Source organism: Micromonospora trifolii (genome assembly GCF_022229005.1).
GTDB lineage: Bacteria > Actinomycetota > Actinomycetes > Mycobacteriales > Micromonosporaceae > Micromonospora > Micromonospora trifolii.
Map to the genome: position 1 here is coordinate 1 of NZ_JAKKFD010000055.1, position 57,671 is coordinate 57,671.

Below are 57,671 nucleotides of genomic sequence, written 5' to 3' on the forward strand. Positions count from 1 at the left end.
CCGTCCCGCCGCCGGCCCTGAGCTGTATGCCGACCCGCACGCCCGGCCGTACACGGACCCGCACCCCGCGGACCCGTACGACGAGCGTGGCCGCCCGGTCCGCCCGGACGACCGCTTCGACGACCGCGACCGGCACGATCGTTTCGACGACCGGGACCGGCACGTCGACGACCGCAACCAGCCTGACCGGTACGACGACCGGGGTCGCGGTGACCGCTACCCGGACCGACCTCCTGCGGGCGGCGGGCGGCGCGGTGATGGGGTGACGGTGGGCACTGTGATGGGCGAGGAGCCCCGGCGTGGCGAACGACTAGTCGGCGGAGCGGAGGCGGTGGCGGGCGACTGGTGGCGGCCGCTCAGTGTGCGGATGCCGAGCGAATCCTCTACACGCGTCGCAGAAGGCTCGGGAAAGGTCCACGCGACCGCAACCACCCCCTGCGTCGATCAAAGCGCCAGCGAGCCGCTGAGTGGCGCGAAACGGCGTCTCGGTGGTCATCCGCAGCGCCCACCCTCGCGGCCGTTTCTGGCGGGGCAGCCTCACAGCGACCTTGGCGGGAGTCTGCCGGGTCGCCGCGCCGCTGGACCGTCGGACCGCAGGAACTGAGGTGAACGAGCGATAGGCCAGCGGGAACTCGCCCCGGAACTGCCGGCTCGCCTTCGCTGCCCGGCGCTGAACCGCCAGACCGACTTCGCCGCCCGCCCTCCCGTTTCACGTGAAACCGAGTTAGCGCCTCGGTGGCCCCGAACGGAACCACCGGAGTCGAAGGGGCGGTCAAAGCGAAATCGCTCCCCGTCCTCTGACGCTCGACGCCGGTGCTGCGAATCGACCTCCCCTGGCCCTGGGCGTCCAGAGCGTCCGGTCGTCCAGGCGTCCAGGCCGCAAGGGCCGAGGTCTGTGTTGACGCGGGTCCGCGAACGAGCCAGGGCAGTCACCGCTGACGCGTGCCAAATGGGCCGGCGAGCGGTCATTGGCGGCTGGGTACCGCCCCGGCGGCGGCATGCGGCGCCGATCGGAGCGCGCCCGTCCAGCTCCACGCCTGTTGATCATCGATTTCGCCGATTTCGCCGATTTGGCGGTTCGCGGACAACGACCGACCGGCCGAAAAGTTATCCACACCGGTTGTCCACAGGCACCCCCCGTTTCACGTGAAACAGCGCGTGGGAGCGGGTGCGAGCCTGTGGATGACGGCCTGTGTTCAGGATCTCGGCAGCCTGTGGATATCGCCTGTCGGTGCCCGCGCGACCACCCGGACCCGGGTCGACGGGGGGCACCGATCCGGTGGCCCGGGACCGCTCGAACAGGTAGGGACAGCGGTGCCAGACTCGGTTAGGGTCAGCGTCGTGCACGACAACCCTCCCTCAGTCCCGGACTTCACCCAGTGGCCGTCATTTCCCTTCGAGGGTGACCTCCACGTGAAGCAACTCGATGATCCGGTCCCGGTCGAACCGCCCCGGAAGGGCGAGGGTCTCCGGGAATGCACCGCCTGCAACGCGCCCGACGACGCCTACATCTGGGTGGGCGAGCGGTGGCGGGTCCGCGCCATGGACCGGCCCACCGGCCTACCCATGGTGCTCATCCTGGAATCGCGCACCCACCTCGACCTCGGCGACCTGCCGAACCTGCTGGCCGCCGAACTGGGGGTGATGACCGTACGTCTGGAGCGGGCCATCCGGTCGCTCGACGGCGTGGCGCGGGTGCACGTCAATCGCTGGGGCGACGGCTCGGCCCATCTGCACATGTGGTTCCTCGCCCGCCCATACGGCCTCCTTCAGCTGCGGGGCACGTTCCTGTCCCTGTGGGACTCGATCCTGCCGCCGATCTCCGAGGCGCAGTGGCGGGAAAATCTGGCGCTGGTCGCCGCCTGGCTCGCCGAGTTCGGTGGCCGCCCGCTCGCCGAGCCGCCCCGCATCCAGTGGCAGGCGCCGTCCAGTCTGCTGGCCCAGTCCGCTGCCGCGGATGCCGCTGCCGCAGCGGAGGCCGCCTCGGCGGCAGCAGCCGGGACGGAGTCGGTCTCGGTCATCGAGGCGGCGGAGGAGATCCCGGAACCAGCCCTCGACTCCACTCCTGATCCGACCGACGCCGACAGCGGGCCCTCGGCCGATCCGGTGGTGGACCCGGATGCCGATGCCGACTCGACGACGACCACCGTCACCGACCGGACGGCTGGACCCGCTCGGGCCGGCACAGCCACCGGTCCGACGGCTGAACCCGCTCGGACAGCGTCCGCCACCGATCGGCCCGGCACCCGGGACTCCACCACCGCAGGATCGGGCGGCGCTACCACGACGGCCACCGACGGACTCCACGTCAGCCCGGCCGGCGACAGCGCCGACGAGGCTCCCGCCAACCCGGCCGCGTCCGAGCCGGCAAACGGGGAAGCCGTCAGCAAGGCCACCCCCGAGAACGGCGTCGGGGGCACCGGCGGTCAGAGCCCAGCCGCGCCCGCCAACGGCAGCGACACACCCGACGTACGCGCGACCCACTGAACTGGCGACCATGAGGTTGAGCCCGACAGGCCAACCTCATGGTCGACCCACGGGCGGTGCGGCGGTCCGACGGGTTGGCGAGAAGATCAGTGCGTGGTGAGGCGGGCGGCTGCTCGGGCGACCAGGGTGCCGAGGAGTCGGCCGAAGTCCAGCCCGGCCGCCTGCACGGCGAGCGGAAGCAGTGACGTCTCCGTCATGCCGGGCGAGACGTTGACTTCCAGCACGTGCGGCTGACCGGCCGCGTCCACGATCACGTCGACGCGGGAGAGATCCCGTAGACCGAGCGCGGTGTGCGCGGCGAGGGCAACGTCGGCGACTGTGGCAGCCACCTCCGGGTCCAGCCGGGCCGGGGCGTGCCAGGTGGTCCGCCCAGCGGTGTAGCGGGCGGCGTAGTCGTACACGCCGTTGCGCGGCACGATCTCCACCGGCGGCAGTGCCTGCGGGCCGTCGCCGAGGTCGACGACGGAGACCGCCACATCCATCCCCGGCACGTACCGCTCCACCAGCGCCGTGGAGTAGTACGCGAAGCAGCCGACCATCGCGGCGGGCAGCGCGGCGGCGTCCCGGACCACGGCCCCGCCCAGCCCGGACCCGCCCTGCGCCGGCTTCACCATCAGGGGTACGCCCAGACGGTCGACGATCCGGTCCAGGACGGCGACCGCGCCAAGTTCGGAGAAACGATCGTGCGGGAGCGCCACCCAATCAGGGGTGGGGATGCCGGCCTCGCGGAGCACCGCCTTGGCCGAGGGCTTGTCCCAGGCGACCCGGGAGGCCCGAGCGTCGCAGCCGACGTACGGGATGTCGCACAGATCCAGCACCCCGCGCAGTGACCCGTCCTCGCCGGTCGCGCCGTGCAGTGCGATCACCACAGCGTCCGGCGGGTCGGCCGCCAGCGCCGGCAGCAGCGCCACGTCCGCGTCTCGCAGCTCGGCCTCCACCCCGACGGCGCGAAGCGCGTCGAGCACCCGACGACCGGAGCGCAGCGACACGTCCCGTTCGTAGGAGAGCCCGCCAGCGAGCACCACGACGCGCAGGTCGGCCGAGATGGCGGAATCGGTCACGAGGAGGCGCTCGGCGGTCGTACCCATGCCGGCATCATGCCAAGTCGGGCCCGGGCACGTCGGAGCCGGCCCGGCCGCGTCGGCCGGCGGCGCCACCCACGGCACCGAAGACCCGGCGCATCGCGATCTCCTGCTCCATCACACCGGCCAGCCGGCGGACGCCCTCGCGGATCCGCTCCGGCGGCGGGAAGCTGAAGTTGAGCCGCATGGCGTCGGTGCCGGTGCCGTCGGCGTAGAAGCCGGTGCCGGGAACGTAGGCGACCCGGGCGGCGACCGCTCGCGGCATCATGGCCTTCGAGTCGAGCCCGTCGGGCAGGCTGGCCCACACGAAGAGACCGCCGGCCGGTGTCGTCCAGCTGGTGCCCTCGGGCATCAGATCGGCCATCGCGTCGAGCAGAGCGTCCCGGCGTTCCCGGTAGACCTCGCGATAGACCTTGAGCTGCTGCCGCCAGGGCATCGTGCTCAGATAGGTGGCCACCGCGGCCTGGGCGAAACCGCTGGGGCAGAGGATCTGCGCCTCGCTGGCGATGACGAGTTTGTCGCGGACCGCGTGCGGCGCCAGGATCCAGCCGACCCGCAGCCCGGGAGCGAAGGTCTTGGAGAACGTGCTGAGGTAGAAGACGCCGTCGCGGCGGCGGGCCCGCAGGGGGGCCGGGGCCTCACCCTCGAACCCCAGTTGGCCGTACGGGTCGTCCTCGACGACGAGCAGGCCGGCGCGCTCACAGATGTCGAGCACCCGTTCCCGGCGCTCCTCGCTGAGCGTCACGCCGGTCGGGTTCTGGTAGGTGGGGATCGTGTAGAGGAACTTGACCCGCCGGCCCGCGCGGGCCAGGTCGGCGATGGCTGTCTCCAGTGCCTCCGGGATCAGCCCGTCAGCATCCATCGGTACGTGGACGACCTGCGCCTGGGCGGCCTGAAACACGCCGAGCGCACCGACGTACGTCGGCCCCTCGGCGAGCACCACGTCTCCCGGGTCGAGGAAGAGCCGGGCCACCAGGTCCAGTGCCTGCTGCCCGCCCACGGTGACCACGACGTCCTCGGGGGAGGCCCCGCACGCGGCGTCGATCCCGGAGAGCGACATGACCTCGCAGATCCGCTCGCGCAGCTCGAGGGTGCCCTGACCGATGCCGTACTGGAGGGTGGTCACGCCGTGCTCGGAGCCGAGTCGGCCGAGCATCTCGCCGACCGCGTCCAGCGGGAGGGCTGCGATGTACGGTGCGCCACCGGCGAGCGAGACGACCTCCGGACGACTGGCCACCGCGAACAAAGCTCGGATCTCGGAGGCGGTCATCCCGCGTACCCGCCGGGCGTACCGGTCGGTGTAGTCGTCGAGTGTCGTGCCGGTCATGACCTCACCTCGATCACTGCTCGAGTGGCTCCCGCCCCGGGTACCCCGCACACCGCTGACCATGGCGGCGGACACACCGATTGTCGATCCTAGTCCGCCGGAATCGTGCTGCCGCCGTGCCGAGGCAGATCGACCACATGGCGGACCGTCCTCGGCGTCCCCCGCTGAGGTGGGCATCTGCGCGTCCCCTCCCGTATCGCCGATCGGCGGCGTACGATCGCTCGTCGGGGCAGGAAGGCGGCGCTGTCGTTCCATGCCGCTCTCACCACCGAGCCTATTGTGGGGATGCGCCATATGTCGCGACGTCTGGTCAGCCTGACCCTCGACACGTTGGAAGACCTCCCGCGCCCGTGCCGGCAGTGCGTCTACTGGGAGCTCGATCCGGTCTCCGCGGACCGGGCCTGCGCCGCTGGCGATCCGGGCCTGGAGAAGGAGGCCTGGGTCTCCCAGACGCTGCTGGAGTGGGGCTCCTGCGGCAAACTCGCGTACGTCGACGGCATGCCGGCCGGTTTCGTGATGTACGCCCCGCCCGCCTACGTGCCCCGCTCGATGGCGTTCCCGACCTCACCGGTCTCGGCGGACGCGGCGCTGTTGATGACCGCCAACGTGGTCGCCGCGTTCTCCGGGGGCGGGTTGGGCCGGATGCTGGTGCAGGGTGTCGCCCGGGATCTGACCAAGCGGGGGATCAAGGCCATCGAGGCGTTCGGCGACGCCAAGTTCGGCGACGCGGACGACCCGGCCGGCGGTTGCGTGGCCCCGGTCGACTTCTTCCTCTCCGTAGGCTTCAAGACCGTACGTCCGCATCCGCGCTTCCCCCGGTTGCGCCTTGAGCTGCGTACGGCGCTGAGCTGGAAGTCCGACGTCGAGTACGCGCTGGAGAAGCTGCTCGGGTCGATGAGCCCGGAAACCCTGCTCCGGCCGGTCCGTCCGGCCCCGGCCACCCGCTCCACAAACGGCTGACGCCCGGCGGCGAATCAGTCCACGACGGTGCCGGCGGTCACCACGGCACGCAGTTCGCTGACGTCGAGCGATCCCGTCGGGACGTCTCGTTCGATCGGGTAGTACATCCGCTGCACCGCGGCCACGATCGCCTCCACCACCCGGTCCCGGAAACGGGGGTCGACAAGGTGGGCGCGGTCCGTCGGCGAGGTGAGATAGCCGACCTCGACCCGGACGGCGGGCATCCGTGTCAGTCTCAGCAACTCCCACGTCTTGGCGTGGGTACGACAGTCCCGCAACCCGGTGCGGGCGACGATCTCCCGCTGCACCAGCCCGGCCAGGCGTTCACCGGTCGCCGAGGTCACCCCGTTGTCGGTGCCGTAGTGGTAGGTCGCGACTCCCTCCGCATCGGGGTTGGCGTGGCCGTCCAGGTGCAGCGAGATGAACACGTCGGCGCCGAGCGAGTTGGCGAGCAGGGCCCGGTCGGCGTCCGGCAGGCAACTGTCGGGCGACGGGCCCCGGGTGAGCTGCACTCGCACTCCGGAGGCGGCGAGCCGCCCCTCCAGTCGGCTGGCCAGGTCGTGCACCAGATCCGCCTCGGTCCAGCGCAGCGAGCCGTCGGGCACCACCATCCCGGGATCGGTGCCGCCGTGGCCCGGATCGATGACGACCGTCTTGCCGACCAGTGCCGGCCCGGACTGCCGGATCGCGTCGGACTCGCGGAGCCACTGCGGGCGGCCGCCAACCACCTTGCGGCCGATCCGGCGGAGCGCGTTCATCGTGTGTGGGCCACAGGAACCGTCGGGGGTGAGCCCGACCTCACGCTGGAACTGGGCCACGGCCCGCGACGTCCGGACACCGTAGATGGCGTCCGCGCGGCCCACGTCGTACCCCATCTCCAGCAGTCGCTCCTGTAGCGACCGGACGTCCTCGCCGGTGAGAGGCTCGGGGACCGCGTGGTAGAGGGTGCGGGCGCCGAGCCGCCAACGGGCGGCGTCCAGGGCACGCCAGGTCTCCGCGCCGACCCGGCCGTCCACACTGAGCCCCCGCGACTGCTGGAACGCGCGGACCGCCCGCTCGGTGTCGAGGTCGAACTCGTCGGTTTGCGGGCCGGCGGCGGCCAGCAGTTCGAGGCCGGTCAGGATGGTACGGATCTCCGTGACCGCGGGTCCCCGGTCACCGGGTCGGATCGGACGCACGCACGACCCCCTCTGCACGACGCTGGCTGGCCGGGCGGCCCAGGCTTGAGGCTATGCGTTCCGGGGCGGCGAGGTGGCTGGGGCCGAGAAATACGTCGGCGGTACGGCCGGGAAGACACCGAACCCCGCACCCGGCGAGCGGGTACGGGGTTCGGTTGATGTTTCTGCTGGTCAGAGGGCCGATTCGATGAGCCGGACCAGCTCGCCCTTCGGCTTGGCACCGGCGATCGACTGCACCGGCTGGCCGTTCTTGAAGACGGTGAGCGTCGGCACCGACATCACCCGGTAGGCCCGGGCGGTCTCCGGGTTCTCGTCGATGTTGAGCTTGACGATGGTGACCTGGTCACCCATCTCCCGGGCGATTTCCTCGAGCAGCGGCGACACCTTGCGGCACGGCCCGCACCACTCCGCCCAGAAGTCCACCAGCACCGGCTTGTCGGCCTGCAGCACGTCAGCGACGAAGCTCTTGTCGGTGACCGCCTTGGTTGTTCCCACTATGCCCCTCCTCCGGGATGTGTTACTTGTTTCAGCTGAGCGTCGCGATGAACCGCTCGGCGTCGAGCGCTGCGGCACAACCGGTGCCGGCCGCGGTGATCGCCTGACGGTAGGTGTGGTCGACCAGGTCGCCGGCGGCGAAGACGCCCGGCACGTTGGTGCGGGTGCCGGGGGCCTGGACCTTCACGTAGCCCTCGTCGTCCATCTCGACCTGACCACGGAAGAGTTCGCTGCGGGGGTCGTGACCGATGGCCACGAAGACACCTGTCACGTCCAGCACCTTGGTCTCGCCGGTGTGCACGTTACGAACGCGTACGCCGGTGACCTTGCCGTCCTCGCCGAGGATCTCCTCGACGGTGCTGTTCCACTCGACCTTGATCTTCTCGTTGCTCAGCGCCCGGTCAGCCATGATCTTGCTGGCCCGGAACGAGTCACGCCGGTGGATGATGGTGACCGACTCGGCGAAGCGAGTGAGGAAGCTGGCCTCCTCCATCGCCGAGTCGCCGCCGCCGACGACCACGATGTGCTGCTTGCGGAAGAAGAAGCCGTCACAGGTGGCGCAGGAGGAGACGCCGTGGCCCAGGTATTCCTGCTCACCGGGCACGCCCAGCGGCCGCCACGCCGAACCGGTGGAGAGGATGATTGATCGCGCCCGGTAGGCGGTCTCGCCGACCCAGACGGTGCTCACCGCGCCCGAGCCGGCGTCGCCGGTGTCCACCAGCTCGACCCGGGTCACATCGTCGGTGAGGAACTCGGCGCCGAACCGCTCGGCCTGCTTGCGCATGTTGTCCATCAGCTCGGGGCCGAGGATGCCGTCCGCGAAGCCGGGGAAGTTTTCCACCTCGGTCGTGGTCATCAGCGCGCCACCGGACTGCACGCCCTCAATGATCAGCGGCTTCAGGTTGGCACGTGCGGCGTAGACCGCCGCTGTGTAGCCGGCCGGCCCGGAGCCGATGATGATCAGGTTGCGGACCTCGTCCACTGCCGTCTCCCGAGTTGTGTGTGTTCGGCGTCGGCGCGAGCACCGATGCTGATCCGAGTCGCCGACGCCTGGGTGGGGCCGGCAGCTGACTTCCAGAACGTCATCGTACGAACCGGGGATTCCCGAGCCGGGCATCCGGTGGGTCAGGTCACGTGGGGGGTCATCGTGCCATTGACCGTGGATTCACCCTACCCGCGCCGAATACCGGCTGTCCGAGCCGGACCCAGGCACTCCGCACTCCGGACCACTCACCCAGGCCCACCGCGCTCCGGTCGCGTCGGTGAAGTGGATGACCAGCGCCTGATCGCCCTGGAACCGCGCGTAGTCGATCACCTCGACCACCAGTGGGGCCGACCCGTGTTCCGCCGCGACGCTGGCCAGGCAGCTGGTCAGCGTTGCCTCGTCGGTCAGCCGGGCCAGCTGGTCCGACCCGTCGGGAGAGGGCCTGCGGTCGCCATCGGCATCCACCGGCTGCTTGCCGGGAGTGTCGCCGGTCGCCCGGCTGACAGCCGGAGCGTCCGGGCCGAAGGGGTTGCCGAGGGTTTGCGGGGTGTAGTTCGTACCACTGCGCAGCGCCGGGCCTGTGGTGCGGGCCGTTCCGGCCCCCGCGACGCCCTCGGGAGCGCTGGCCGGCCGATCCATGGCGTTGGTGCCACCGGAGTCGTCCGACGCGTGCATCGACAGCTGGTTGAGGCCCAGCGCGACGGCAATGACGGCGATCGCGGCGGCGGCCACGGGCGCGCCCCGGCGGGCCCAGCCGTGCCGTAGACGGCCCGGACCGGTGGACGCCCGGCGCTCCGGCCCGCCGGGCGTGGGGACGGCCGGCCGGCGACCGGCCCCGCCCTGCGCCGGTACGACCGGAGGCATCGCCGGGTCGCGATCGGCGGCGGGTGGCTCCTCGGTGGAGGTGTCGTTCGTCGGCTCCGCGGAGGCCAGCGCGGCCAGGAGGCGGTCGGTTATCGCCGACGGCATCTCCGGGATCGGCTCGGCCCAGCGGGTCAGGTCCGCCCGGACCTCGGTCACGGCGGGGGCCAGCAGCGCGTACGCCTCGGCCCAGGACGGGTCCGCGGAGACCAGTTGGGCGACCTCATCCTGCTGCGGGGTGCCGTCCAACGCCCCGCCGAGGTAGTCAGCGAGGAGGTCGGCATCGACCTCCCGGAACCCCTCGGTCGTCACGTGTCCTCCTGGTTGGCGTCCCGCCGGTATCGACCTGACCCCGATCCGACGCCCTCCACCGGGCCGGGGTTCCCCGGCGTGACGCCGGGCACGTCCGTGATCGGGGCGGCGGCGCCCGGCCGGGCCGAAGGCGTCGCGACGGCGGCGGGGCGGAGATGCCCGAGCAGCACGGCCAGCCGAGCGCGGCCCCGGGCACATCGGCTCTTCACAGTGCCCTCGGCGACGCCGAGGATGCGGGCGACCTCGGCGACCGGGTAGCCCTGTACGTCGACCAGCACCAGCGCGGCGCGTTGTTCAAGGGGCAGCGCGGCGAGCGCCTCGCGGACCACCAGCACTGTGTCGTGGTCCGTAGCCGGTGCCGCAGGCTCGAGCCCGCCGGTGCCGTCGTCGGCCCGGTTGCCGTCCGGCAGCGGCACTGTGGGATGCGCCTGCCGGCGTCGAATCCGGTCCAGGCAGGCGTTGACCACGATCCGGTGCAGCCAGGTGGTGACGGCGGAGTCGCCGCGGAAGCGGGCCGCCGCCCGATGCGCCGACAGGAGGGCGTCCTGAAGGGCGTCGGCTGCCTCCTCGCGGTCGCCGAGCGTCCGCAGGGCCACCGCCCACAACCGGTCGCGGTGCCGGTGGAACAGTTCGGCGAAGGCGTCGCGGTCTCCGGTGACGTGTGCGCGCAGCAGCTCCAGGTCCTTCGCGGCGGCGCGCCCGTCCATCACCGCGTCCAGTTTGTGCGGTGCCCGGATCGTGGTGCCCGGCTCACGACCCCTGGACCGTAATCTCCTGCACCCCCAGCTTGAATCCGTCCTCGGCCGGAGGCAACTCGGTGATCCAGAACAGCAGGTACTGGTATTTCTGGTCGGCGTCGAAGCCGTTGAACGTCATTGTGGTGCCGTCGTGGTCCTCGAACGGCTGACCGATGGCGGTCTTGTAGGCCGCGACCAACTGCTTGTCACCGTTGGAGCTGGACGGCGGGTTGGTCGTGCCGGCGAACAGCTGGGCGGACGCGCTGGTGGCCGACAGCACTGCCTGCACCGACTTGACGGTGTGCGGCTCGCCGAGGTCGATCCAGACGCCCATGCCCTTCTTCAGGTTGCCGAAGTTGGGCTTGTTCTTGTAGGTCTCGGTCTCCCAGCCGTTGTCCTCGTCGCCGTCGATGACCTTCTCGGCGCCACGGACCTCACTGCGGTTGCTGCTGTCCGGGTCGATGATCCGGACGTTCTTCACTGTCAGCTTGCGGGCCGTCACGGCGGCCGGGGTGGCGTCACCGGCCGGAGCACTGGCGGTCGGCGCGGCGGCCGGGGTGGGCTGCGGGTCCTTGTCGTCGCCGCCCAGCGCGATGATCCCGATCAGCAGACCGACCAGGGCGACGGCCAGCAGACCAGCGATGCCGACGGCGACCTTGCGACCCCCGGCGGCGGCCAGCGGCGACGGCTCTTCCCCGGTGTCGGCGGCGAACCGCAGCGGCCCGCTGTTGTCGAGGTAGTGGTCGTCCTCGGCCGGCACGTCCAGTCGCGCCAACTCGGCGGCGAGCACGTCGGAGGACGGCGGCGCGATCTCGGCGTCGAGCAGGTCCATGGTCAGGTCGTCCAGGTACGCCGGAACGCCCGCCCGAACCTGGCGGGGTGCCGCGATGGCGCCCCCAGCGTCTCGAACAGCGTCCGGGATGGCGGCACGGCCGTGGCCGGCGGTGGCACCGTGCAGCGGCGCCTCGGCGTGCGGCCAGGAACCGGTCAGCGCGAAGTAGAGGACACCGCCGACAGCCCGGATGTCGTTCTCCTGGCTGTCGGCGCCGTCGGTGCGGGCGTCGGCCAGGACCACTCGGCCCTCATCGCTGATCATGACGGTGCCGGGGTGGACGTTGCCGTGCACCATGCCGGTGGCGTGCACCGCGGCGAGCGCGCTCGCGACGGCGTTGCCGATGGCAGTGGCCCGAGCCGGGTCCAGGGGGCCGTCGGTCGCCAGGTCCCGCAGGGACTGCCCGTCGACCCACTCGCGCACCACGTACGCCCGGTCGGCCTCGTCGATAGCGTCGTAGACGCCGACCAGGTTGGGGTGGATGACCCGGCTGGCCGCGACGGCGGCCTGAAGCATCTCGGTGGCGGAGTCGCCACCCGGGTAACGCAGCACCACGGCAACGGGACGGCGCAGGATGACGTCGACCCCGCGCCAGACCAGCCGACCCGCACTGTCGTTGTTGATGTGCTCAACCAGCTCGTACCGCTCGGCGAGGACCTCACCGGCCGTGGGAGCACCGAAGGTCATGACCGGAGGAGCGCTTTCGTCCGCCTCCTGACCCTCGCCGACCTGGGTCACCCGTCCTCCCTCGGTGATCGTGTCGATCGATGAACCCGAACTGCTGGGCATGTGGCTTCCCGCTCTGCCGTTGAAGGAACCGGCCGACCGGTGTCGACGCCCAGCGTCGGCCCCTGCCGTACCCGTCGAGAGCGACCTTACCCGGGTTGCCCGTCTCTCCGACATGTCATCTTCCCGCCGTACCTGGCGGGGTTCGAGCAGTCGAAGAAGTCGTCCGGTTACGACCGTTGTCAGCCACGTTGCTGGCACATGTACTAGCTAATCTACGGCTTCACCGCAAGTGACCGACGCCGGGGCTGGGCTGGCGTGGCGCTCGCGCTGCCTCGTACGTTCCCACCGATCGGGTTGCCACCCTCAGCCGTACGGTTGGTTATCCACAGGCCGAAGCGGCGGTTGACCGGCGAATCGCGGAGTTATCCACAGGCGCATCCCCAGCCTGGTGATCCGTAGTCACGGTCCGTATGAATGCCAACTTGTTGTAATCAGATGCTGGCGCTCAGCGACCGAGGCGACGGCGAACCATCCCGACCACCTCGGTGATCTCGCCGATCTTCAGCAGCATGGCCAGACCCAGGTAGGTCCCACCGATCACCACGCCACCGATCACCAACTGGAAGATCGCCTCCAGGCGGCTCGGGGTGTCGTCGCCCGGTAGCAGCTTCACCACCAGAAGGCCGACCACTGCCGAACCCAGTGCTGCGACCGCCACCCTGCCGCCGGTCCGCATGATCTCGCCGAGGCCGATGCGACCGACGCGGGGACGGAGGAGCCAGGCGGACGCGATTGCTGCCGCCAGGTAGGAGACCGCGTTGCCGATCATCATCCCGGCGCCGGCGAAGCTCGCCGAGAAGGCCACGAAGAGCACGATCTGCACGCCGACCCGCAGTGCCACCACCGGAATGTTGATCAGCGCAGGAGTGCGGGTGTCCGGCAGCGCGTAGAAGGCGAAGGTGAAGAGCTGGCTCACCGCGAACGGGACCAGCGCCAGCGCGGCGGCGAGCAGGACGACGGAGGTAGCTGTGGCGTTGTCCTCGTTGAACGCGCCGAAGCGGAACAGCGTGAACGCGATCGGGGTGGCAAGGACGGCATAGCAGACAGCGATCGGGGCGAGCACCGCCGTGACCGTGCGGGTGCCTCGCGAGAGGTCGGCGGCCACGTCGGCGTACCGGCCGTCGGCGGCAGCCGCGCTCATCCGGGGCATGAGTGCCGTGATGATCGAGACAGCGATGATGCCGTGCGCGGTCATCAGCAGGAGGAAGACGTTGTTGTAGATCAGTGGACCGGCGGCGTTTTCCTTGCCGGCCCGGTTCAACAGATTGAACAGGACGATCAAGCCGACCTGGCTCACCGCGACGTAGCAGATCATCCACGCGCCGAGCCGGCCCAGCTCGCGCAGCCCGAGCGCGCGGAAGTCGAAGCGCAGCTTCCAGCGGAAGCCGACCTTGCGCAGCGCCGGCAGCAGGCCCATCGCCTGGATGGCGACACCGAGCAGGGTGCCACCGCCAATCAGCAGGATGCGCCCGGTGGTCATCTCCGCTGGCCGGACGATCTCCGCGCCGAATATGGCGATGTAGAGGCCGGCGGTGCCGATGACCACGAGGTTGTTCAGGATCGGCGCCCACATCGGGGCGGCGAAGTGCCCCCGGGTGTTGAGCACCGCACTGATCAGCGCGCTCAGCCCGGAGAAGAAGATCATCGGCAGCATCAGGCGGGCCAGCCCGGTGACCAGCTTCGAATAGTCGCCGGTCGACTCACCGCTGCCGTAGAGCCAGGTCAGTGTCGAGGCTCCCGCGACCGCGAGCAGCGCCGCCACGCCGAGGGCAAGAACCGCCAGGGTCAGCAGCCGTTGGGCGTACGCCTGGCCGCCGTCGGTGTCGACCTTGCGGCGGCGCACCAGCACCGGGATCAACACACTGGTGAGCACGCCGCCGAGCAGGAACTCGTAGACCATGCCGGGCAGGATCTGCGCGGTGGTGTACGCGTCACCGACCAGCGCGCCGCCGAGCGCCGCCGCGATCACCAGGTTGCGCAGGAAGCCGGTACCCCGGCTGACCAGGCTGCCGATCGCCATCACAGCGCTGTTGGCCGCCGCGCTCGCTTCGCCCACCTGCTCCTGCGGCGGCGCGGTCGACTCCATGGCCGGCTGGTTCAGCGGCTCGGCGGAGATGAAGGTGGCGCCGTCCCCGGGACGGATGCCAGGGCCGCCATCGTTCGCGGCGTTGGCGCTGCGGTAGAGCCCGCCGCTCATCTCCAGCCTCCCAGGGGTACGTCGAGTCGGACAGCGACCCGCACGCCACAGACCATAGTCACCCCACACCCGTTACCCGCGCCCGGCGGATCGGATCACACCCCGGCCCGATAAGCTGGCGATCCCATGTCCGAAGCCTCCGCACCTCACGCCGCCGAGCGCCGCGAACTCACCGCCGCGCAGCGCAACGCCGTCGCCGAACTGCTCCGGGTGTCCCCGGTCGCCGACGAGTTGGGCCGTCGCTTCGTCCGCGCCGGTCACGAGTTGCACCTGGTGGGCGGTTCGGTGCGGGATGCCCTGCTCGGTCGACTCGGGGACGACCTCGACTTCTGCACCGACGCGCACCCCGACGAGACCCTGCGGATCATCAAGGGCTGGGCCGAGTCGATCTGGGAGACCGGTCGGGAGTTCGGCACCATCGGCGCTCAGCGCGACGGCCTCCGGCTGGAGATCACCACCTTCCGCGCGGAGTCGTACGACCAGGTCAGCCGCAACCCGGTGGTGGTGTACGGCACCAGCCTCGACGAGGACCTGAAGCGGCGTGACTTCACGATCAACGCGATGGCGGTCAGCCTGCCGGACCACGTGTTCACCGACCCGCATGGCGGGCTGGACGATCTCTCGGCCAAGGTGATCCGTACCCCGAGCACGCCTGGTGAGTCGTTCGGCGACGACCCGCTGCGGATGCTGCGGGCCGCCCGGTTCGCCGCGCAGTTGCGTTTCGCCGTGCACCCGGACGTGCACCTGGCGATGACCGAGATGGCCGCGGACCTGGACCGGATCACGGCCGAGCGGATTCGCGACGAGTTCACCAAGCTGCTCTGCGGAGCCGACCCGATCACCGGGCTGCGGCTGCTGGTCGACACCGGGCTGGCCGAGCGGTTCCTGCCGGAGCTGACCGGGCTGAAGCTGGAGATCGACGAGCACGCCCAGCACAAGGACGTGTACGAGCACACGTTGACGGTCGTCGAGAACGCGGTCTCCTACGAGGAGGAGGGCTGCGACTTCATCCTGCGGATGGCGGCCCTCCTGCACGACGCGGGCAAGCCGGCGACGAAGGCGGTCGGGTCCGACGGCCGGGTCAGCTTCCACCACCACGAGGTGGTCGGCGCCCGGCTGACCAAGGCCCGGATGAAGGCGATGCGGTACCCGAAGGAGGTCACCGCGAAGGTGACCGCGCTGGTCGCAATGCACCTGCGCTTCTACGGGTACGGGCGGGGCGAGTGGACCGACTCGGCGGTGCGCCGCTACGTCGCCGACGCCGGTGACCTGCTGCCCCGCCTGCACAAGCTGACCCGCTCCGACTGCACGACCCGCAATCGGCGCAAGGCCGCCCAGCTCGCTGCCGACTACGACGCGCTGGAGGATCGGATCGCCCGGATCGCGGCCGAGGAGGACCTGGCGCGGGTCCGACCCGACCTGGACGGCAACGCGATCATGGAGTTGCTCGGTGTACCGCCGGGGCCGGTGGTCGGGCGGGCGTGGAAGCACCTCAAGGAGCAGCGCCTCGAACACGGCCCGCTGAACCGCGACGCCGCCGAGGCGGAGCTGCTGCGCTGGGCCCGCGCCGAGGGTCTCATCGGTTAGTCCGCCGACCGGGCTCGGGTCGATCGACTCGGGTACGCCTTGGCGTCGCACCAGCCATTGGTAACTCACGGTAATTTCCCCAGGTCGTCGCGGGCATTACCTTACCGGCTGGAACCATCTCTTGACAGTGAGTCGCCTGCGCTGCCAATGTACAGCGGCACATTGATGATGAGCAGCACACGGGGGTGTGACGCGTGACCATCTACGCGCTGGAATCTTGCTGGCCGGCCCAATCGCGAGGGCAATCATCTGGCCGTTGCCAATCGGCCGTCACGCTGAAGCCGTGATCGTCGGCATCTTTTTGGCCTAGCCTCCTCTTCCCCGGCTCCGTTTGTCTTGTCGCACCGTTTGGTGCGCCGGGCCTGCGGTGCTGCGCCTCCCTGCTCAATATTGCCGGGGAGCCGAACTCGGTCCACATTCACGAGAGGCGGTACCGTTGCATTATCCGGTCAGTAATCGAACGGCAGTTGTAAGGCTATTGGCAGTTCTTCTTCTCATGACCGTCGGAACGGTGGTCGTTCCGGCTGGGGCTGTTCACGCCGACGCCGCAGGCAAGGGCGGCGACTACGTACCGATCAATCGGACTGTGCTGCTGGACACGCGCAGCGGTACTGGCGGCTACACCGGTCCTCGGGACGCAAATACCGTGGCCACGGTCAGCGCGCTCGGGGTTGGCGGCGTGCCGGCCAACGGGGTCAGCGCGCTATTGGTCGACGTGACGGCGATCAGCCCGACGGTCAACACTTTTGTGACTGTCTACCCGGACCAGACCACGAGGCCAGCGGCCTCATCGCTGAATGCCTCAACCGGTGAGGTCATCTCGAATTCGGTGGTGGTGAAGGTCGGGGCCAACGGCAAGATCGCCCTACACAACCAAGCCGGTAAGGTGAACCTGAAGCTGGACGTGCAGGGCTACTTCACCACCAACACCGGCGGAACCGGCTCGGGCTTCGTGCCGATGGATCATTTTGTGATGGCCGATACCCGTGGCCGCACCTATCCCCCGTACTGCTGCGGGCCGGGCCGGCCGGGTCTGCCGGATGCGCCGAGTGTGCCGCCGGGGAAGCTGGCCAGCGGCGAAACTCGAAGCCTTACTCTAGCGCAGCACAGGCTCTATGGAGAGCCCATCACAATTCCGAGCGCTGCCAAGGCAGTGATGGTGGACGTCGCTGTCATCGGCGCAACCAGCGGGGGCTGGCTGACCATCGGTTCAGACAGTCTTTCCGCCAGTGGCATTGATTATCGTCCCGGCAATACCTCGATGGGGATGAGTGTCAAGCTCAAGGGTGACGGCAGTAACGTAGTCCAGCTCGTCAACGCGGGATCGGCGATCGACGTCGTCATCACGGTGCAGGGATATTTCACCGACGGCCCGACGACGGGGGCCGGGCTGCGCCCGGTGGACGCCAGCCGGCTGATCGACACCCGCAGTATCAATGGTGGGGCACCGATCGCGGCCGGTGCCAGTCTTGAGGTCGCTGTCGGCGGCACCAATCGCCTGCCGGTACGAGGTGTCGCTGGCGTCGTCCTCAACGCCACAGCCGTCAGTCCTACCGCAAGCGGGGCCTTCAGCGTCGTAGAAGGCTCCTGGTCGGCAGATCCCCCTACCCTCGGCCCGGTACTTCGATTCAACACCGGTCAAACAGCCCGATCCAGCCTCCTGGTGGCGAAGGTCAACTCCGAGGGCAAGGTGCGCTTCCGCAACACCTCGAGTGGCACCGTGCATCTGGTGGTCGATCTTCAGGGCTGGTTCGCCGACGCGGTGACCCCCCTGCCGATCGCCACGTACTCCCGAACTTCGGTGCTCCAGGCCAAGCCTTCCGGCACCGCCGTCGGACCCATCGAGTACGCCTTCGTGGACAACTTGGGGCAACTGCGGATCGGTCACCAGAGCAACCCGGACAACTTCTTCGACATTCAGTGGACGGCCGCTTCCGGGTTTGAGGCTCTTACCGGGCAGCCGGCGCTGAATCAGCCTGGCGGCAAGCCCGTCCAGGTGGCCGCACGGCACACCAATGGCACCATCTGGGCCGGCAGCCAGACCGCTGAGGGTGCGGCGACCTGGGGACCGATTGCCACAGTCGGTGGATCGGTGAATGGCCCGCCGACGTCAGCAGTGCTCAGCGACGGCACGAGTGTCATCTTCGGCACCGACGTCGACGGCCGGCTCTGGCACTACCGACAGTCGGGCACCAGTCCCTCGTGGGCGAGCCTGGGTACCGCCGGCCTCCTGGGTTCGGTCACGGCGGTCAACATCGACACTGGTCTGCGAATCATCGGCACCACCGCTGCCGGTTCGGTCAAGACCGCCGTCTACACCAACGACGGCGCCTTGTCGCCCTGGGTGGATCTCGGAGGCACAGTTACCGGTGCTCCTGCGGCGCTCGTCTACCCCGGTCACCGCACGGCCATCTTCGCCCGTGCCGCGGACGGCTCCGTCGTGGTGAAGCAGCAGAACCTCAGCGGTGTGTGGTCATCCAGCTGGAACGGCATCGGCGCCCAGATCGCCGCCGGACCACCCGCCGTGATCCTCGACCCGGTACTCGGACGGACGGCGGTGGTGGTGCGGGGTTCGGACAACGAGATCTACCGGGTCTTCGAGGCATCCCCCGGCTCGGGTGCCTGGGGTGACTGGGCGCGCGTCAATCCGGACTCCAGCGACCAGGCCGCAACCGACCCGACTGTCAGCCCGATCATCAACAGCAGTGGCAACGGGTGGGTGATCGTCTACCGGAACGCCAACGACGCCACGCGAGTCTACGAGCGTCAGGTTCCCTCAGCTGGTGTCTCGGTCGCATCAGCGGGGGAGTTCTCCGGTCACACGGTGCCGGCGCCTCCCGCCTGATTCGGTCAGTGTCGTGAACCGACGGCTCCCGCCACCTCTACCGGTGGCGGGAGCCGTCTTTCGATTCGCTCGACAGACCGCGAAGGCGTCAGCGGCTCTCGACGGCCTTCCCGTCGACTGACGCGGCGCCGTTGCCGGCCGGAGTGGAGGCCGAGCCGAGCCGCGCCAGCAGGCCGGGCAGGTCGATCCCGGTGAGGTCACTGCCGAGTTGGAGCCCCTGGGCCACGTTGCCGGCCACCGACTTCGTCAGCGACGACGCGCCGTCGGTGGAGATCACTGTCATCTTGTCGATCGCCCCGATCGGCGCACTGGCCGCCTCGACGACCTGCGGCAGCACCTTGACCAGCAGGTCCAGAACGGCCGCCTCCCCGTACGCGGCGAACGCCTCGGCCTTGCGCGCCATCGCGTCCGCCTCGGCCTCACCCTTGGCGAGGATGGCCGCGGCCTCGGCCTGACCTTCCCGCTCGACCGCCTCGGCGATGGCGGAGCGCCGCCGCTGTTCGGCCTCACCTTCCTTGGCACCCTCGATGGCGTTCGCCTCGGCGAGTGCGGCTCGTCGGGCCCGCTCGCCCTCACCGGTGAGGCGGGCCTGCTCGGCGGAGGCCTGCGCGGCGGCGATGACCGACTGGCGCTGCGCGTCGGCGTGGAACACCGCGGCGTTGCGGGACGCCTCGGCCTCCTGCTCCACCTTGTACCGGGCCGCGTCGGCCGGCTTGCGAACCTCGGTGTCGAGTTGGCGCTGCTTGAGTTCGGCGTTGCGCTCGGCCACCTTCTGCTGTTCGGAGAGGATCGCCTGGTCCCGCTCCGCCTGGGCGAGTGGTCCGGCCGCTGCGGACTTCGCCTTCGCCGCGTCGATCTCGGCCTGGATGCCGGCCTGCTTGAGGGCCAGGTTGCGGTTCGCCTCGGCGATGGCCTCCTCGGCGAGCAGTCGCTCCTGCTCTGCCTGCTGCCGGGCCCGGGCCTCTGCGATCGCCGCGTCCTTGAGCACCCGGGCGGCCTCGGGCCGGCCCAGGTCCTGAAGGTAGGAGCCTTCGGCGAGGATGTCCTGGAGCTGGAAGGTGTCCAGCACCAGACCCTGGTTGGTCATCGAGTGCTCGGCCTCCTCGGCGACCGCGCTGGCGAACGCCGCCCGGTCCCGGATGACCTCCTCAACGGTGAGCCGGCCGACGATCGAGCGCAGCGCGCCCGCCAGCACCTCCCGGGTGAAGTTGTCGATCTCGTCCTGCTGGTGCAGGAACCGTTGGGCGGCGGCCCGGATCGCGTCCTCGGTGCCGCCGACCTTGACGATCGCCACGCCGTGCAGGTCGGCGCGGATGCCCTGCTTGCTGACGGCGCCCCGGATGCCGACGTCGATCCGGCGGCTGGACAGGTCGAGCGACTGGAGCTTCTGCACCACCGGCAGGACGAACACCGAGGCGCCCAGCACGACCTTCTGCCCGGAGTTGTCGGTGGACCGCCCTCCGTCGGCGGTCTGCGTGGTGCGGCCCTTGCGACCGGTGACGATGAACGCCTCGTTCGGGCCGGCCACCTTGATCCGGGAGAGCACGAAGAGCACCAGGATGAGCGCGAGGAGGACCGCGCCGCCGATGGCGATGAGTAGGGCCATATGAGGAGTCCCGTCTGTGAGGGGGAGGTCAGTAGGTCTCTACGTGCACGCTGGTCTCGCTGAGCGCCTGCACGACGAAGACCTGGGCGCCGATCGGGATCGGCTGGTCCGCGCGGGCGCTGAGCTTGACCGGTTGGCCGGCGAGGCGAATGCGGACCTCGCCGTACCCGTTGGCTGGCACCGGCGTGACGACCAGGCCGAGCGCGCCGACCAGGTCGTCGCGGGTGGGGGTGGGGTCGGTGCGCATGTTCCGCGCCGCCCGGCTCAGCCGGGACGCCAACCAGCCGGTGGGCACGGCCGCGAGCACGCCGCCGGCCACCGCCCCGACGACCATGCCAGGTGTACGCGCACCGAGCAGTTCGTTGACGATGGCGGCGCCGAACCCGAACGCCCCGGCGAAGCCGGCGACCGTCTCGACCGAGATCGGCCCGTCCACGTCGGCGTGCCCGAACTGGAGCAGCTCGGTGCCGAGCAGGGCGAGCGCGAGCACACCGATGCCCGCCCCACCGATGATCAAAAAGATGAGCGTCCCCGTTGCCACGACCTTGACGGTATCGACGTCGCGCAACGCCGAACGGCCCGGCGGCACGCGAAAATGATCAACCGATGCGGGCCGGGAGTGGCGCTCGGCCGGACGCTGGTGGCCGGGCCGGCGAAGAAGTTCGCATCGGGGAGAATGGGGGGATGCACTGGGCTGTGCTCGACTCGCCGATCGGTGAGTTTTCCGTCGCCACCGACGACACGAGCGTCTGTGGCACCCATTTCGGCCGGGTCGAGGCAGCCGCCGAGGAGCCCGACCACGCGTTGTCCCGGCAGGCCGTCGACGAGCTGAGGGCGTACTTCGCCGGTGAGCTGACAGCGTTCACCGTCCCGGTGTCGGTGCCGCGCGGCTCCGACTTCGAGCGGGCCGTGTGGCGGGAGATGACACGGATCCCGTACGGGGAGACGCTGACGTACGGCGAGGTGGCGCGGCTGGTCGGCGATCCCGGAGCGGCACGGGCGGTGGGAGTGGCCTGCAACCGCAACCCGGTCCCGGTGATCGTGCCCTGTCACCGGATCGTCGGCGCGGGCGGCAAGCTGGTCGGCTTCGGCGGGGGCCTGCCCCGCAAGGTCAAGCTGTTGGAGTTGGAGGCCGGGGTCGCGCTGCGACACGCCTGGTCCTGAGCCATCCCGCGTCGGCGGCCGTCCGCTCCCGATGGGGGCGTTACCCGGCCCTGGGCGGCCCTTCCGGTTCGGCGGCGGGTGAGGTCCGGACGGGCCACGGCGGGTCGATCAGGGTCCGCGGCTGGAAGAAGGCGTTGGCCGATGGCAGGGCCAGCAGGACCAGCGCGACGAGTATCGCCATCGGCACGCCCAGACCCAGGGTGAGCAGCAGAGGCTCCAGCCAGTTCGGCATGGCGTCCCGCGCCATTGCGGTGATCCGGTCCAGATTCTCGTCGGAGTAGATGGTGTAGAGCGGCCGCGGCGACCGGGCCGCCCCGACGGTGCCGCAGCAGGCGAGGATGGGCCCCGAGGCCCAGGAGGCGATCCGCGAGCCGTTCACGCCCACGACGTTGACGGCGGCCAGCGTGAGGAGTCCGACCGCCAGCACAGCGGTCAACAGGTCAGCCGCCAGATCGGCGGTGGTGCCGAAAGCGGCGAAGGCGACCCCGCCCATCGGCTCGAAGGACCTGGCGGCCGTGTGGAAGAAGTCCTGGTGCCAGTAGCGGAGTGGCAGTGCGGCCAGTTGCGCGACGGCGGCCAGGGCCAGCAGCAGGCAGGCCAGCGCGACGACGCGCGGCCGAGGAGGTCGGACCAGGTGCGGGACTGTCGCTGCGGTGCCGGTGCGCGAGGCCATGTCTCGATTATCGATAGCCCTCCTGCCGTCCGTGGCCCCGGAAACGGTGGCGGTGATCACGGGGCGGCTCTCGTACCCCTGGGGAACCGACCCACGTGGAAGGGCCGGGTCCGCACGGACCCGGCCCTTCGACAAGCTTGGTGATTCGGCGCGTCAGCGCGTGACCTCACCGGCGATGAACTCCTCGACGGCCTGGTGGGCGTCGTGGTCGGCGTACTGCACCGGCGGGGACTTCATGAAGTACGACGAGGCCGACAGGATCGGGCCGCCGATCTTCCGGTCCAGGGCGATCTTCGCGGCCCGGACCGCGTCGATGATGACGCCGGCCGAGTTCGGAGAGTCCCACACCTCGAGCTTGAGCTCGGCGTTGAGGGGGGTGTCACCGAACGAGCGGCCCTCCAGGCGGATGTACGCCCACTTGCGGTCGTCCAGCCACGGCACGTGGTCCGACGGGCCGATGTGCACGTCGCTCTTGCTCATCTCGTGCGGGATCTGCGAGGTGACCGACTGGGTCTTCGAGATCTTCTTCGAGACCAGCCGCTTGCGCTCCAGCATGTTCATGAAGTCCATGTTGCCGCCGAAGTTGAGCTGGTACGTGCGCAGCAGCTCGACGCCGCGGTCCTCGAAGAGCTTCGCGAGGGCACGGTGCACGATGGTGGCGCCGACCTGGCTCTTGATGTCGTCACCGACGATCGGCAGGCCCGCGTCCTCGAACTTCTTGGCCCACTCGGGGTCGGAGGCGATGAAGACCGGCAGGGCGTTGACGAACGCGCAGCCGGCGTCGATCGCGGCCTGGGCGTAGAACTTGGCGGCCTGCTCGGAGCCGACCGGCAGGTAGCAGACGACGACGTCGACCTGCGCGTCGCGCAGCGCCTGCGTCACGTCGACCGGGGTGGCGTCCGACTCTTCGACGATCTCGCGGTAGTACTGGCCCAGACCGTCGAAGGTCGGACCGCGCTGCACGCTGACGCCGGTCGGCGGCACGTCGCAGAGCTTGATGGTGTTGTTCTCGCTGGCGACGATCGCCTCCGCGAGGTCCATGCCCACCTTCTTGGCGTCCACGTCGAATGCCGCGACGAACTCCACGGCGTTGACGTGGTAGTCGCCGAAGGCGACGTGCATGAGACCCGGGACGCGGTCGTTCGGGTTGGCGTTCCGGTAGTACTCGACGCCCTGAACCAGGGACGAGGCGCAGTTACCCACACCGACGATGGCGACGCGGACGGAGCCCATAGCGTCTGCCTCCTTCTTTTCTGTCACGGCCGCTCATTCCTGGTCTCTCCAGGCGGAGGCGGGCTGTTGTCTTCTCGTCGGCCGCCGGCTGTCCCGATGTTCGGGACCGTCGGGGCTCGGCCGGAGCGCTCGTTGGCGATGAGCTCCTCCAGCCAGCGGACCTCGCGCTCACAGGCATCAAGGCCGTGGCGCTGCAGTTCCAGCGTGTAAGCGTCGAGGCGCTCGGCCGCCCGGCCCAGCACGTCACGAAGCCCTTCGCGACGTTCCTCGATCTTGCGGCGGCGACCCTCCAGAATGCGCAGTCGGGTCGCCTGGTCGGTCCGGGCGAAGAACGCGAAGTGCACCCCGAAGCCCGTGTCGTCATACGTCTCGGGCCCGGCCTGTGCGATCAGCTGGGCGAAGCGTTCCTTGCCTTCCGCGGTGATTTTGTAGACCACCCGACCTCGTCGGCTGGTCAGCGCGGGAACCTCCTCGGCAGTGGCGGGTGTCTCAGCAGCTTCGGTGATCCATCCCGCCGCCTGGAGCCTGCGTAGCGTGGGATAGAGCGAGCCGTAGCTGATCGCCGCCCGGATCGCGCCGAGTTTGGCGGTCAGCTCCTTGCGCAGCTCATAGCCGTGCATCGGAGACTCCTGCAGGAGGCCGAGGATGGCGAACTCAAGCACTGGCCACCCTCTCTTTACCCTCCGGCGTGGAGTGGTAACCGCCGCGATGTATCGGACCGATACATCGCACGTTAGCGGGTCGCGCGGGCCAGGGCAAACCCCCGTTCCGAGATGCTGTCGTCACGGATTGTGAGCGTGGTCGCCTGGTCGGGTCGGACCGCGTACCCTTCTCCGCATGCGTACGCAGCGCCAGGTCGTGGACTACTCGCTTCAGAAGCGAGCAGTGCTGCGTGAACTCCTGGCCGGCCGGGTCGGCACGTACGACGTCTGCGACGCGTCGCCGTACCTGAAGAACGCCGCTCGGTTCCACGGTGAGCCGACCGACCGGCGCTGCCCGATCTGCCGGAGCGAAAACCTGACCCTGGTCCACTACATTTACGGTGACGAACTCAAGCAGTCCGCCGGCCAGGCTCGGACACTGACCGAGTTACCGGTACTGGCGATGACGCTGCGTGAGTTCCAGGTCTTCGTCGTGGAGGTGTGCCTCGGTTGTGACTGGAACCATCTCGTCGAGCAGTACCTGCTCGGCCGGGACGGTCTGACCGGCGACAGCGACGGCATCACTGAGCAGGACGCGGCGGGCGCCGGAGGCGCCGGTCGGCGGAGGCGAGAGGCGCAACGGTGATCTCAGCTGGTTGGACGGGCCCCGGGGCCGCAGACGAAACCCGGGACGGCCGACCGGTTGTTGGCCCGATTGGCCCGATTGATACGGCAATGACCCCGGTCGGCCGGCACCCCCATGCCGGCGCCCCGGGTGAAGCAACTCACGGCAACCCGGTGGCGGCGCAGTCGCGCCCCACCGCGACCGGCAGGGTGTGAGGAATGAACTCGTACGGCGATCCCAGTTCTGCGCGCGGACGGACCCAGTACTCGGGTCCGGACGGTGACCCCGGACCGGGCGCGGACGACGCGTACCGCCGACCCGGCGGTGACTCCGGCGGAGGCGGCTGGTCGGCCTCGGAGGCCAGCGCGGCAACCCCAGGGCGGGCCTCGGTGACGCCGAGGGCCGCCGGTGGTCGCGCCACTGTCGGCGGGTCCGCCTCGGTGCCGCCGCCCGGCGGCGCGGCCGCCGGGTCCGCCTCGGTGGGTTCGGCAGCTACCGGCCGACCCGGTCGAGCCTCCGTGCCGGTGTCACCGGCACCTGGTGTGGCCGCTGGCCGCGCTGGCGCCGGCCGGGCCTCGGTGCCCGTCTCCCCGGCACCGGCGGGGCGGGCCACTGTCGGTGCCGCCGCCGTCGGTGCGGCCTCGGTCGGCACCGCCTCGGCGGGCCGGGCCAGCGTCGGCTCCGCATCGGTCGGTGGTCGTGCGGCGGTTGCCCGGGCGAGCGTCTCACCGGTCTCCGGTGGGCCGGGCGGCCCTGGAGGTCCCGGTGGGCCGGGCGGTCCGGGCGGTCCCGGTCGGGGCGGCCGTGGAGCGGGTGACTCGGGCGCGGCGCGGGCCAAGAAGCGCAAGCGGATGAACCTGCTGATCGCCGGGTTCGCCGTCTTCATCATGCTCGCCGGCATCGGCGTGGTCGGGTTCACGTACTACTCGACAAACGTGGTCATGCCGAACGAGATGCCGCTGCCGCTGTCCACCACCGTGTACGCCAAGGACGGCAAGACGCAGCTCGCCAAGCTGGGCAGCGAGAACCGCAGCTTCGTGACCATCCAGCAGATTCCGCAGCACGTGCAGGACGCGGTCGCCGCCGCGGAGGACCGGAACTTCTACCGGCACTCCGGCGTCGACTACAAGGGCATCGTCCGGGCCGCGTGGAACAACGTCTCCAACGGCGACAAGCAGGGCGCCTCGACCATCACCCAGCAGTACGCCCGCAACGCGTTCGAGAACCTCAAGGACGACACGTACGGCCGGAAGGTGAAGGAGGCGATCCTCGCCTCCAAGCTGAACGACAAGTACGACAAGCCGACGATCATGCAGCACTACCTGAACGTCATCTACTTCGGTCGTGGCGCGTACGGCATCGAGGCGGCGGCGCAGACCTACTTCGGCAAGCCGGCAATCAAGCTCACCCCCGCCGAGGGCGCGGTGCTGGCCGCAGTGATCAAGCAGCCGCAGCCGAGCGAAACGCACAGGGGGTTCGACCCGGGGGTCAACCCGACCGATGCCAGGTCGCGGTGGGACTACGTGATCGGCGGCATGAAGAAGGAGGGTTGGTTGGACTCTCCCAACCACCCCGCGGCGCCCACCGAGTACCCCAAGGTGCTGCCGCTCAAGAAGGACGGCGTCGGCTTCGGTGTCGACAGTCCGCGCGGCAACGTCATCAACTACGTCCGTCAAGAGATGGACGAGATGAAGCTCTGCTCCGACAGCGGTGCGGAGGGCAAGACGAGCTGCGTCGACGCGCTGCGCGATGGCGGCTACCGGATCACCACCACCATCGACCCGAAGCTCCAGGCCGCCGCGGAGAACACCGCGATGCAGTCGAAGAAGGGCTCCGAGCTCAACGACCAGCCGAAGAACCTGATGGCGGCGGTGGTGTCGATCGACCCGAAGAAGGGTCGTGTGCTCGCCTACTACGGCGGTGACAGCGGCGCCGACTTCGACTACGCCGGCAAGAACATCGACAAGAACGGCGACCTGACCGGTGGGCACCAGCCGGGCTCGTCGATGAAGGTGTACACCCTGGCCGCCGCGATCGAGGCCGGCATCTCGGTCAAGTCGCACTGGGACCCCACGCCGTACAAGCCCGAGGGCTCCAGGGACACGATCGGTAACGCCAACCGCACCAACCTCAAGTGCGGCAAGTACTGCACCCTCGAGGAGTCGACGGTCCAGTCGTACAACGTTCCCTTCTACTGGGTCGCCGACACGATCGGCGCCGACAAGGTCGTCGACATGGCCCGGAAGGCCGGCGTGACCACCATGTGGGGCGTCGACCCGCCGCAGGCCTTCGACCTGTCGAAGAAGGGCGCGAAACCGTTCGACAACTACACCGGTTTCGGCAAGTACCCGATCACCGTGTTCGACCACGCCAATGCCCTGGCAACCTTCGCGAACGACGGCAAGTACATCAAGGCCCACTTCGTCGTCAAGATCGAGCAGCAGGACAAGGACACCGGCAAGTGGAAGGTGGTCGGCAGCGAGCGCATCAAGCCGGAGCAGCGGATCCCCAAGAAGGTCACTGACGAGGTCACCGGCGTCCTGAAGCAGATTCCCAAGCCGAATAACATCTCCCTGGAGGACGGCCGCCAGGCCGCCGCCAAGACCGGCACCTGGGAGTACGACAAGGACGACAACTCGCACGCCTGGACGGTCGGCTACACCCCGCAGATCGCCACAGCGGTGTGGGTGGGCAGTAGGGACCCGAAGAAGCCGGAGATCCGGCTCACCGGCGGTAAGGACATCGGCGGTTCGACGCTCCCCGGCCCGATCTGGGAGAAGTACATGAACACCGCCCTCAAGGGCCAGGAGGAGATCCCCCTGCCCAGCGTCACCGGCGAGGGTGACGTCACGAAGGGCAACGGCAAGGAGCCACCGCCGCCACCGCCGACCAACCCCGGGGGCCAGGGTCCTCTCTGTAACCCGCTGATCGATCTGCTCTGCAACCCCGGCGGCAACAACCCCGGCGGCAACCCTGGGGGCAATCCCGGCGGTAACCCCGGTGGCAACCCTGGCGGTAACCCCGGCGGTAACCCGGGCGGCGGCGGCACAGGCGGCGGTGGCGGCGGGCAGTTGCCCAGCCTGCCACCCAACCGGGACTGACCCGCACCACCGAACGACGCCGCCGCCGGCCGGACGACCTGTCCCGGCCGGCGGCGGCGTTTTCGTACCCGGAACTCAGTGCCGGGACGGGACGGGCACCCCTGTCGTACGGCAGGATGCCTCTTCATGAGCACCCAGTCGACGCCCGGCATCGACGACGCCGGAACCACCGATCACCCGTCCCGCTCCGACGGGTTCGTCCGCGGCATCTCCAGCGTCATCGGCGGGCCGCTGGGCGACCACGCGACAGCGCTGAACCGGCCGGCCGGTCGGGAGCGTCGCTTCTGGACCGCCGTACGGATCGTGCTGGCGATGGTGTGCCTCACGCTCGCGCTGCACTGGGTGCAGAAATCACCCTGCCAGGACGGCGCCTGGCAGAACAACGTCCAGTACACCCGGTTCTGCTACACCGACGTCCTCGCCCTCTACTACGCCGAAGGTCTCAACGAGGGCAAGGTGCCCTACCGCGACCACCCGGTCGAGTACCCGGTCCTGACCGGCTACTTCATGGGGGCGCTGGGCCTGCCGGTGCACGCCATCGGTGACGGCGACCCGAGCATCAACCAGGGCCAGTGGTTCTACAACCTCAACGCGCTGGTGCTGGGGGCGCTCGCGGTCGCCACTGTGGCGGTGATCCTGGCGTTGCGCCGCCGACGACCCTGGGACGCGGCGATGTTCGCACTCGCCCCGGCGTTGGTGCTCACCGCCACCGTCAACTGGGACCTGCTCGCCATCGGGCTGGCCGCCTTCGGCCTGCTGGCCTGGGCCCGAAAACGACCGGCGGTGGCCGGCGTGCTGCTCGGGTTGGCCGGCGCGGCGAAGCTCTGGCCACTCTTCCTGCTCGGGCCGATCCTCATCCTGGCGCTACGGGCCGACCGGGTACGTGCCGCGCTCGTCGCCATCGGGACGGCGATCGCGGCGGTGGTGCTGGTGAACCTGCCGGCCGCCCGCGCGTACCCGGAGAACTGGGACCGGTTCTTCGAGCTGAACACCACCCGGCCGATCGACTGGGGCACGCTCTGGTACATCGGGCGCTACCTGGACGGCAAGGTCGGCAACGACCCCGCCAACCTCGGCCCGTTCGAGTGGCTCAACGCCAACATCCCGACCCTCAACACCCTCTCGTACGCGCTGTTCGGGCTGGCCTGCCTCGGCATCGCCGTGCTGGCGCTGCGGGCGCCGCGCCGACCGCGGCTGGGTCAGCTCGCCTTCCTGGTGGTCGCCGCGTTCCTCATCTTCAGCAAGGTCTGGTCGCAGCAGTTCGTCCTCTGGCTGCTCCCGCTGGTGGTGCTGGCCCGCCCGAAGTGGGGCGCGTTCCTGGCCTGGCAGATCGCCGAGGTCTGCTACTTCGTCGCCTTCTACGGGGAGCTGCTCGGCGCGGCAACCAGCCGTCCGGTCTTCCCGGAGGGAGTGTTCGTGCTGGCCTCGACGCTGCGACTGGCCACTGTGGTGGTGCTCTGTGTCTTCGTCGTCAAGGAGATCCTGCACCCCGAGCAGGACGCGGTGCGGGCCACCTACCCGGACGACCCGGACGGTGGCGTCCTCGACGGCGCCCCGGACGCCCCCTGGATAGACCGCTGGCGACGCCCTGCGAGAAGCGAACCCTCCATGGAACCCATCGCCACCTGACCCAGGTCAGGGTTTTCGGGGGAGCACGCCCGGCGCAGGGATCAAGCCTGACCGCCCGGAGCCGGGCGGGCTCCCCGAAAACCCGCCCTTAGAGGCGGTAAACGACGGCCTCGCCGACCTCCTGCCGGCTGATGCCGAGCGACTCGACCGGGGCGTCGATGTTGATCTCCCATGGTGTGCCGGCCACCTGACCGCGCAGCAGCACCACAGTGCGGACGCCGAGCGTGCGCAGGTAGTCGACGCTCGTCTGGTCCGGGAACGACTGGCTCACCCGACGGACGTCGTCGAGCTGCCGCGGAGTGAAGCCGCTACCGCCGTTGACCACGTCGGGGAACCCGCTGGTCGACCAGAGCATGACGTGCTGGTCCAGGCTCTGATTGCTGGGCAGCACCAACAGCGGACCCTCCGCCGAACGCATCGCCGCCGGTTGGGTCGGCACCACGGGGTGCGGGGTGGTGTTCAGGCCCTCGACGGTGACCAACAGCAACGGCAGCAGAGTAGCCATCCGCAGCCACGGCCCCGGCCACGACGGAATCCGTTGCGCGGTCAACTCGCGGACCCGGTCGGTGAGCGCGGTGACCGCGCCCGCCGCGAGCAGGCCGAGCAACAACGTGGTCCAGAGCATCAACCGCCCGGGGGTACGAAGCCCACTCCAGCCCGGCAGGTGCTCGAAGAGCGGCACGTAGGTGAAGGTGCCGTCGAAGAAACGGGTGCCCATCGCGAAGGCCATCGTCAGCAGCACCCCGGCGAGCAGCAGCAGTCGGTGCCGCAGCCGCCAGACTGAGAAGAACAACCCGCCCGCGGCGAGCGCGTAGAGCACGAAGCCCGGCAGCAGGGTCATCTCCGGGTGCCACGGCAGTGCTTCCCGGGCACCTTCGTGCAGGCCACCCCAGATCCGCGACTCCCCGGGGGCCGTCACGAAGCCCGACGCCGGCGGCGAGAAGAGGCTGATGTCGCCGATGGTGCGCTCGGCGTACGGGTGCAGCTCGGTCACCTTGAAGAACGGGAACGCCATCAGCAGACCGACACCGGCGAACAACACCCCGCCGAGCACGTCGGCGGCGAACAACCGGCGACCGAACGGAACGGCCTGCCCGGTGCGTAGCCGCCGCGCGAGGAACAGGACGGCAGCGACCAGCACCACGCCGGCGAGGAAGTACGCGAATGGCAGACCGATGCCGAAGCCGAGGCTGAGTTGCCAGGCCGCCACCAGCCACCCGGCGTAGACCCAACCGTCATGCCGGCGCTCCGGCCGGTAGCCGTGTCGGAGGGACCACCCGTGCCCCCGCGCCAACATCGCCAGCGCCAGCGGAATGCCCCCGTTGGAGAGCACGTGCAGGTGCCCGGCCTGGGCCAGCAGCCACGGCGCGTAGGTGTAGCTCACCCCCGCGACTGCCGCACCGATCCGACCGGCCCCGAGCTGTCGGGCCAGCGCGTACGCCCCGAACGTGGCGAGCGCGTGCGCCAGCACGAACATGATGTTGTAGCGCAGCACGGCGTCCTCGGGACCGCTGCCGAGCATCCCGGCCGGGGCGTACCCGAGCAGCGTGTCGGAGAACGCGAAGCTCCACAGCTCGGGGAAGAACGTGTTGGACTGCCACAGCCGCGCCGGGTCGGCCAGCAGGATGTGCCCCGACCAGGCCATCTGCCAGGCCTGCAGGCTCGGGTCCCAGTAGTCCTGCGGGAGGGTGTAGCGCGGGTAGCGCAGCGTCGGCCAGGTCATCAACACGGCCAGCGCCAACGCGCCGAGGGCGGCCAGGGTCCACTCGTGGATCAGGAACCGACCGACCGGCCGGCCAGCCCGACTGAAGATGGAGGGCCGTGGCTCCGGTGCAGAGGCGAACGCCTCCCAACGCTCCGGGCCGACCGGCTTCACCTCGCTGTCGGCCTTGTCCGTACCGTCGGCGCCGTCCGCCTTCGCGCCCTTGGCCGGTTCGCCGTCCTTGGTCGGGTCGCCGTCCTTGACCGCGCCATCTACCGTGCCGCTGTCCTTGGCCGGGTCGCTGTCCTTGGGTGCGTCGGTGCCCTTGGCGGTGCTGTCGGTTCCGGTCGCTCCGCCGTCGCCAACTGGCGGCTCTGCCGCAGTGGTCTCGGCGGCGGGCTTGTCGGGCGTGCGAGCCGGCTGGGTGGGGGCACCGGCCGCGGCCGTGGTGGCGGGTTGACTCTCGGCGTCCGCGCCGGTGGAGGTGGGCCGAGCGTTGCCGGTCCCGGGCTGTCCGCTCGTCATGCCGCCGGGCTCTCCGCTCCGAGCTGCTCACGCAGAAAGTCGATGTCGGCGGCCTGGCCGGTCACACCGCCCGGTGTCTCGACGACCACCGGCGCGCCGGCCGCCCGGATCACCGCCACCACCAACTCCGGGTCGATCGTCCCGCCGCCCAGGTTGTCGTGTCGGTCCTGGCCGGAGTTGAACGCGCCCTTGGAGTTGTTGGCGTGCACCAGGTCGATCCGCCCGGTGATCGCCTTGACCCGGTCGACCAGGCCGAGCAGCTCCTCGCCACCCGCGTACGCGTGGCAGGTGTCCAGGCAGAAGCCGACCTCGTAGTCACCGATCGCGTCCCAGAGTCGGGCGAGCGCGTCCAGCCGTCGGGCACAGGCGTTGTCGCCGCCGGCGGTGTTCTCGATCAGGACCGGTACGCCGAAGCCGCCGGAGTCCGCCGCGTACGCGAAGGTCTTGCGCCAGTTGTCGAAGCCGACGGCCAGGTCGTCGCCGGCGTTGACGTGCCCACCGTGGACGATCAGGCCCTTGGCACCGATGGCGGTGGCCGCGCTGGCGTGCCCGAGCAGCAGCTTGCGGCTGGGGATTCGGATGCGGTTGTTGAGCGTGGCCACGTTGATGACGTACGGCGCGTGCACGTAGAGGTCGACCTCGGCAGCGCGCAGCCGCTCGGCATCTTCGCGAGGCTTGGGTGCCTTCCAACCCTGTGGGTCGGCGAGGAAGAACTGCACGGTGTCGGCGGACCGGGCGGCCGCCTCCGCCAGCGGGTCGGTCGAGTCGACGTGGGCTCCGATACGCATGCGAGCGAGCCTACGTCGCGCCCCCGACCGGCGGGGCGACGGCCGGGGCGGTGTCGCGTCACCGGAGGGACCGACGATCGTTGATGGGTTTGAACCGGAGACCAGCTTCCCGGTGCCCCAGCGGCGCGAGCGTCGCACACGGCGACCGGCGGTCGACGGCTGACAGCGAGGTCACCCCCGCAGCGCGGCCCGGCGCAGCGGGGGCGACCCCCTCGCACACCTGCTACCGAGCAACGACGAATCTCGGAAAATTGTGCTTTTCCCCCCGACAAGGTACGAGTGCTGTTGTATCGTCAGATAACAACACGATAAAGCTCCGCGGGGCGTCTTCGGTCCAACCTCATCGGTGTGGTCGTTCCTCCCCAGGTCCCACCCAAGGAATGCGGACCGGACGCCCCGCGGCCTCGTAGACGGGGGCCCACCACCGACCGATTGACGGTCGGACGGTGGGCCCCCGTCGGCACGTCCGGGTCCGGGCCCGACCACCCCGGGCATGATCGTTGGGACCGGGTATCCTGGTCAGGTTGTCCGCGTCCGGCCGGGTTCCCTCGGCGCGTGCGGGCAGCGACACAAGACCTCCTGCCACGGAAGGACCGTGGCCGCTTAGCCCACAGGAGGTGAGCACGTCTTGCGTCACTACGAACTAATGGTCATCCTCGACTCCAGCCTCGAGGAGCGCACCGTCGCACCGTCGCTCGACACGTACCTGAACGTGATTCGGACCGCGGGTGGCTCGGTTGAGAAGACCGACGTGTGGGGCCGCAGGCGCCTCGCGTACGAGATCAACAAGAAGGCCGAAGGCATCTACGCCGTCATCGACCTGCAGGCCACGCCTGCTGCGGTGGCTGAGCTGGACCGTCAGCTCCGGCTTAACGAGTCCGTGCTGCGCACCAAGGTCATCCGACCGGAAATGCGCTAGAGCATCCAAACCCCGGTTCGTCCGGATCAGCCTCCGCGACTCTGTCGTACGGCTCTGCGAGCCTGTACGACGAGACGTTGAGTGCGCGAGGAGATGGTCATGGCAGGAGACACCACCATCACGGTCATCGGCAATCTGACCGATGACCCCGAGTTGCGGTTCACCCCCTCCGGGGCTGCGGTCGCCAAGTTCCGAGTCGCTTCGACGCCCCGTTTCATGGACAAGGCGTCGAACGAATGGAAGGACGGCGAGCCGCTGTTCCTCGCATGCACCGTGTGGCGGCAGGCCGCCGAGCACGTCGCCGAGTCGCTGCAGCGTGGCGCCCGGGTGATCGTGTCGGGCCGGCTGCGTCAGCGGTCGTACGAGACCCGCGAGGGTGAGAAGCGCACTGTCATCGAGCTTGAGGTCGACGAGATCGGCCCGTCGCTGCGCTACGCCACGGCGAAGGTGCAGAAGATGTCCCGCTCCGGCGGTGGCGGCGGCGGCTTCGGTGGCGGCGGTGGCGGTGGCAACCAGGGCGGCGGCGGAGGCAACTTCGACGACCCCTGGGCTTCGGCTGCTCCTTCTCCCGCGCGTGCCGGTTCGGGCGCCAATTTTGACGAGGAGCCACCGTTCTAATGGCGCCTAGCGCTCGCGATCGCAAACCAGGAGCACGTGCAACGGCCAAGGCTGCGGCACTGCGCAAGCCGAAGAAGAAGGTGAACCCGCTCGACAAGGACGGGATCGCCTACATCGATTACAAGGACACCGCGCTGCTGCGCAAGTTCATCTCCGACCGCGGCAAGATCCGCGCTCGGCGGGTGACCGGCGTTACCTCGCAGCAGCAGCGGCAGATCGCTCGTGCGGTCAAGAACGCCCGTGAGATGGCACTCCTGCCGTACACGGCCACCACCCGCTGAGAGGAGGCACCGATATGAAGATCATCCTGACTCAGGAAGTGTCCGGCCTCGGTGCCCCGGGCGACATCGTCGAGGTCAAGAACGGCTACGGCCGTAACTACCTGCTGCCGCAGGGCTTCGCGATCGTCTGGACCAAGGGCGCGGAAAAGCAGGTCACGGTCATCAAGCGGGCCCGGGGGGCCCGCGAGATCCGCGACCTCGACCACGCCAACGAGGTCAAGGCTCAGCTCGAGGGTCTCAAGGTCAACCTGAAGGTCCGCGCCGGCGACGGTGGACGGCTCTTCGGCTCGGTCACTCCGGCCGAGATCGTCGACGCCGTCAAGGCCGCCAGCGGCCCGGTCCTCGATCGTCGCCGGCTGGAGGTGCCCGGTCACATCAAGTCGATCGGCGCCTACCCGGTGAAGATCAAGCTGCACCCTGAGGTGACCGCGTCGTTCAACCTGAACGTCGTTCAGGGCTGACGTCCGCAACACCACCACGAGGGCCCGCACCGAGCGATCGGTGCGGGCCCTCGTGCGTACGTCGTCTGATCCGGCACTGCCCGGGCCAGGCAAGGGCTCGCCCGCTCTGGCCCCGACCCGCCGACGGGTCAGCCGATGGGCTGGCCCGTCACCGCGCTGATCAGCACCGTGGAGAGACCGCCACCCACCACCGCGGCGGCAACCGCGATGGTCGCCGAGCGCCATGTCGTACCCACCCGGCGCAGCAGCGCCGCCACCACCAGACTGCTCACCAGCGCCAGACCGAAGCGCGGCGAACCGGCCAGCAGTGACTCCAGTGCACGGGACCGGGCGGACTCACACCCGCCCCCGCTGATGTCGGTCACACAACCAGCCGGCGCCTGGCTGTCCAACGTCAACAGCCAAACGAAGATCAGCATCGCCGGCACCAGGTAACAGGCCGCCGTGTACAGCAGAGGCCGGACGGACCCACCCGGATCCGGGTCCAGCAGGTCGTCCTCCAGACGCCGTGCCCAGGCACCCGTGGCCGCCGACTCGACCCGCCGACGTACCGACGCCGTTCCCACCGCCGGCCGATCTGCCCGACGCGTGGGCGTACCCGCACGAGGCGCACCAGCGCGCGGCGCAGGCGCGCTGCGCGGCCGTGGAGCCGTGTATCCCACCACCGGAGACCGGGGCGCCGACGTCGTCGGATCCATCCACCGCGGGTCGTCATCGGCCAACCGAGTGCCGGACCAGAACCCGTCTTCCCGGCCCGGCCACCCCTCGGCCGCCACCGAGCGATCGGAGCGCGGCGCCAGCGTACGGTCCCACTCGTCGTCCTCGATCGCGGACCGCTCCCACTGACCGGTGCGGTCCGACCGCTCCCAGCCACCGACGCTCTCCGCCGCCGACCACTGCCCGCTCAGGTCCCCGCCGTCCGCGCCGGCAGCCGGCGGCCACGCGTGCACGCCCGAGGCGTCCCACGGGTCCACAGCAGGCGGGTAGGACGGTTCGGGCTCCGCCGCCCGGTTCGGTCCGCGGGCCCACGGGTCGGCCGCCGGACGGGACCAGGAATCCTCCGCCGCACGTCGGCTACGCCGGCTGGGACGGCTCGGCTCCTCGTCCGGCACCTGCTCGCTCGGGGCGGACTCCGGCTCCCCGCCCGACCAGATCACCTGGGGACGGCCAACGGGCGCGCGGCGGGGACGCCGGTCCGAGACAGCGCCAGAGACCGGCTCGTCCTCCCCGGCCGCAGCCCGTCGGCGGCCGGCGTACCCCTGCTCCTGCGGCCGGTCGAGCGTCCACTCTCGGGTGTGGTCCGATTCTGGCGCCGGGCCGATCGCTGCCTGCTCTCGCCGACGAGCCTCGCCGCCCCGCCGCCGACCACCCGACGACTCGGCGGACCGGCGGCCTGCACCGGAGGTTGGCCGCTCGGCCTCGGCCTCGTCGTCGTCCGGCGCCGCGTGGCGACCACCGCCGTCCGCGTGCCGGACCCCTGACTCCAGCGCCCACCGGGGCAGGTAGGCGTCGACAGGCTCATCCTGGCCGCGGTCCAACGCACGCCGACGGCTGGAGGTGCGGTAGCGCCCGTCCTCGTCGTACGGATCAACCGGAACGGACGCCGCGCGCTCACCCCACGAGGCGGTTGGCTGGCGCTCGCGCGGGCTGCCATCGCCGCGTCCCCAGTCCCGGTAATTCACGGCCGGAGTGTGACCCTTCTGAACCGAAAGCGGAATCCGCTGTCCAGGTGTAGCCGTTCGCTGGAGATAGTACGGGACGATCGTGTCACAGGCCCGACCGAAATATTCTCCTCCACAGGCTGGGGAGTATGTCTTCGCAGGTCAGCGGCATATGGCCGAGAATTCCCCAATGGTTATCCACAGGCTGTGCACACGCTGCGCACATGCTGTCCACCGGCATCCACAGGTTGTCCCGAGGCTCGTCCACCGGCGTTGTTGAGTCTCTGACCTCGGGGTCCGTATGGTTGGCCCTCGACCGCCGGCGATGGCCCCCGATCGACCGGCCTGGTCGGAGGAGAAGTGTCGTACCCCAGCGGTAGAGCTGGGGTTGGATCCGGCGCAGTGGAGGGGGGACCCGTGTCGGTCACCGACGACATGCGGGCAGAGCCACGCTCCGGTGGAGGCCAGCCACCTGCGCAGCAGCGGGATGGCCACTTCGACAAGACCCCGCCCCAGGACGTCGCGGCCGAGCAGTGCGTCCTCGGCGGCATGCTGCTCTCCAAGGACGCCATCGCCGACGTCGTCGAGATCCTCAAGACCAACGACTTCTACCGGCCGGTGCACGCCACCATCTTCGACATCATCCTCGACATCTACGGCCGGGGTGAGCCGGCCGACTCGATCACTGTCGCGGCGGCGCTCGCCGACTCCGGGGATCTGGTACGCATCGGTGGCGCGCCGTACCTGCACACACTCATCGCCAGCGTGCCCACCGCCGCGAACGCCGCCTACTACGCCCGGATCGTCAGTGAGCGGGCGGTCCTGCGCCGGCTGGTGGAGGCCGGCACGAAGATCGTGCAGCTGGGCTACGGCACCGCCAGCGGCGGCAGCCGCGACGTGGACGATGTCGTCGACCTCGCCCAGCAGGCCGTGTACGACGTCACCGAACGGCGGGTCAGCGAGGACTTCGCGATCCTGGCGGACATGTTGCAGCCGACGCTGGACGAGATCGAGGCGGTGGGCGCGACCGGCGGCATGATGACCGGCGTCCCGACCGGCTTCAGCGACCTGGACCGACTGCTCAACGGCCTGCACGCCGGGCAATTGATCATCGTGGCTGGAAGACCTGGTCTCGGAAAATCAACGGCCAGCATGGATTTTGCCCGAAATGCTGCCATTCGCGCCAACCAGGCGGCTGCCATCTTCTCGCTGGAAATGAGCAAGGTCGAGATCGTCATGCGGCTGCTCTCCGCCGAGGCTCGGGTGCCGCTGCACGTGCTACGCAGCGGTCAGCTCTCCGACGACGACTGGACCAAGCTGGCCCGGTGCATGGGTGAGATCAGCGAGGCGCCGCTCTTCGTCGACGACACGCCGAGCATGAACCTGATGGAGATCCGGGCCAAGGCTCGACGGCTCAAGCAGCGGCACGACCTCAAGATGATCGTGGTCGACTATCTCCAGCTGATGACCTCGCCGAAGCGCACGGAGAGTCGTCAGCAGGAGGTCGCGGACCTGTCCCGTGGCCTCAAGCTGTTGGCCAAGGAGGTCGAGTGCCCGGTGATCGCGGTCAGTCAGCTGAACCGTGGCCCCGAGCAGCGCACCGACAAGCGACCCCAGCTGTCCGATCTGCGCGAATCTGGCTCAATTGAGCAAGACGCCGACGTTGTCATCCTTCTGCACCGCGACGACTACTACGACAAGGAGTCGCCGCGGGCCGGGGAGGCGGATTTTATTGTTGCCAAGCATCGAAATGGACCCACCGACACCGTGACCGTCGCGGCCCAGCTGCACCTGTCCCGCTTCGTCGACATGGCCATCGGCTGATCGACGCGACAACCTGTCGTCGGTCAGCCGAGCAGCGGGAACCAGCCCGCCGACTCACCCAGTTCCAGTCGGTCCCGGTCGGTCAGCGCGACGCGTCCGGTGGCCTTCAGCAGGAAGTCGTTGTCGTCCCAGGCGGTGGGTCGAACGGTGTCGTCACTGAGCAGGCCGTCCATCGTCGCTACCGCGACGTGTACCGCCAGTGGGCCGGGCGGGGGCGCGTCGGGCAGTTCCAGCGTCAGGTCCAGGTGGTGGACGGCGGCCTCGGTGGTCAGGGTGGCGAGGAAGTCCGGTACGCGCAGCACGTGTCCCTGGGTGGTCACGTACCCGTCGGGGTCGGCGGACGTGGCGGCGCGGACCGCCGCCGGCGCGGTGTCCCGCCAGAGCTCGGCGATCCCGGTCGGACGGTCGAAGGCGGCGGCCGATCGGCGGACCCACCAGGCGTGCCGGGCGGCCTCGTCGTCTCCGCCGGGGAAGTCACGCCAGTAGCTCACGTCGTCGACGTCGGCGGGGCCGTCGACGGGGCTGGCCAGGGTGACGAGTGCCCGTTGGGCGTCGCCGAGCACGTGCAGGAGCAGGTCGGCGATGAGCCAGCCCCGGCAGCGGGTGGCTCGTTGCAGGCCGGCGTCGTCCAGGCCATCGACCACGGCGGTGATCCCGTCGTACGCCTGGGCCAGCGCCTCGTCCGGTCGGATCGCGGTCATGCGATTCAGCCTCGCATGAAGCCTCGCGCCCGCCAACGATCAATGGCCCGGGCCGACGCGTGATCGACCCGGGCGGGAAGTCGGCCTGGGCTCAGCCGAACATGTCGTCGAGGAAGCCCTTGCGCTTCTTCTGCCGGTAGTGGCCGTGGTAGCCGTGGTGTTGCTGCTGCTGGTGGCCGTAGGCCGGCTGCTGCGGGTAGCCGTGGGCGGGCGGGGGCGGCGGCGGGACGGCGCCGTAACCGGGCTGGTGCGGCGGGGGCGGCGGGGGCGGGTAGCCGGCCGGCTGCTGCGCGGGCTGCCCTGGCGCGCCGCCGGCCTGTTGGCGGCTCCAGTTGGCCTCCGCCTCGAACAGCTTCTCCAACTCGCCGCGGTCCAGGAAGATGCCTCGGCACTCCCCGCACTGGTCGATGACGACGCCGCTGCGCTCGTACTGGCGCATTTCTCCGTGACACTTGGGACAGGTGAGGCTACTCATCGCCCGACGGTACCCGGTGTTTCTATGCAGTTGCTGTGAGCGCCTCGGTGACTTCTTCGTCGGACACTTCATGAAAATCGTCGTAGTAGACGCTGACGGCGCCGAAGTCCGCCGGGCGTTGGGCGCAGATGACCTGGTCGGCCTCGGCGGCAAGCAGTTCGTACGCCTCCTGTGCGCCGACCGGGACCGCGACCACGACCCGGTGTGCCCCGAGTTGGCGGACGACCTCGACGGCGACGCGGGCGGTTGCGCCGGTGGCGAGGCCGTCGTCGACGATCACGGCCGTCCGTCCGGTGAGGTCGATCTGTGGGCGGTCGCCCCGGTAGAGCCGTTCCCGGCGTTCCAGTTCGGCCTGCTCCCGGTGACGGACCTCGGCGATGTCGTCGCTGCTGAGTCGGCTGGCCACCGCGTCGTTGAGGACCTGGACACCGCCCGGCCCGAGTGCGCCGAAGGCGACCTCCCGGGCCCAGGGCATGCCGAGCTTGCGGACGACCAGCACGTCCAGTGGTGCGCCGAGCCGTTCGGCAACGACCCGGGCGACCGGCACGCCGCCACGGACGAGGCCGAGGACGACGACGTCCGGTTCGCCGATGAGCGCGGTGAGGCGTTCGGAGAGCACCCGGCCGGCGTCGGCCCGGTCGCGGTAGGTGGTCATGCCTTCAGGTCTACGCCCTGACGCGCCGTTCCGCTCGGGAGTTACGCCGAAGTGGTCCGACCGGACCGCTCACCGGCAACCGCTGCGGTCGGTGTGTCGACGGGACGGTGCAGGGCGGGGGCCCAGGTCAGCAGGGCCAGCGGGTACAGCAGGTAGCCGAAGCGGGTCGAGGGCATCAGGGCGATGGCGGCGAGCAGCCCGTACCCGCAGATGAGCGCGGTGGCGACGGCGGTGCGGGGCGGGCGGCGGGCGAGCCGGACGGCGATGGCCACTCCGGCGGCGACCAGCAGCGCGGCGGCGATCAGCCGGCCGGCGGGTAACGCGTTGGCGATCAGGTAGCCGGGGAACGGGGACTGGGCGGGGCTGGTGACCAGCCCGTGGCCGAGGGGGAAGCGCAGCACGTTCTCGGTGAGGGCGTCGCGGTCCACCAGCAGCGCCGGCAGTAGCGCGGCGATGGGCAGGCCGATGGCGCCGACGGCGACCCGGGTGCCGGCGCGTCGGGTCAGGCCCCAGACGATCAGAACCAGGGCGACCGGCCAGGCGAACAGCTTCAGCGCGCCGGCGAGCCCGACGGCGAGGCCGGCCCGGCCGGGTCGGTCGGCGGCGGCGAACGCGAGGGCCAGCAGGCAGAGCGCGAGTACGGGTAGGTCGTCGCCGCCGGTGGCGAGGGTGAGGGCACAGATCGGCAGTACGGTGGCGGCCTGCACGCCGCGTAGCAGGGCGTCGTCCCGTCGGTGGGTAGCGGCGGTGGTGGCCTGGCCGGTGGTGGCCGGTGTTCTGCGCAGGGCGGCCACGGCCAGGGCGAGCGCCAGCGCGGTGCCCACCGCGAACCAGACCCGGGAGTCGGTCCACCAGGTGTCGAGCAGTGCTCTGGGCAGGCCGAACATCGCCATGCCGGGCTGGTACGGGGTGTAGCCCATCAGTTGCTCGCCGGGTGGCAGGGCGGCGATGGCGTCGGGCCCGAGGTAGGGCGTGCCGTGTTCCAGCAGGCGGCTGCCGGCGTGCTCCACGACCAGCACCTCCTCCTGGGCCCGGTCGGTGCGCCCACCGGCCCGGTCGATGCTCTGCCAGGCCAGGGGCAGCAGTGTGGTGGCCGTCCAGGCGAGACCGGTGACCACCCAGCGGGCGGACAGACCGGTCAGCCGGGAGGTTGGGGAGCGTCGACGCAGCAGAAGTTGGGCGATCACCGTCAGCGTTGCGAGCAGGTAGCCGACGGCGGCGACCGCGCCCCAGGCGCGGTGCGGCAGCAGGGTGGACGTGACCGCGGTGATCGCGGCGAAGGTGGCCGACACGGCGTAGAGGCCCAGGTCGAGGGCGAGTCCGCCAGCGGCGTTGTCGAGCGTCCGCCAGTGCCAGCGACGGCGGTGGGCGGTCGGGTCGTCAACGATCACGCGCGACAGTCTGGCAGACCAGGCTGTCCGCGCAGCGGGGCGATGCCTGCTCAGGCGGGCAGGTGTGGCAGGCGGTCGGGCCTGGAACGGCCGGCCTGGCGGCGGTTCTGGCTCAACCGGATCACCGCCCCGGCGTCGTGCAGTGGCGCGGCGAGGGCGCCCGGTCGGCCGCCCGAACCGCGCTGCATCGCCGCGAGCAGGGTGCCGGACGGCATGGGCCGGGCGAACAGATGACCCTGGCCGGCGACGCAGCCCAACTCCCAGAGGGCCCGCCGCTGCGGCTCGCTCTCCACGCCCTCGGCCACCACGTCCAGGTTGAGGCTGCGACCCAGGTCGAGGGTGGAACGGATGACGGCGGCGGCCTCCGCCGAACTCTCCATCGTCGTCACGAAGCTCCGGTCGATCTTCAGCTCGTGTACCGGGATCCGGGAGAGCAGCGAGAGGGAGGAGTAGCCGGTGCCGAAGTCGTCCAACGCCAACCGGACTCCCTCGTCGCGGAGTCGGCTGAGCACCCGGTCGACCACGTCGAGTTGGCTGAGGGTCAGCGTCTCGGTCAGCTCCAGGATCAGCCGGTCCGGTGGTAGGTCGTGGGCGCGGAGGCGGGCCAGTACCGAGCCCGGGAACCGCGCGTCGAGCAGGCTGCGGGGGGACACGTTGACCGCCACCGGTACGTCGAAGCCGGCGTCGCGCCAGCTCACCGCGGCGATCAGTGCCTGGTCGAGGATCGCTTCGGCGAAGGCCGGTAGCAGGCCCGAGCGTTCCACCGCCTCCAGGAACCGCAGCGGGTCGATCAGGCCGTGAGTGGGGTGGTGCCAGCGGGCCAGCGCCTCCGCGCTGGTCACCTCACCGGTGCCCAGGTCGACGATGGGTTGGAAGTTGACGACGAACTCGTGGTCGGCGACCGCGCGCGGCAGGTCACCGCCGAGGGTGAGGCGACCTAGGTCGGCGGTGTCGCGGGTCGGGGCGTACGTGGAGATCCGCTGCCCGGCCCGCTTCGCCTGGTACATGGCCACGTCGGCGCGGCGCAGCAGTTCGGCCATGCCACCGTTGGACGGGGCGCCGGAGATCCCGCCGCTGGCCTCGACGCTGATGCGCATGCCGTCCAGATCGAACGGCTCGTGCAGGGCGGCGAGCAGTGTCTCGGCCCGGTGTGCGGCGACCGCCGGGGCCGGTAGACCCCGCAGGAGTACGGCGAACTCGTCGCCGCCGAGGCGGGCCACCAGGTCGCTCGCCTGGGCGGCACCCCGCAACCGGTCGGCCACCTGCACCAGCACCTGGTCGCCGGCGGCATGCCCGAGGGTGTCGTTGACCTCTTTGAAGTGGTTGAGGTCGATCAGCACCAGCGCTGTCACCCCGTCGGCGTGGCGGGTGCTCAACTGTTCGGTGCCCTCGTCGAGGAGGTGCCGGCGGTTGGCCAGGCCGGTCAGCGCGTCGTGCGAGGCCGCGTACGCGTGCTCGTCGGCGACCCGGGCCAGTTCGGCGTACGCCTGGGCGTTGCGGACGGCGGTGCAGAGCGCGGAGGCGAAGGTGCGCAGGGTGTACTGCTCCCGCTCGGAGAGTTGCACCGGGCCGCGGAAGCGCAGTCGAAGCATGCCGACGTCGACAGTCCGGTCGTGGCCTTCCAGCGGCGCGGGGACGATGGTGCCGTCCACGTCGGTGGGCGTGCCGGTCGGGCCGTCGAAGGTGATGCCGCCGGTGCCGCCGCGTACTGTGCGGCCGCCGTCGCGCAGCTCGATCTCGACCTCGTCGGCGGAGAACAACTCTGCGGCCTGGGTGACGGCGGTGGTGAGGACGTTGTCCAGGTCGACCACGTTGAGCGCGTCGGTGGTGCGGGCGAGCCGCTGCCACGCCTGCTGCTCGGTGCGGCCTCGAATGCGCGCGGAGTAGGCCAGGTGCAGGCTCAGGACCAGGGGTGGAACGGCGAGCAGCAGCCGGGGGTCCATCTGGAGGGTGAGCAGGGTCAGGGCCGCCACCACGAACCGGACCGCGTAGCCGGCCAGGCGAAGGTCCAGGTTGCTGCGGAACTGAGTCGAGATCTTGGTGCCGGAGGCGAGCGCGATCACGGGGATCGCCAGCACCTCGTCGAGGAAGGCGGCGAGGAGGTACGCGACCGAGAGGATCCCCACCAACTGCGGGGCCTGCATGGCAGGCCAGGTCCAACCGAGCAGTGCGAAGGCGATGCCTGCCCCGGCCGCGACGAGGATGTTCTTGCCAACGCCGAAGGCCAGCTTGATCGGTGGTAGACGGGCCGAGGCGATGGTGATCCCGATGCAGGTGCAGAGCACCACCCATGGAACTGGGGCAATGGCAGCCGCGATGACGATCGCCGCCTCGCTCCAACTGATCAGGTGCACCGTGGACCGGATACGTACGCGCGTCTTGACGAACGCACCCAACGCGATCATGGCGGTCAGCGTCACCACTGTTGCTCCGTCGGGTGTCGGAGCATCGGCCGCGGGGAAGGTCAGTCTCAGGGAGGCGAGCGCAACGATCGTGGCAGCAACGACGAGGAGACCGACGATCAGCCGTAGCCGTCGATCGGTCCCGTCATCGCGTCGTTGTGAAGAGGCCACGCAACTCCTGGATTACCTCGCCTGTCGTGCTCGCAACCATATCGCCGGGCGATGCAGAAGTCCTGCACCGATGTCAGCCCCACTCGTTTCCGCGCATCTCACCCACCCTCTCCTTCGTGCGATGTCGGGCTCCGTTGGCGCCGACTTTCTACGAATGGAGCTTAAATGGGGTTGGCCCTAGTTAGGGATGATAAATGTCGTTATCCTCAACATTAGTTAATCCTGTGCGCATAAGTGACATTCTGTTTGCGTTCCGGTGCGGAGAGCGCTGGGATGCTCGCCTGTTGCATCCGGTCCGTTGCGGAATGTCGCGAGCCGTGCCGACTGATTAGACCGCGCCCTCAGTGTGGGTGCTGTTGTGCCGCAACTCATCCGCCGATTCGGTCAAACCAGAAGGTGAGGGCTTTCGCTCCTTCTTTCCGTGCTGCGGCAGGAGTCGAGGCCGCTGAGGCGACAGATGATTCTTGCAATGTTCGCATTGCACTCGTCGGCCCGTCGCAGCGGACGGCTGCGGGAGCGTTCGCATCGGCGGCTTGATTGGCATCGGGCGTTGCATCCGGTGCCCGTAAGCTTCGTTGCGTGATCGGCTGAATACCCCGCTGAAGCAGGGGGGCGGATGGAGATTCAACTTCTGGGCGGCCTCTCGGTGCAACTGCTCGCTCGCAACCTGCACCTGGGTACGCCTAAACAGCGGGCTGTCCTCGCGATGCTCGCCGTCCAACCCGGGCAGCTGGTGACCCTCGACGACCTGGTCGACGAGCTGTGGCCAGACGGACCGCCGCGGTCCGCGGTGGCGAACGTAAGGACCTACGCGGCCAATCTGCGCCGAACCTTCGAGGCTTTCGAGGCTGGTCGGGGTGTCCTTGTCAGACAGCAGAGCGGCTACCGGCTCACCCTTGGGCCGGAAGCTATTGACGTGTTTCGCTTCGAGATGGAGTGCGCCGCGGGTCGCGAAGCCCTGGTAGCCGGCCATGTCGACCGCGCCCTGGAACAATTGGGGTCCGCAGTGGCGCGCTGGCGGGGCGCGATGCTCGCCGGCATGTCGCTCGGGCCCATGCTCGGCCCACGCGTGGTGGCCGCCGAGGAGGAGCGTCTCCTGGCCGTGGAACTCCTTGCCGACGCGCAGCTCAGAGCGGGGCGGGGCGACCTGGCGATCCCTCTGTTACGGGATGCCATCGCCCGTCATCCCCTCCGGGAACCGGCGTACGTCCTCCTCGCGCGGGCGCTGCACGAGCGCGGCGACCACGCGGGCGCGCTCGTCACGTACGACGAGGTTCGCACGAAGCTGATGGACGAGCTCGGCGTCCTCCCCGGTGCCGACCTCCAGGCTCTCTACCGCACGATCGTCTCGGCCGTGCCTTCCCGGCAACCGGCGAACCGCGTCGCATCCCGCCCGGCTGGCCAGAACGCCGGCCGTGCTTCGAACCCAACTCCCACGGGCGGTGTCCCGATCCCCGAAGGAGCGCCTCAGCCCGACCTGGTGGATCACCTCCCCCGAGCGGTCACCGACTTCGTCGGCAGAGAGGACGTGGTGTCGCGGCTGCTGGCGGAGACCTGGCGGGTCGAGGAGCGGGTGCCAGCCGTGCACATGATCGACGGCATGGCGGGCAGCGGCAAGACGACCCTCGCCGTGCACCTGGCCCGCCGACTGTCCGATCGATATCCGGACGCCGCGCTGTTCATCGACCTGTGTGGGCACGGCGATAAGAACCGGGTGGAGTCGGCGAGTGCTCTGGCCTTCCTGCTACGACAGTTGGGCGTCCCGGCTGGTCGTGTGCCGGTGGAGTTGGACGACAGGGTGGAGTTGTGGCGGCAGGAGTTGGCCCGTCGGCGGTCAGTGGTGGTGCTGGACAATGCGGCGAGCAGCGAGCAGATCATGCCCCTGTTACCGGCTGAGCCGACCACTGTCGTGCTGGTGACCTCGCGGCGGCGGCTGTCCCACCCGGATGTCGGGCCCTCACAGACGCTGCCGATCCTGAGCCCTCAGGAGAGCGTGGATCTGCTCAGCCTCAGCGTCGGTCGGGACAGGGTCGAAGTCGAGCCGGAGGCAGCCGCCGAGGTGGTGCGTCGGTGCGGGTACCTCCCACTGGCGATCCGGCTGGCCGGTGCCAGGCTGGCGCATCGGCGCGGCTGGCGGTTGGCGGACCTAGTTGGGCAGATGGCCGGCGAGGCTCCGGTGCTGCACCACCTGGCCCAGGAACAGAGCTCCGTCACCGGGGCCTTCGCCGCTTCCTACGAGCCTCTTCCGAGTTCGACAAAGCGTGTCTTCCGATTCCTGGGTCTGTATCCCGGCAGCCGCTTCAGCACGCCGGCAGTCGCCGCGCTGACCGGTCTGACGATCGCGGAAGCTCGCGCGGCGCTCGACGACCTCGTCGACAGGAACTTGGTGGAGGACGTGGACTCGACGCGATACCGACTGCACGACCTCATGCGGCAGTACTCCATCGAGCTGTGTTCGCATACCGACTCCGGGAGCGATCGAAAGGCCGGGTTGGCTCACCTGTTCGACTTCACTCTGATGGCGGCGTTGAGGGTCGCCAAGACGCTGGAACTCAACGACCTGGAATCTCGCGTCACACATCTCCCGTTCGGGCGGCCCGAGTTGGTCGACGCGATCGGGGAGCCCACCGCTGACTGGTTGGAAGCGGAGCGGACGGACTTGGTGACGATGGTGAGGGCAGCGCTCGACGAGGGCTTCCACGAGCACTCGTGGCGGCTGGCCCGTGCCCTCTGGCGATTCTGTTACATCCGCGGATACTTCGAGGACATCATCACGACCCACCGGCACGCGCTGACCGCAGCGGACGCATCCGGGGACGTCGGTGCGGCGGCATTAATGAACAACTACCTTGCTTCCGGATATATCCGGACTGGCGACAACCGGGAAGCACTGCACCATCTGACCCGTGCTGTCGCCCTCTCCAAAGACTCGCGGGACGTGCTCAGAACCGCGCGTTACCGCGCCAATCTCGCTGCTGTTTACTACTGGAGCGGCGACCTGACTGGAGCGGTGAGGGTCGGTTTTGAGCGCTTGCGTGACTACAAGGGATACGGCAGAGGCAGGGTGCCGATGGCGCTGCCGAACCTCGGCATGGCACTTACGTCACTCGGTCGCTACGAGGAGGCGTTGCGCCTGCATCGCCTGCACCTGGCGTGGGCCCGAACGAACTCGGACGAGTTCCACACACTCAACGCTCTCAGCCACATCGGCGCCGTACGCCTCCGGATGGGTGACGTTCCGCAGGCGATCCGAATTCTCCTGGCCTCGTTAGCGTTACGCGATCGCACCGGCCACCGGTACGCCGAGGCTGAGGTGCGCAACGACCTCGGGATCGCCTATCGCGGTCTGGGTCGTCTGGTGGAGGCCCAGCAGGAGCACGAGTTGGCCCGGAATTTGTCGATCGGTTCGGGGGAGCGACACGTCGAGGCGGCCGCGCTCAACGAACTCGGGCGCACCCTGCTGGCGCAGGGGCGAGGTGGCGAGGCGTTCGAGGTGCACCAGGAGGCGTTGCGGTTGGCCACCCGGATCGCGCACCCTCACGAGCAGGGGCGAGCGCTGGCCGGGCTCGCCGAACACTTCGCCCGCGTCGACCCGGCCGAGGCCCGACGGCACTGGGAGCGGGCGTTGGCGATCTTCCGACGGATGGGCGTGCCGGAGCGATTCGAGGCCGAACGTCGCCTCGCCGAGCTGACCGGCGCGACAGGGGTCGCAGAGCGCTGACCAGCCTGAACGGCGCTTATCGATTTCTTATCGGCAGGCCCGGTAACTTACCGGCCGTATCGGCGAACGGGGGAGGTTCTGCCAGTGGGCAGAACCGGGTCGTCGACACGCCCCGCTGCTGGGTCCCCCCAGCGACCTCGGCGGCGGGCTGGTGAGGAAGGAGCGGCGTCGGGGCCGTTGCGCCGGCAGCACCCGGTGCGGTCGCCAGCGTGACGCCGCTCCTTCCGACCGCCGTCGTACGGCACCGATAGGCTCACGACCGTGACCGAACCCGCGCAGCTCAGCCACGTCGATCGCGCCGGCGCGGCCCGCATGGTCGACGTCTCCGCCAAGGCGGTGACGGGTCGGTTGGCCGTCGCGGCCGGCCGGTTGCGGACCACCCCCGAGGTCATCGACCTGCTGCATCGCGACGGGCTACCCAAGGGTGACGCGTTGGCCGTCGGGCGGCTGGCCGGGATCATGGGGGCCAAGCGCACTCCTGATCTGATCCCGCTCTGCCACCCGATCGCCCTGCACGGTGTCACCGTCGACCTGCTGCTGACCACCGACACCGTGGAGATCACGGCCACCGCCCGCACGGCGGACCGGACGGGGGTGGAGATGGAGGCGCTGACGGCGGTTGCTGTCGCCGGTCTCGCCCTGGTCGACATGGTCAAGGCGGTCGACCCGGCGGCGTCGGTGGAAGCGGTCCGGGTGCTGCGCAAGGAGGGCGGCAAGACCGGCGAGTGGGTCCGTCCGGAGGACCGGCCGTGATCCGCGCTCGGGTGATCGTCGCTTCCAATCGGGCCGCCGCCGGCGTCTACGCCGACACCAGCGGGCCGCTGCTCGTCACCGGCCTGCGTGAGCTGGGCTGCCAGGTCGACGACCCGGTGGTGGTGCCCGACGGTGAGCCGGTCGGCGACGCCTTGCGGGCCGCCCGCGCCGACGGTGTCGACGTGGTGCTGACCAGCGGTGGCACCGGCGTGACCCCGACGGATCGGACCCCGGACGTGACCCGCGGTCTGCTGGACTACGAGATCCCCGGCATCGCCGAGGCGATCCGCGCGCACAGTCGGGACCGGGTGCCGACGTCGGTGCTGTCCCGGGGCCTGGCCGGGGTCGCTGGTCGGATGCTGGTGGTCAATCTGCCCGGCTCGACCGGCGGTGCCCGGGATGGCCTGGCCGTTCTCGGGCCGATCCTCGGGCACACCGTCGACCAGCTCCGCGGCGGGGACCACTGACCGCTTCGCGGCGGCGCCCACTGACCGCTTCGCGGCGGCGACAGCTGACCGGTGCGCGCCAGGCCCGGGCGGGTGTCGGCCTGTGCCGATAGGCTCGGTCGGTGAGCACGGAAACCGCACCCACAGCGGATCGGGTCACCGCACCCCCGCCAGCCGGGTGGGAGGAAGCGCGTTCGCGGGTCTACGCCGTCGGTCTGGCCGCCGCCCTGCCCGCCGCCGCCCGACCACTTGTCGACACCGACGGGTCGACCCTGGCCGAGCCGTTGACCACCCGCACCGACCTGCCGGCGTTCCCGACCTCCAGCGTGGATGGCTGGGCGGTGCGCGGCCGTGGGCCGTGGCGCGTCGTCGGTCGGGTCCTGGCCGGCAGCACCCCCGCGCCGCTCACCGAGGACGACACCACCGTCGAGATCGCGACCGGCGCGATGGTGCCCGAGGGCGCCACCGCCGTGCTCCGGGTGGAAGAGTCGACGAGCGCTGACGGCCTGGTCACCGGTGTTCCCCGGGAGACGCCCGAGTGGCGGAAACCCGGCGAGGAGGCGTACGCCGATGAGGAGCTGTTGCCGACCGGCACGCCGGTCGACCCGGCGGTGATCGGCCTGGCCGCCGCCTGCGGGCACGACACGCTGCGGGTCCGGCGGGCGCCGCGCGCCGCGCTGCTGGTCTTCGGTGACGAGCTGCTGACGGCCGGCCCGCCCGCGGCCGGTCGCATCCGCGACGCGCTGGGCCCCGCGGTGCCGGCCTGGCTGCGGCGTTACGGCTGCCAGGTCCGCCCATCCGACGTGGTCGGCCCGGTGGCCGACACACTGCCCGCGCACGTGGCGGCCCTGCGCTCGGCGCTGGGCAACGCCGATCTGGTCTGCACCACCGGCGGCACGATGAACGGCCCGGTCGACCACCTGCACCCGACCCTGGAGGCGCTCGGCGCCGACTACGTGGTCAACACTGTGGCGGTCCGCCCGGGCTTCCCGATGCTGCTGGCCCGGCTGACCGGCCCCGACGGGCGAGCCCGCTTCGTGGCCGGGCTGCCGGGCAACCCGCAGTCCGCCATCGTCGCGCTGGTGTCGCTCGTCGCCCCGCTGCTCGCCGGCCTCCAGGGCCGGTCGATGCCGGTGCTGCCGCAGGTCACGTTGGCCGAGGCGGTGCCCGGTCGCGGCGGCCACACCCACCTGGCGTTGGTCCGACTGGACCGGTCCGCCGGCGTCGCGTTCCCGGTCCGCCACGTCGGCTCGGCGATGCTGCGTGGCCTGGCCGGCGCGGACGGGTTCGCGGTCATCCGTCCCGGCACCAGCGGCGAGCCCGGCGACCGGGTGCCGCTCGTGCCACTGCCGTTGTTTCCCGGGGAGCGTCCGTCGTGACCGCACCAACGATCACCTTCGGCGAGGTCACCGACCAGCCGCTCGACCTTGCCACGCACGAGGCGGCGGTCGCCGACCGCCGGGCCGGCGCGGTGGTGTCCTTCCAGGGCGTGGTCCGCGATCACGACCACGGCCGCCAGGTCACCAGCCTGGAGTACGAGGGGCACCCGAGCGCCGCACAGGTGCTGCGCGAGGTGGCCGCCGAGATCGCCGCGGAGCCCGACGTGTACGCGGTGGCGGTCTCGCACCGGGTCGGCCCCCTGGCGATCGGTGACGTGGCGCTGGTCGCCGCGGTGAGCACCGCGCACCGGGCGGCGGCCTTCGCGGCCTGCGCCCGGCTGGTCGACGAGGTCAAGGCGCGACTGCCGATCTGGAAGCGGCAGGTGTTCACCGACGGCACCGAGGAATGGGTCAACTGCCCCTGACCGGTCAGCGGCGGCCGTTGACCACCACGGCCCGGGCGAGGCGGTCGCCGTAGAACGCCGGCTCCGCGCCTGGGCGCCAGGGCAGCGCGGCGACCAGCACGATCAGCGCGAGCGCGAGCGAGTTCTCCATCAGTGCCCCGAACAGGCCGTCCTGGTAGTGCGACATCTCCGGCAATTGGTGTTCGTACGGCCAGATCGGAGAGATCAGGAAGAGCAGGTAGAGCCCGATCGCGGCGAAGCCGTGGCGGAGCCCGGTCAGCGTCGGGTACCAGATCGGCGGGCGGAGCCCGTTGACCCCGGGTAGACCGCCGAAGACCGGCCCCTGCCCGGTGCGCTGCGGCATCCCCCGGCTCGCCTCGCGGCGACGCACTGCGGCGTCGGCCAGCACGATGATCGCCGGGATCACCCAGACCAGGTGGTGCGTCCAGGAGATCGGGCTGATCACGTTGGCGGTGAGACCGACCAGCGTGAAGGCGGTCAGCTCGTCACCGTCGGCGCGGGAACTGGCCGCCCGGGACAGGCCCAGCGCCAGGATCAGCACCGAGAAGGCGAGCCACAGCAGCCCCGGAGTCTCGATCGAGTCGTACAGCCGGGCGAGCAGGCCGGCGAGGGACTGGTTGGGCGTCATGTCCGCCGCGCCGACCCGTTCGGTCTGCCACAACACGCTGCCGAAGTAGGTGCGCGACTCGTCACCGACGATCGCGAAGGTTCCCACCGTCACGCCGATCGTGGTGCCGATGGCGGTGGCCGCCACCCGCCACTGACGGGTGATGAGCAGGTAGGCGATGAACAGCGCCGGGGTGAGCTTGACCGCGGTGGCGAGGCCGATACCGGCCCCCGCCCAGGCTCCGCCGTAGATGAAGCGCAGCAGTGGGCCGTCGGTGGCGGCGTAGTGGGTGCCCCGGCGGGACCGCCAGCGGAGGCCGATCAGGTCAGCCATGATCAAGGCGAACAGCAGGATGTTGACCTGGCCGTAGCCGAGGGTTTCCCGAGCTGGCTCGATGGCGACCGCGAGGGGCACCGCCAGGGCCACCGTGAACCACAGTGGCCATCCCAGTCGGTCCACGATGGGTCGGAGCAGCCCGGCCAGCACCAGCGCCAACGCGGCGATGCTGGCGGCGGCGTTGACCAGACCGGCCGCGCCGATCGGCAGCTGCGCCATCGGCAGCATGACCAGCCCGGCGAAGGGCGGATAGGTGAACCCGAGTGTGGTTTCGGGCGCGATGAACTCGTAGAGCTCGTGACCGCTCGCCCACCACACCACGGCACCGTGGTAGATCTTCATGTCGAAGAAGTTGTACGGCCGCCCGAAGGTGCCGATGGCGAGCCATGCGGCGTAGGCGACGGCGGCCACTATGGCGCCCCGTACGACGTTCCTGCGATCGATCCCGCGCGTCACACGGTCGATCCCGCGTGTCACACGTTGGATTGGGGCGAGGCGGTCCGCCCGTCTACCGACATCCGTCGGCATGGCGTGGCCACCCCCGTACCAAGGTCGTCCTACCCGTCCAGGTCCTGCACGGAGCCTAGAACGGCGCCTCACGTCAGTGCCTCCCGCGTTATGCGACCGTGTCCGATCCCACACATGTTTTTGACATTTCCACCGCGTTAACGCCTACCGGGTGGTTCAGGTAATTCGTGGCCTTAGCGAGGGGTGGGGGTGAGACGGAGACGGATCGACGCAGGTCAGCCGGGGAGTCGACGTGCTGTGGACGCGGAGCGGACGGCGATTCGGGCCTCACGGCGGGCGGTTCGGACGGCGCGCTGCATGGAACGTCGAGAGTGGCCGATGCGATGGCCCGTCCGCCACCGCAGACCCGGCTTGCCGCCGGTGTCCGCCGCGGCGAGCAGCAGACCGCCGAGGAGCCCGAGGTTCTTCAGAACGTGAATCTGATTGTTGTTCTTGGCGATCGGGTCGTCGTTGTTCCAGAAGGGATGCCCGGCGATGGTAACCGGCACCAGCGTGCCGGCCAGAACCAGCGCCGCGGGTCGGCTGAACCGGCCGGTGGCCAGCATCAGCCCGGCGCCGACCTGCACGGCGGCGTTGAGCCGGATCAACGTCTCGGTCTCGGTGGGGAAGCTCGGGTGTGCCTTCTTCAGCATGGGTGCGACCTTGTCGGTCACCGGTTTGGCGGCCACCGTGAGCCGGCCGGGGTCGCGCATGTTGCGATACCCGCTGACCACGAAGATGCCGCTCAGCATGGCGCGGGCGAGGGAACGTACGGGCGTCATGGATCAGTCATACCCCGTCGCGACGTTTGCTACCCCGTCAACCGCAGGATCGGATTGGTGTTCGTACACGTGCGCCACGCCGAATCGAGCGACAGTCACTGATGGACGGGCGCTGGCGGGTAACGTCGCGCGGGTGACCACGCTGCGGCTACGCCCCGAGGACCCGGCCGACGCCGGCCCCCTCCGCCGCGTACTGGCCGCCGCCTTCGCCCGCCCGGACGTGGCGACGCCGCCGGAGGTCAGCCTGGTCGACGAGCTACGCGACACCACCGCCTGGTTGCCGCAGTTGGCAATGGTCGCCGAGTACGGCGGTGAGGTGGTCGGCTACGCGCTGCTCACCCGGGCGCGGCTGCGGCCGGAGCGAGGCTCGGACGTTCCCGTCCTGGCCCTGGGCCCGGTGGCGGTCGCGCCGCACCGACAGCGTGTCGGGCACGGTACGGCCGTCGTGCAGGCCGCCCTGAACGCCTCCACCGAGTTGGGCGAGCGGCTCGTGATCGTCCTCGGTGCCCCGGCCTTCTACCGCCGGTTCGGGTTCGGCCCGGCGAGTGAACTGGGCCTGACCGGCCCGTGGGCCGGCCTCGGTGAGCCCTGGCAGGCGCTGGTGCTGCCGCCGTCCACCAGCGAGGAGGGCCCACCGCCTCGCGGTGAGGTGCTCTTTCCGGCGCCCTGGTCGAAGGTCTGAGCGGGTCGACGCGGTGGTTGGCGGTCAGGCCGGCTGGGTCCGCAGGTACCGGCCGAAGTGCGGGACGGTGAAGGCGACAGTGCCCCGCTCACCGGAGTAGATCAGCCCCTTTTTGATCAACGCGTCCCGGGCCGGAGACAGACTGGCCGGCTTGCGGCCGAGGGCACGGGCGATTTCAGCGGTGGGCACCGCGGCGTCCATGTCGTCGCGGACCACAGCGCCGGGCTCGCCCTCGACCGCTGACATCATCGCCATCGCCCGCATGTACTCGCGTTCGGCGGGAGTTGCCCGTTCGAACCGGGAACCGAAGAACCCGACCGCCAGCTCGGCCTCCGCCTCGGGTGCGGCGACCCGCACGTCAGCGGCGGTGATCGGCGAGCGCGGCGCGTGGTCCCAGGTCGCCTTGCCGTACGCCTGGACGAAGTAGGGATAACCGCCGGACTTCTCGTAGAGCAGGTCGAGCGCCTTCTGCTCGTACTCGACCTCCTCGCGCTCGGCCGGCGCGCAGAGCGCCCGGTCGGCGGCGACCCGGTCGAGCCGGTCGATGCGTTGATAGCGGAACAACCGTTCGGAGTACGACTTGGCGGCGCTGAGCACTGCCGGCAGGTGCGGAAGGCCGGCGCCGACGACGATCAGCGGCGCGCCGAGCTGGGAAAGCTCGTGGCAGGCGGCGCAGAGCGCCGACACGTCCTCCGGGCCGAGGTCCTGCATCTCGTCGATGAAGATGGCGATGCCGGTGCCGACGTCGCTGGCCACGGCGGCGGCGTCACTGAACAGCTCGACCAGGTCGATCTCGATGTCGCCGGAGTCGGCCCGACCGCTGGCCGCCGGCACGTCGATGCCGGGCTGCCACCGGTCGCGCAGCTTGGTGGCGGCACCGGCCCGGCCGGTCGGGTTGGACCGCTGGGCGAACGCCTTGAGGACGCCGAGGAACGCGTCGATCCGGTCGGGTGCGCGGTGGCGGGGGGCGAGCTCCCGGACCGCCATGTGCAGCGCGGCGGCGACCGGTCTCCGCAACGACTGGTCCGGTCGAGCCTCGATCTTGCCGCTGCCCCAGAGCCGGTTGATCGCCTGCGACCGGAGCGTGTTGAGCAGGACCGTCTTGCCGACACCACGCAGCCCGGTGAGCATGAGGCTGCGCTCGGGTCGGCCCCGGGCGATGCGCTCGAGCACGATGTCGAAGACGTCCAGCTCTCGCCCCCGCCCGGCAAGTTCGGGCGGACGCTGGCCGGCGCCCGGCGCGTACGGGTTGCGGACCGGATCCACGCATCGCAGATTATCGGGCCATCTAGCTGCGGGGCTAGACATGGATAGATGAGGCTACCGGCGTGTCGACACCGTCGACCACAAACTAGGGCTGTCTAGCGTCCACGCTAGACAGCCCTAGTTTTGGCAATCGGGCCACCGGTCGGCCAGTTCGGGCTAGCGCTTCTTCAGACAGAGCACGTAGTCGAACAGGTCGACCGAGTTGTCGTGCACGTAGTTCGCGGTCGCCTGCGGCGCGAGCGTCTCGCACCGGTCGCCGTCGGTGGTCGCCGGAATTCGCAGCAGCACCTGGTAGGTGTTAGGGGCGCAGGGCACCTTGCGGAGTTCCGCGTCGTCCTCACTGCCGTCGTTCACCACGCAGTCACCCCTGGCGAACTCCTCGTCCGGAGTCGGCGCGGCCGACGTCGGGGCGTCGCTGGGCAGCGTGGGCGGAACGCCCGGGGCACTCGTCGACGGGGTGGGCGCCGCGTCACTGCCGGCGTCGGCCACCTTCCAGACCGCCCAACCGGCCAGGCCGAGGCACGGGCAGAGCACGAGCAGCGCCACCACAGTGATGATGAGAGCGACGTTGCGGCCGGTCTTCTTCACCGGCGCGGCCTGCGGCATCCCGTAGCCGCCGGGAGGCTGCTGACCCCACGGGGCGGGTGGCTGACCCGGTATCGGCCCGGCCGGTTGACCGGGCATCGGGCCCGCCGGTGGGTACGGTCCAGCCGGTGGGAACGGCCCGGACGGCGGCGTCGGGCCGGCTGGCGGGTAGCCCGGCCCCGACGTGGGCGGAGTCGGGCCGGCCGGAGGGTACGGGCCGGGCGGTGGGTAACCCGGGCCCGAGGCGGGCGGCGGCGTCCACATCGGCGTCGTCGGCGGCTCCGGGTTGGTGGGCGGCGGCGCCCACATGGGTGCCGTCGGTGGCTCCGCGTCCGTCGACGGCGGACCCCACTGCTGCCGGGTCGGGTCGTCCGAGGGCGGCTGGGTGCTCCACTGGGGCAGTGTCGGGTCGACCGGCGGTGAGCTGTCAGGCCCGCTGGGCGGGCGCTGGTACGGATCGTCCGGTTGATCGGAACCCGCAGGTCCGTAGGTCGTCATGTCATCCCCGGGGGTGGGTGGTCTCAGCGTTGCTTGAGGCAGAGGACGAAGTCGAGAGTGTCCAGCTCACTGTCGAAGAAATACCAGTTGGTGTAGCCCTCGACCTTGCCGCACTTGGCCTCGGCGTCCCGCTCGCCGCTGGTCGGGCCGTCGATCCGGCTCAGCACCTCGTACGACTTCGCGGTACAGCCGCTGATCAGCAGCTTCGGCTTGCCGCCGGCGGTGCCGTCGTTGCGAACGCACTGGCCGACCTTCGCGAACCGGGGATCGGCCGACGACTCCGGCGCGGCCGCGCTCGGCGCGGGCTCGACCGCGTCCGCGCTGGGCTCACCGGCAGCGGCCGAGCTGCTCGGCGCGGCTGCCGGCGCCGGGTCACCCTGCCCACGGCGGAACCAGAACACGCCGGCGACGGCCACCACCAGCAGCACGACGGCCAGTACCGCGATCAGCGGCCCCCGACCGCGCCGGCTCGGTGCCGGATCCTCGCCGTACGGACCGTCGGGCCGGTACGGCTGCCCGCCGTACGTCGGGGTCGGCGGGGTCGGCTGGTACGAGCCGCCGTAGGCCGTGCGGGGATCGTGCCCGTAGGGCGTATCCGTTCCGCCGCCGTAGGGCCCGTCGGGAGGTGCCCCGTAGGGCGGGGTGGGTGGGCCGCCGTACGGCCCGGGTCGCCCCTGCGGCGCGGGCGGGTACGACGGGACCGCCGGCGGGTAGGGCTCCGGCGTGGGCGGGTAGGGCTGCTGCGCCGGTCGACCGGACGTCTCGTCGGGTCTCTGCCCACGCCACGGCCCCGGGTGGCCGCCCCCCGGTTGTCCGTAGTTCGTCATGCCGCCCTCCTGCACGAGTGGTGAGAGGCCGGCCACCAAAGCGCGACGCGGACTCCGGGGTCACCGTAGCGTGGTCCACTGATGAGCTCACCTTCACCGAGCGCCACGGCCCTCGCCGGCCGTCGTGCCAGTAGTACGCCGACAGTGATCTGGACCGCGTTGATCGTGGTCTACCTGCTCTGGGGGTCGACCTATCTGGCCATCCGGATCACAGTGGAGACGATGCCGCCGCTGCTGTCGGCCGCCCTCCGGTTCGCCGTGGCCGGCCTGGTCCTGGCGGTGGTGCTGCGACTGCGTCGAGGCCCCGGCGCACTGCGGGTGGACCGACGGCAACTCGGCTCGGCCGCGTTGGTCGGGGTGCTCCTGCTCGCCGCCGGCAACGGCCTGGTGGTGCTCGCCGAATCGGGGCCGCCGGGAGTGGCGGTGCCGTCCGGGATCGCCGCGCTGCTGGTGGCCACGGTGCCGCTGCTGGTGGTGCTGTTGCGCTCGGCCACCGGCGATCGTCCGCCGATCTGGACGTTCGCCGGGGTCACAGTGGGCTTCGTCGGCCTCATCCTGCTGGTGCTGCCGGGCGGTGGTTCGGCAGCGGTACCGCTGGTCGGGGCGTTGACAGTGGTGGCGGCGGCCACCTCCTGGTCTGTCGGGTCGTTCCTGTCCGGGCGGATCCGGATGCCCGCCGACCCGTTCGTGGCCACTGTGTACGAGATGGTGGCCGGCGCGCTGGTGCTGCTGGCCGTCGCCGCCGGTCGGGGCGAACTGGCCGACTTCCACCCGGCGGCGGTGAGCACCCGGTCCTGGTTGGCGCTGGGCTACCTCATGGTGGCCGGCTCGCTGGTGGCCTTCACCGCGTACGTCTGGCTGCTGCAGAACGCGCCGATCTCGCTGGTGTCGACGTACGCCTACGTGAACCCGGCGGTCGCTGTGGCGCTCGGCGCTC

Annotated in this window: 46 protein-coding genes and 1 pseudogene (1 of these 47 running past the window's edge); 20 read left to right on the forward strand and 27 right to left on the reverse strand. The window is 70.2% G+C overall.

Translation table 11 applies throughout. The annotated features are described in order from the left end of the window. Nucleotides 1-1,341: 1,341 nt before the first annotated feature. Nucleotides 1,342-2,487: a hypothetical protein gene (locus NIE79_RS28640; RefSeq protein WP_308193246.1), complete on the forward strand. Its 1,146-nt coding sequence runs from the start codon at nucleotides 1,342-1,344 to the stop codon at nucleotides 2,485-2,487. A gap of 86 nt (nucleotides 2,488-2,573) precedes the next feature. Here NIE79_RS28640 and NIE79_RS28645 read toward each other — a convergent pair whose 3' ends face one another. Together NIE79_RS28645 and NIE79_RS28650 are read right to left on the reverse strand one after the other, a co-directional pair. After that, a complete protein-coding gene (locus NIE79_RS28645; protein ID WP_238681541.1) occupies nucleotides 2,574-3,575 on the reverse strand; it encodes a D-alanine--D-alanine ligase family protein in 1,002 nt (333 codons plus the stop codon). A gap of 7 nt (nucleotides 3,576-3,582) precedes the next feature. Beyond that, nucleotides 3,583-4,896, reverse strand: coding sequence for an aminotransferase-like domain-containing protein (locus NIE79_RS28650; RefSeq protein ID WP_238681542.1), 1,314 nt, complete (start codon nucleotides 4,894-4,896; stop codon nucleotides 3,583-3,585). A 294-nt stretch (nucleotides 4,897-5,190) separates the two neighbouring features. On the opposite strand from NIE79_RS28650, the gene NIE79_RS28655 reads away from it, so the two are divergent. Then, nucleotides 5,191-5,856, forward strand: a complete 666-nt coding sequence (locus NIE79_RS28655) for a GNAT family N-acetyltransferase (RefSeq protein WP_091396576.1) — start codon at nucleotides 5,191-5,193, stop codon at nucleotides 5,854-5,856. 14 nt (nucleotides 5,857-5,870) lie between these two features. On the opposite strand, the gene NIE79_RS28660 is transcribed toward NIE79_RS28655, so the two are convergent. The 7 genes from NIE79_RS28660 to murJ form a co-directional block, all read right to left on the reverse strand. Next, the gene (locus tag NIE79_RS28660) at nucleotides 5,871-7,034 is read right to left on the reverse strand and encodes an N-acetylmuramoyl-L-alanine amidase (RefSeq protein ID WP_238681543.1); all 1,164 of its coding nucleotides are present in this window, start codon (nucleotides 7,032-7,034) and stop codon (nucleotides 5,871-5,873) included. A 171-nt stretch (nucleotides 7,035-7,205) separates the two neighbouring features. Then, nucleotides 7,206-7,529, reverse strand: a complete 324-nt coding sequence (trxA, locus tag NIE79_RS28665; protein ID WP_030331849.1) for a thioredoxin — start codon at nucleotides 7,527-7,529, stop codon at nucleotides 7,206-7,208. A gap of 31 nt (nucleotides 7,530-7,560) precedes the next feature. After that, entirely contained in the window at nucleotides 7,561-8,511 is a 951-nt protein-coding gene (trxB, locus tag NIE79_RS28670) for a thioredoxin-disulfide reductase (RefSeq protein WP_238681544.1), read from the reverse strand. 183 nt (nucleotides 8,512-8,694) lie between these two features. After that, nucleotides 8,695-9,687: an RsmA family anti-sigma factor gene (locus tag NIE79_RS28675; RefSeq protein ID WP_238681545.1), complete on the reverse strand. Its 993-nt coding sequence runs from the start codon at nucleotides 9,685-9,687 to the stop codon at nucleotides 8,695-8,697. After that, on the reverse strand, nucleotides 9,684-10,394 hold the full coding sequence (gene sigM, locus NIE79_RS28680) for an RNA polymerase sigma factor SigM (protein ID WP_238681657.1): 711 nt from the start codon (nucleotides 10,392-10,394) through the stop codon (nucleotides 9,684-9,686). Before sigM ends, NIE79_RS28675 begins: the two co-directional genes overlap by 4 nt. 43 nt (nucleotides 10,395-10,437) lie before the next feature. Continuing rightward, nucleotides 10,438-12,045: a protein kinase family protein gene (locus NIE79_RS28685; protein ID WP_238681546.1), complete on the reverse strand. Its 1,608-nt coding sequence runs from the start codon at nucleotides 12,043-12,045 to the stop codon at nucleotides 10,438-10,440. A 445-nt stretch (nucleotides 12,046-12,490) separates the two neighbouring features. After that, a complete protein-coding gene (murJ, locus tag NIE79_RS28690; RefSeq protein ID WP_238681547.1) occupies nucleotides 12,491-14,242 on the reverse strand; it encodes a murein biosynthesis integral membrane protein MurJ in 1,752 nt (583 codons plus the stop codon). 126 nt (nucleotides 14,243-14,368) lie between these two features. Here murJ and NIE79_RS28695 point away from each other — a divergent pair, with 126 nt between their 5' ends. Both NIE79_RS28695 and NIE79_RS28700 read left to right on the forward strand, forming a co-directional pair. After that, nucleotides 14,369-15,829, forward strand: coding sequence for a CCA tRNA nucleotidyltransferase (locus NIE79_RS28695; protein ID WP_238681548.1), 1,461 nt, complete (start codon nucleotides 14,369-14,371; stop codon nucleotides 15,827-15,829). A gap of 496 nt (nucleotides 15,830-16,325) precedes the next feature. Further along, a complete protein-coding gene (locus NIE79_RS28700; RefSeq protein ID WP_238681549.1) occupies nucleotides 16,326-18,674 on the forward strand; it encodes a DUF8189 domain-containing protein in 2,349 nt (782 codons plus the stop codon). 88 nt (nucleotides 18,675-18,762) lie between these two features. Here the strand turns inward: NIE79_RS28700 and NIE79_RS28705 are convergent, their stop codons facing one another. Both NIE79_RS28705 and NIE79_RS28710 read right to left on the reverse strand, forming a co-directional pair. After that, entirely contained in the window at nucleotides 18,763-20,280 is a 1,518-nt protein-coding gene (locus NIE79_RS28705) for a flotillin family protein (protein ID WP_238681550.1), read from the reverse strand. A gap of 28 nt (nucleotides 20,281-20,308) precedes the next feature. Further along, nucleotides 20,309-20,821 carry an NfeD C-terminal domain-containing protein gene (locus NIE79_RS28710; RefSeq protein ID WP_372471851.1) on the reverse strand — a complete coding sequence of 171 codons (513 nt, stop codon included), beginning with the start codon at nucleotides 20,819-20,821 and terminating at the stop codon, nucleotides 20,309-20,311. A 143-nt stretch (nucleotides 20,822-20,964) separates the two neighbouring features. Between NIE79_RS28710 and NIE79_RS28715 the strand changes: the two genes are divergently transcribed. After that, the gene (locus NIE79_RS28715) at nucleotides 20,965-21,444 is read left to right on the forward strand and encodes a methylated-DNA--[protein]-cysteine S-methyltransferase (RefSeq protein ID WP_238681551.1); all 480 of its coding nucleotides are present in this window, start codon (nucleotides 20,965-20,967) and stop codon (nucleotides 21,442-21,444) included. Nucleotides 21,445-21,484: 40 nt separating this feature from the next. Here NIE79_RS28715 and NIE79_RS28720 read toward each other — a convergent pair whose 3' ends face one another. From NIE79_RS28720 to NIE79_RS28730, 3 genes are all read right to left on the reverse strand, one after another. Further along, the gene (locus NIE79_RS28720; protein WP_238681552.1) at nucleotides 21,485-22,117 is read right to left on the reverse strand and encodes a hypothetical protein; all 633 of its coding nucleotides are present in this window, start codon (nucleotides 22,115-22,117) and stop codon (nucleotides 21,485-21,487) included. A 153-nt stretch (nucleotides 22,118-22,270) separates the two neighbouring features. Next, on the reverse strand, nucleotides 22,271-23,350 hold the full coding sequence (locus NIE79_RS28725) for an inositol-3-phosphate synthase (RefSeq protein WP_124819940.1): 1,080 nt from the start codon (nucleotides 23,348-23,350) through the stop codon (nucleotides 22,271-22,273). A 23-nt stretch (nucleotides 23,351-23,373) separates the two neighbouring features. Then, nucleotides 23,374-24,012 carry a PadR family transcriptional regulator gene (locus tag NIE79_RS28730; protein WP_030331823.1) on the reverse strand — a complete coding sequence of 213 codons (639 nt, stop codon included), beginning with the start codon at nucleotides 24,010-24,012 and terminating at the stop codon, nucleotides 23,374-23,376. A gap of 175 nt (nucleotides 24,013-24,187) precedes the next feature. On the opposite strand from NIE79_RS28730, the gene NIE79_RS28735 reads away from it, so the two are divergent. The 3 genes from NIE79_RS28735 to NIE79_RS28750 all read left to right on the forward strand — a co-directional run bounded on the left by NIE79_RS28735 (nucleotide 24,188) and on the right by NIE79_RS28750 (nucleotide 29,346). Continuing rightward, nucleotides 24,188-24,637 (forward strand): DUF5318 domain-containing protein, encoded by a 450-nt coding sequence (locus NIE79_RS28735; RefSeq protein ID WP_238681553.1) that lies wholly within the window; start codon nucleotides 24,188-24,190, stop codon nucleotides 24,635-24,637. Nucleotides 24,638-24,834: 197 nt separating this feature from the next. Further along, complete coding sequence (locus NIE79_RS28745; protein ID WP_443677170.1) at nucleotides 24,835-27,717, forward strand: transglycosylase domain-containing protein; 2,883 nt, start codon at nucleotides 24,835-24,837, stop codon at nucleotides 27,715-27,717. A 126-nt stretch (nucleotides 27,718-27,843) separates the two neighbouring features. Further along, nucleotides 27,844-29,346 (forward strand): glycosyltransferase family 87 protein, encoded by a 1,503-nt coding sequence (locus tag NIE79_RS28750; RefSeq protein WP_238681556.1) that lies wholly within the window; start codon nucleotides 27,844-27,846, stop codon nucleotides 29,344-29,346. 88 nt (nucleotides 29,347-29,434) lie between these two features. Here the strand turns inward: NIE79_RS28750 and NIE79_RS28755 are convergent, their stop codons facing one another. Both NIE79_RS28755 and NIE79_RS28760 read right to left on the reverse strand, forming a co-directional pair. Further along, nucleotides 29,435-31,573: a hypothetical protein gene (locus NIE79_RS28755; protein WP_238681557.1), complete on the reverse strand. Its 2,139-nt coding sequence runs from the start codon at nucleotides 31,571-31,573 to the stop codon at nucleotides 29,435-29,437. Continuing rightward, nucleotides 31,570-32,361, reverse strand: coding sequence for a deoxyribonuclease IV (locus NIE79_RS28760; protein WP_238681558.1), 792 nt, complete (start codon nucleotides 32,359-32,361; stop codon nucleotides 31,570-31,572). Before NIE79_RS28760 ends, NIE79_RS28755 begins: the two co-directional genes overlap by 4 nt. A gap of 628 nt (nucleotides 32,362-32,989) precedes the next feature. Between NIE79_RS28760 and rpsF the strand changes: the two genes are divergently transcribed. The 4 genes from rpsF to rplI all read left to right on the forward strand — a co-directional run bounded on the left by rpsF (nucleotide 32,990) and on the right by rplI (nucleotide 34,640). Further along, nucleotides 32,990-33,280 carry a 30S ribosomal protein S6 gene (gene rpsF / locus NIE79_RS28765; RefSeq protein ID WP_036391391.1) on the forward strand — a complete coding sequence of 97 codons (291 nt, stop codon included), beginning with the start codon at nucleotides 32,990-32,992 and terminating at the stop codon, nucleotides 33,278-33,280. An 81-nt stretch (nucleotides 33,281-33,361) separates the two neighbouring features. Beyond that, on the forward strand, nucleotides 33,362-33,898 hold the full coding sequence (locus NIE79_RS28770) for a single-stranded DNA-binding protein (RefSeq protein WP_181518404.1): 537 nt from the start codon (nucleotides 33,362-33,364) through the stop codon (nucleotides 33,896-33,898). After that, a complete protein-coding gene (gene rpsR, locus NIE79_RS28775) occupies nucleotides 33,898-34,179 on the forward strand; it encodes a 30S ribosomal protein S18 (protein ID WP_051723758.1) in 282 nt (93 codons plus the stop codon). Before NIE79_RS28770 ends, rpsR begins: the two co-directional genes overlap by 1 nt. Before the next feature lie 14 nt (nucleotides 34,180-34,193). Continuing rightward, nucleotides 34,194-34,640, forward strand: coding sequence for a 50S ribosomal protein L9 (gene rplI, locus NIE79_RS28780; RefSeq protein ID WP_030487689.1), 447 nt, complete (start codon nucleotides 34,194-34,196; stop codon nucleotides 34,638-34,640). A 128-nt stretch (nucleotides 34,641-34,768) separates the two neighbouring features. Here rplI and NIE79_RS28785 read toward each other — a convergent pair whose 3' ends face one another. After that, complete coding sequence (locus NIE79_RS28785) at nucleotides 34,769-36,322, reverse strand: hypothetical protein (RefSeq protein WP_238681559.1); 1,554 nt, start codon at nucleotides 36,320-36,322, stop codon at nucleotides 34,769-34,771. Between the two features lie 396 nt (nucleotides 36,323-36,718). On the opposite strand from NIE79_RS28785, the gene dnaB reads away from it, so the two are divergent. After that, nucleotides 36,719-38,125: a replicative DNA helicase gene (dnaB, locus tag NIE79_RS28790; RefSeq protein WP_238681560.1), complete on the forward strand. Its 1,407-nt coding sequence runs from the start codon at nucleotides 36,719-36,721 to the stop codon at nucleotides 38,123-38,125. A 23-nt stretch (nucleotides 38,126-38,148) separates the two neighbouring features. Here the strand turns inward: dnaB and NIE79_RS28795 are convergent, their stop codons facing one another. The 5 genes from NIE79_RS28795 to NIE79_RS28815 all read right to left on the reverse strand — a co-directional run bounded on the left by NIE79_RS28795 (nucleotide 38,149) and on the right by NIE79_RS28815 (nucleotide 43,920). Further along, nucleotides 38,149-38,826 (reverse strand): maleylpyruvate isomerase N-terminal domain-containing protein, encoded by a 678-nt coding sequence (locus NIE79_RS28795; protein WP_238681561.1) that lies wholly within the window; start codon nucleotides 38,824-38,826, stop codon nucleotides 38,149-38,151. A 91-nt stretch (nucleotides 38,827-38,917) separates the two neighbouring features. Beyond that, nucleotides 38,918-39,301, reverse strand: coding sequence for a TFIIB-type zinc ribbon-containing protein (locus NIE79_RS28800; protein WP_238681562.1), 384 nt, complete (start codon nucleotides 39,299-39,301; stop codon nucleotides 38,918-38,920). A gap of 22 nt (nucleotides 39,302-39,323) precedes the next feature. Continuing rightward, the gene (locus tag NIE79_RS28805; protein ID WP_238681563.1) at nucleotides 39,324-39,956 is read right to left on the reverse strand and encodes a phosphoribosyltransferase; all 633 of its coding nucleotides are present in this window, start codon (nucleotides 39,954-39,956) and stop codon (nucleotides 39,324-39,326) included. Nucleotides 39,957-39,997: 41 nt separating this feature from the next. Next, nucleotides 39,998-41,347, reverse strand: coding sequence for a glycosyltransferase 87 family protein (locus NIE79_RS28810; RefSeq protein ID WP_238681564.1), 1,350 nt, complete (start codon nucleotides 41,345-41,347; stop codon nucleotides 39,998-40,000). A 50-nt stretch (nucleotides 41,348-41,397) separates the two neighbouring features. Continuing rightward, nucleotides 41,398-43,920 carry a putative bifunctional diguanylate cyclase/phosphodiesterase gene (locus NIE79_RS28815; protein ID WP_238681565.1) on the reverse strand — a complete coding sequence of 841 codons (2,523 nt, stop codon included), beginning with the start codon at nucleotides 43,918-43,920 and terminating at the stop codon, nucleotides 41,398-41,400. A 616-nt stretch (nucleotides 43,921-44,536) separates the two neighbouring features. On the opposite strand from NIE79_RS28815, the gene NIE79_RS28820 reads away from it, so the two are divergent. The 5 genes from NIE79_RS28820 to NIE79_RS28840 all read left to right on the forward strand — a co-directional run bounded on the left by NIE79_RS28820 (nucleotide 44,537) and on the right by NIE79_RS28840 (nucleotide 50,644). Beyond that, nucleotides 44,537-47,641: an AfsR/SARP family transcriptional regulator gene (locus NIE79_RS28820; protein ID WP_238681566.1), complete on the forward strand. Its 3,105-nt coding sequence runs from the start codon at nucleotides 44,537-44,539 to the stop codon at nucleotides 47,639-47,641. Nucleotides 47,642-47,902: 261 nt separating this feature from the next. Next, nucleotides 47,903-48,394, forward strand: coding sequence for a cyclic pyranopterin monophosphate synthase MoaC (gene moaC / locus NIE79_RS28825; RefSeq protein ID WP_238681567.1), 492 nt, complete (start codon nucleotides 47,903-47,905; stop codon nucleotides 48,392-48,394). Then, the gene (locus NIE79_RS28830; RefSeq protein WP_238681568.1) at nucleotides 48,391-48,861 is read left to right on the forward strand and encodes a MogA/MoaB family molybdenum cofactor biosynthesis protein; all 471 of its coding nucleotides are present in this window, start codon (nucleotides 48,391-48,393) and stop codon (nucleotides 48,859-48,861) included. Before moaC ends, NIE79_RS28830 begins: the two co-directional genes overlap by 4 nt. Nucleotides 48,862-48,962: 101 nt before the next feature. After that, nucleotides 48,963-50,219 (forward strand): molybdopterin molybdotransferase MoeA, encoded by a 1,257-nt coding sequence (locus NIE79_RS28835; RefSeq protein ID WP_238681569.1) that lies wholly within the window; start codon nucleotides 48,963-48,965, stop codon nucleotides 50,217-50,219. Continuing rightward, on the forward strand, nucleotides 50,216-50,644 hold the full coding sequence (locus NIE79_RS28840; protein ID WP_196920325.1) for a molybdenum cofactor biosynthesis protein MoaE: 429 nt from the start codon (nucleotides 50,216-50,218) through the stop codon (nucleotides 50,642-50,644). Before NIE79_RS28835 ends, NIE79_RS28840 begins: the two co-directional genes overlap by 4 nt. 4 nt (nucleotides 50,645-50,648) lie before the next feature. Here the strand turns inward: NIE79_RS28840 and NIE79_RS28845 are convergent, their stop codons facing one another. Both NIE79_RS28845 and NIE79_RS28850 read right to left on the reverse strand, forming a co-directional pair. Beyond that, complete coding sequence (locus NIE79_RS28845; RefSeq protein WP_238681570.1) at nucleotides 50,649-52,115, reverse strand: glycosyltransferase 87 family protein; 1,467 nt, start codon at nucleotides 52,113-52,115, stop codon at nucleotides 50,649-50,651. A 215-nt stretch (nucleotides 52,116-52,330) separates the two neighbouring features. Further along, entirely contained in the window at nucleotides 52,331-52,876 is a 546-nt protein-coding gene (locus NIE79_RS28850; protein WP_238681571.1) for a DoxX family protein, read from the reverse strand. Nucleotides 52,877-53,009: 133 nt separating this feature from the next. On the opposite strand from NIE79_RS28850, the gene NIE79_RS28855 reads away from it, so the two are divergent. Further along, nucleotides 53,010-53,558 (forward strand): GNAT family N-acetyltransferase, encoded by a 549-nt coding sequence (locus tag NIE79_RS28855; protein ID WP_238681572.1) that lies wholly within the window; start codon nucleotides 53,010-53,012, stop codon nucleotides 53,556-53,558. A gap of 24 nt (nucleotides 53,559-53,582) precedes the next feature. Here NIE79_RS28855 and NIE79_RS28860 read toward each other — a convergent pair whose 3' ends face one another. The 3 genes and pseudogenes from NIE79_RS28860 to NIE79_RS28870 form a co-directional block, all read right to left on the reverse strand. Next, entirely contained in the window at nucleotides 53,583-54,824 is a 1,242-nt protein-coding gene (locus tag NIE79_RS28860) for an ATP-binding protein (RefSeq protein WP_238681573.1), read from the reverse strand. A gap of 156 nt (nucleotides 54,825-54,980) precedes the next feature. Continuing rightward, the gene (locus NIE79_RS34135) at nucleotides 54,981-55,430 is read right to left on the reverse strand and encodes an LppU/SCO3897 family protein (protein ID WP_308193247.1); all 450 of its coding nucleotides are present in this window, start codon (nucleotides 55,428-55,430) and stop codon (nucleotides 54,981-54,983) included. Between the two features lie 500 nt (nucleotides 55,431-55,930). After that, nucleotides 55,931-56,416 (reverse strand): annotated as a pseudogene (locus NIE79_RS28870) (LppU/SCO3897 family protein); the annotation flags it as partial. 462 nt (nucleotides 56,417-56,878) lie between these two features. On the opposite strand from NIE79_RS28870, the gene NIE79_RS28875 reads away from it, so the two are divergent. Continuing rightward, nucleotides 56,879-57,671: the 5' portion of an EamA family transporter gene (locus tag NIE79_RS28875; protein WP_238681575.1), read on the forward strand. It continues 149 nt past the right edge of the window; the window shows 793 of its 942 coding nt (coding positions 1-793); its start codon is at nucleotides 56,879-56,881; the stop codon falls past the right edge of the window.

What these genes read in the sequence shown, in the direction of transcription:
- NIE79_RS28845 (WP_238681570.1), bottom strand. Translation starts at nt 52,115, where the DNA reads ATGCCGACGGATGTCGGTAGACGGGCGGACCGCCTCGCCCCAATCCAA.
- NIE79_RS28745 (WP_443677170.1), top strand. Translation starts at nt 24,835, where the DNA reads ATGAACTCGTACGGCGATCCCAGTTCTGCGCGCGGACGGACCCAGTAC.
- murJ (WP_238681547.1), bottom strand. Translation starts at nt 14,242, where the DNA reads ATGAGCGGCGGGCTCTACCGCAGCGCCAACGCCGCGAACGATGGCGGC.
- NIE79_RS28795 (WP_238681561.1), bottom strand. Translation starts at nt 38,826, where the DNA reads ATGACCGCGATCCGACCGGACGAGGCGCTGGCCCAGGCGTACGACGGG.
- sigM (WP_238681657.1), bottom strand. Translation starts at nt 10,394, where the DNA reads ATGGACGGGCGCGCCGCCGCGAAGGACCTGGAGCTGCTGCGCGCACAC.
- NIE79_RS28715 (WP_238681551.1), top strand. Translation starts at nt 20,965, where the DNA reads ATGCACTGGGCTGTGCTCGACTCGCCGATCGGTGAGTTTTCCGTCGCC.
- NIE79_RS28750 (WP_238681556.1), top strand. Translation starts at nt 27,844, where the DNA reads ATGAGCACCCAGTCGACGCCCGGCATCGACGACGCCGGAACCACCGAT.
- NIE79_RS28705 (WP_238681550.1), bottom strand. Translation starts at nt 20,280, where the DNA reads ATGGCCCTACTCATCGCCATCGGCGGCGCGGTCCTCCTCGCGCTCATC.
- NIE79_RS28800 (WP_238681562.1), bottom strand. Translation starts at nt 39,301, where the DNA reads ATGAGTAGCCTCACCTGTCCCAAGTGTCACGGAGAAATGCGCCAGTAC.
- NIE79_RS28695 (WP_238681548.1), top strand. Translation starts at nt 14,369, where the DNA reads ATGTCCGAAGCCTCCGCACCTCACGCCGCCGAGCGCCGCGAACTCACC.
- NIE79_RS28720 (WP_238681552.1), bottom strand. Translation starts at nt 22,117, where the DNA reads ATGGCCTCGCGCACCGGCACCGCAGCGACAGTCCCGCACCTGGTCCGA.
- rpsR (WP_051723758.1), top strand. Translation starts at nt 33,898, where the DNA reads ATGGCGCCTAGCGCTCGCGATCGCAAACCAGGAGCACGTGCAACGGCC.
- NIE79_RS28755 (WP_238681557.1), bottom strand. Translation starts at nt 31,573, where the DNA reads ATGACGAGCGGACAGCCCGGGACCGGCAACGCTCGGCCCACCTCCACC.
- NIE79_RS28645 (WP_238681541.1), bottom strand. Translation starts at nt 3,575, where the DNA reads ATGGGTACGACCGCCGAGCGCCTCCTCGTGACCGATTCCGCCATCTCG.
- NIE79_RS28700 (WP_238681549.1), top strand. Translation starts at nt 16,326, where the DNA reads ATGACCGTCGGAACGGTGGTCGTTCCGGCTGGGGCTGTTCACGCCGAC.
- NIE79_RS28685 (WP_238681546.1), bottom strand. Translation starts at nt 12,045, where the DNA reads ATGCCCAGCAGTTCGGGTTCATCGATCGACACGATCACCGAGGGAGGA.
- NIE79_RS34135 (WP_308193247.1), bottom strand. Translation starts at nt 55,430, where the DNA reads ATGCCGCAGGCCGCGCCGGTGAAGAAGACCGGCCGCAACGTCGCTCTC.
- NIE79_RS28820 (WP_238681566.1), top strand. Translation starts at nt 44,537, where the DNA reads ATGGAGATTCAACTTCTGGGCGGCCTCTCGGTGCAACTGCTCGCTCGC.
- NIE79_RS28725 (WP_124819940.1), bottom strand. Translation starts at nt 23,350, where the DNA reads ATGGGCTCCGTCCGCGTCGCCATCGTCGGTGTGGGTAACTGCGCCTCG.
- rplI (WP_030487689.1), top strand. Translation starts at nt 34,194, where the DNA reads ATGAAGATCATCCTGACTCAGGAAGTGTCCGGCCTCGGTGCCCCGGGC.
- NIE79_RS28760 (WP_238681558.1), bottom strand. Translation starts at nt 32,361, where the DNA reads ATGCGTATCGGAGCCCACGTCGACTCGACCGACCCGCTGGCGGAGGCG.
- NIE79_RS28735 (WP_238681553.1), top strand. Translation starts at nt 24,188, where the DNA reads ATGCGTACGCAGCGCCAGGTCGTGGACTACTCGCTTCAGAAGCGAGCA.
- NIE79_RS28655 (WP_091396576.1), top strand. Translation starts at nt 5,191, where the DNA reads ATGTCGCGACGTCTGGTCAGCCTGACCCTCGACACGTTGGAAGACCTC.
- NIE79_RS28850 (WP_238681571.1), bottom strand. Translation starts at nt 52,876, where the DNA reads ATGACGCCCGTACGTTCCCTCGCCCGCGCCATGCTGAGCGGCATCTTC.
- NIE79_RS28650 (WP_238681542.1), bottom strand. Translation starts at nt 4,896, where the DNA reads ATGACCGGCACGACACTCGACGACTACACCGACCGGTACGCCCGGCGG.
- NIE79_RS28805 (WP_238681563.1), bottom strand. Translation starts at nt 39,956, where the DNA reads ATGACCACCTACCGCGACCGGGCCGACGCCGGCCGGGTGCTCTCCGAA.